51 protein-coding genes (2 of these 51 cut by a window edge) are annotated in these 56923 nt (G+C 61.2%); 21 read left to right on the top strand and 30 right to left on the bottom strand.

The features are described from left to right. The 4 genes from ACEN93_RS05485 to ACEN93_RS05470 form a co-directional block, all read right to left on the bottom strand. A protein-coding gene (locus ACEN93_RS05485) for an SMP-30/gluconolactonase/LRE family protein (RefSeq protein WP_495611160.1) crosses the window boundary here: on the bottom strand, positions 1-72 show its beginning. The gene continues 822 nt to the left of window position 1, outside the view; the window shows 72 of its 894 coding nt (coding positions 1-72); its start codon is at positions 70-72; its stop codon lies off the left edge, out of view. 41 nt (positions 73-113) lie between these two features. Further along, the gene (locus tag ACEN93_RS05480) at positions 114-938 is read right to left on the bottom strand and encodes an NAD-dependent epimerase/dehydratase family protein (protein WP_495611159.1); all 825 of its coding nucleotides are present in this window, start codon (positions 936-938) and stop codon (positions 114-116) included. A gap of 149 nt (positions 939-1087) precedes the next feature. After that, complete coding sequence (locus ACEN93_RS05475; protein ID WP_163975730.1) at positions 1088-2383, bottom strand: OprD family porin; 1296 nt, start codon at positions 2381-2383, stop codon at positions 1088-1090. Between the two features lie 171 nt (positions 2384-2554). Then, positions 2555-3505, bottom strand: coding sequence for a polysaccharide deacetylase family protein (locus ACEN93_RS05470; protein ID WP_103385954.1), 951 nt, complete (start codon positions 3503-3505; stop codon positions 2555-2557). Between the two features lie 195 nt (positions 3506-3700). On the opposite strand from ACEN93_RS05470, the gene ACEN93_RS05465 reads away from it, so the two are divergent. Both ACEN93_RS05465 and ACEN93_RS05460 read left to right on the top strand, forming a co-directional pair. Continuing rightward, entirely contained in the window at positions 3701-5356 is a 1656-nt protein-coding gene (locus ACEN93_RS05465) for an MFS transporter (protein ID WP_103385955.1), read from the top strand. Further along, positions 5353-6495 carry an HlyD family secretion protein gene (locus ACEN93_RS05460; RefSeq protein ID WP_495611158.1) on the top strand — a complete coding sequence of 381 codons (1143 nt, stop codon included), beginning with the start codon at positions 5353-5355 and terminating at the stop codon, positions 6493-6495. The genes ACEN93_RS05465 and ACEN93_RS05460 overlap by 4 nt, the downstream gene beginning before the upstream one ends. Positions 6496-6497: 2 nt before the next feature. On the opposite strand, the gene copD is transcribed toward ACEN93_RS05460, so the two are convergent. From copD to ACEN93_RS05445, 3 genes are read right to left on the bottom strand one after another with little or no spacing between them, the layout of a single operon-like run. Continuing rightward, positions 6498-7355, bottom strand: a complete 858-nt coding sequence (gene copD / locus ACEN93_RS05455) for a copper homeostasis membrane protein CopD (protein WP_490840900.1) — start codon at positions 7353-7355, stop codon at positions 6498-6500. A 3-nt stretch (positions 7356-7358) separates the two neighbouring features. Further along, on the bottom strand, positions 7359-7721 hold the full coding sequence (gene copC, locus ACEN93_RS05450; RefSeq protein ID WP_495611157.1) for a copper homeostasis periplasmic binding protein CopC: 363 nt from the start codon (positions 7719-7721) through the stop codon (positions 7359-7361). A 47-nt stretch (positions 7722-7768) separates the two neighbouring features. Beyond that, positions 7769-8203 (bottom strand): GNAT family N-acetyltransferase, encoded by a 435-nt coding sequence (locus tag ACEN93_RS05445; RefSeq protein WP_495611156.1) that lies wholly within the window; start codon positions 8201-8203, stop codon positions 7769-7771. A 147-nt stretch (positions 8204-8350) separates the two neighbouring features. Here ACEN93_RS05445 and ACEN93_RS05440 point away from each other — a divergent pair, with 147 nt between their 5' ends. Further along, on the top strand, positions 8351-8971 hold the full coding sequence (locus ACEN93_RS05440) for a TetR/AcrR family transcriptional regulator (protein WP_007952885.1): 621 nt from the start codon (positions 8351-8353) through the stop codon (positions 8969-8971). Positions 8972-9095: 124 nt separating this feature from the next. On the opposite strand, the gene preA is transcribed toward ACEN93_RS05440, so the two are convergent. The 3 genes from preA to hydA all read right to left on the bottom strand — a co-directional run bounded on the left by preA (position 9096) and on the right by hydA (position 13361). Further along, positions 9096-10370 (bottom strand): NAD-dependent dihydropyrimidine dehydrogenase subunit PreA, encoded by a 1275-nt coding sequence (gene preA, locus ACEN93_RS05435; RefSeq protein WP_103385958.1) that lies wholly within the window; start codon positions 10368-10370, stop codon positions 9096-9098. After that, complete coding sequence (locus ACEN93_RS05430) at positions 10371-11738, bottom strand: NAD(P)-dependent oxidoreductase (RefSeq protein WP_495611155.1); 1368 nt, start codon at positions 11736-11738, stop codon at positions 10371-10373. A 183-nt stretch (positions 11739-11921) separates the two neighbouring features. Then, positions 11922-13361 (bottom strand): dihydropyrimidinase, encoded by a 1440-nt coding sequence (hydA, locus tag ACEN93_RS05425; protein ID WP_085648341.1) that lies wholly within the window; start codon positions 13359-13361, stop codon positions 11922-11924. Positions 13362-13982: 621 nt separating this feature from the next. Here hydA and ACEN93_RS05420 point away from each other — a divergent pair. Both ACEN93_RS05420 and ACEN93_RS05415 read left to right on the top strand, forming a co-directional pair. Continuing rightward, positions 13983-15467, top strand: coding sequence for an NCS1 family nucleobase:cation symporter-1 (locus tag ACEN93_RS05420; protein ID WP_074688805.1), 1485 nt, complete (start codon positions 13983-13985; stop codon positions 15465-15467). A 129-nt stretch (positions 15468-15596) separates the two neighbouring features. Further along, complete coding sequence (locus ACEN93_RS05415) at positions 15597-16880, top strand: Zn-dependent hydrolase (protein ID WP_495611154.1); 1284 nt, start codon at positions 15597-15599, stop codon at positions 16878-16880. A 60-nt stretch (positions 16881-16940) separates the two neighbouring features. On the opposite strand, the gene ACEN93_RS05410 is transcribed toward ACEN93_RS05415, so the two are convergent. Beyond that, the gene (locus ACEN93_RS05410) at positions 16941-17147 is read right to left on the bottom strand and encodes a hypothetical protein (protein ID WP_039767201.1); all 207 of its coding nucleotides are present in this window, start codon (positions 17145-17147) and stop codon (positions 16941-16943) included. Positions 17148-17317: 170 nt separating this feature from the next. Between ACEN93_RS05410 and ACEN93_RS05405 the strand changes: the two genes are divergently transcribed. The 3 genes from ACEN93_RS05405 (at position 17318) to ACEN93_RS05395 (ending at position 20750) form a co-directional block, all read left to right on the top strand. Beyond that, entirely contained in the window at positions 17318-18808 is a 1491-nt protein-coding gene (locus ACEN93_RS05405) for a PAS domain S-box protein (protein WP_495611153.1), read from the top strand. A gap of 190 nt (positions 18809-18998) precedes the next feature. Next, on the top strand, positions 18999-19241 hold the full coding sequence (locus ACEN93_RS05400) for a DUF1652 domain-containing protein (protein ID WP_085667570.1): 243 nt from the start codon (positions 18999-19001) through the stop codon (positions 19239-19241). A 912-nt stretch (positions 19242-20153) separates the two neighbouring features. Then, a complete protein-coding gene (locus tag ACEN93_RS05395; protein ID WP_254778409.1) occupies positions 20154-20750 on the top strand; it encodes a trimeric intracellular cation channel family protein in 597 nt (198 codons plus the stop codon). A 46-nt stretch (positions 20751-20796) separates the two neighbouring features. Here ACEN93_RS05395 and ACEN93_RS05390 read toward each other — a convergent pair whose 3' ends face one another. Both ACEN93_RS05390 and ACEN93_RS05385 read right to left on the bottom strand, forming a co-directional pair. Further along, entirely contained in the window at positions 20797-21564 is a 768-nt protein-coding gene (locus ACEN93_RS05390) for an SDR family oxidoreductase (protein WP_039767192.1), read from the bottom strand. A gap of 38 nt (positions 21565-21602) precedes the next feature. Then, entirely contained in the window at positions 21603-22670 is a 1068-nt protein-coding gene (locus ACEN93_RS05385; protein ID WP_039767189.1) for a phosphotransferase family protein, read from the bottom strand. 190 nt (positions 22671-22860) lie between these two features. Here ACEN93_RS05385 and ACEN93_RS05380 point away from each other — a divergent pair, with 190 nt between their 5' ends. Beyond that, on the top strand, positions 22861-23256 hold the full coding sequence (locus ACEN93_RS05380) for a DUF4280 domain-containing protein (protein ID WP_103385961.1): 396 nt from the start codon (positions 22861-22863) through the stop codon (positions 23254-23256). 1 nt (position 23257) lies between these two features. Here the strand turns inward: ACEN93_RS05380 and ACEN93_RS05375 are convergent, their stop codons facing one another. From ACEN93_RS05375 to tssB, 12 genes are all read right to left on the bottom strand, one after another. Beyond that, entirely contained in the window at positions 23258-23800 is a 543-nt protein-coding gene (locus tag ACEN93_RS05375; protein ID WP_039767184.1) for a toxin-antitoxin system YwqK family antitoxin, read from the bottom strand. A 12-nt stretch (positions 23801-23812) separates the two neighbouring features. Beyond that, complete coding sequence (locus ACEN93_RS05370; RefSeq protein WP_495611152.1) at positions 23813-25822, bottom strand: type VI secretion system Vgr family protein; 2010 nt, start codon at positions 25820-25822, stop codon at positions 23813-23815. A 19-nt stretch (positions 25823-25841) separates the two neighbouring features. Beyond that, positions 25842-26756, bottom strand: coding sequence for an endonuclease/exonuclease/phosphatase family protein (locus ACEN93_RS05365; protein WP_414882825.1), 915 nt, complete (start codon positions 26754-26756; stop codon positions 25842-25844). A gap of 29 nt (positions 26757-26785) precedes the next feature. After that, positions 26786-27376, bottom strand: coding sequence for a hypothetical protein (locus ACEN93_RS05360; protein ID WP_074688791.1), 591 nt, complete (start codon positions 27374-27376; stop codon positions 26786-26788). Between the two features lie 83 nt (positions 27377-27459). Beyond that, positions 27460-28431: a hypothetical protein gene (locus ACEN93_RS05355; protein ID WP_074688789.1), complete on the bottom strand. Its 972-nt coding sequence runs from the start codon at positions 28429-28431 to the stop codon at positions 27460-27462. Between the two features lie 73 nt (positions 28432-28504). Further along, on the bottom strand, positions 28505-31045 hold the full coding sequence (gene tssH, locus ACEN93_RS05350; protein ID WP_103385964.1) for a type VI secretion system ATPase TssH: 2541 nt from the start codon (positions 31043-31045) through the stop codon (positions 28505-28507). Between the two features lies 1 nt (position 31046). Further along, entirely contained in the window at positions 31047-32072 is a 1026-nt protein-coding gene (tssG, locus tag ACEN93_RS05345; protein ID WP_495611151.1) for a type VI secretion system baseplate subunit TssG, read from the bottom strand. After that, entirely contained in the window at positions 32036-33829 is a 1794-nt protein-coding gene (gene tssF / locus ACEN93_RS05340) for a type VI secretion system baseplate subunit TssF (protein WP_074688783.1), read from the bottom strand. Before tssF ends, tssG begins: the two co-directional genes overlap by 37 nt. Further along, positions 33813-34256: a type VI secretion system baseplate subunit TssE gene (gene tssE / locus ACEN93_RS05335; RefSeq protein ID WP_074688781.1), complete on the bottom strand. Its 444-nt coding sequence runs from the start codon at positions 34254-34256 to the stop codon at positions 33813-33815. Before tssE ends, tssF begins: the two co-directional genes overlap by 17 nt. 15 nt (positions 34257-34271) lie before the next feature. Continuing rightward, positions 34272-34769, bottom strand: coding sequence for an Hcp family type VI secretion system effector (locus ACEN93_RS05330; RefSeq protein ID WP_025111453.1), 498 nt, complete (start codon positions 34767-34769; stop codon positions 34272-34274). Positions 34770-34846: 77 nt separating this feature from the next. Continuing rightward, on the bottom strand, positions 34847-36331 hold the full coding sequence (tssC, locus tag ACEN93_RS05325; protein WP_007958864.1) for a type VI secretion system contractile sheath large subunit: 1485 nt from the start codon (positions 36329-36331) through the stop codon (positions 34847-34849). Between the two features lie 29 nt (positions 36332-36360). Continuing rightward, positions 36361-36903 (bottom strand): type VI secretion system contractile sheath small subunit, encoded by a 543-nt coding sequence (tssB, locus tag ACEN93_RS05320; RefSeq protein WP_007958861.1) that lies wholly within the window; start codon positions 36901-36903, stop codon positions 36361-36363. A 228-nt stretch (positions 36904-37131) separates the two neighbouring features. Here tssB and ACEN93_RS05315 point away from each other — a divergent pair, with 228 nt between their 5' ends. The 5 genes from ACEN93_RS05315 to tssA are packed head-to-tail and all read left to right on the top strand — an operon-like array spanning position 37132 to position 44642. Further along, positions 37132-37578 carry a hypothetical protein gene (locus tag ACEN93_RS05315; protein ID WP_039767163.1) on the top strand — a complete coding sequence of 149 codons (447 nt, stop codon included), beginning with the start codon at positions 37132-37134 and terminating at the stop codon, positions 37576-37578. Positions 37579-37624: 46 nt separating this feature from the next. Then, positions 37625-38956: a type VI secretion system baseplate subunit TssK gene (tssK, locus tag ACEN93_RS05310; RefSeq protein ID WP_039767161.1), complete on the top strand. Its 1332-nt coding sequence runs from the start codon at positions 37625-37627 to the stop codon at positions 38954-38956. Positions 38957-38974: 18 nt separating this feature from the next. Beyond that, positions 38975-39739 (top strand): DotU/TssL family secretion system protein, encoded by a 765-nt coding sequence (locus ACEN93_RS05305; protein WP_495611150.1) that lies wholly within the window; start codon positions 38975-38977, stop codon positions 39737-39739. After that, positions 39736-43557, top strand: coding sequence for a type VI secretion system protein (locus ACEN93_RS05300; protein ID WP_495611149.1), 3822 nt, complete (start codon positions 39736-39738; stop codon positions 43555-43557). The genes ACEN93_RS05305 and ACEN93_RS05300 overlap by 4 nt, the downstream gene beginning before the upstream one ends. Further along, on the top strand, positions 43554-44642 hold the full coding sequence (tssA, locus tag ACEN93_RS05295; protein ID WP_039767153.1) for a type VI secretion system protein TssA: 1089 nt from the start codon (positions 43554-43556) through the stop codon (positions 44640-44642). Before ACEN93_RS05300 ends, tssA begins: the two co-directional genes overlap by 4 nt. Here the strand turns inward: tssA and ACEN93_RS05290 are convergent. Beyond that, a complete protein-coding gene (locus ACEN93_RS05290; RefSeq protein ID WP_039767151.1) occupies positions 44639-45607 on the bottom strand; it encodes a 2-hydroxyacid dehydrogenase in 969 nt (322 codons plus the stop codon). The genes tssA and ACEN93_RS05290 overlap by 4 nt on opposite strands. 172 nt (positions 45608-45779) lie before the next feature. Then, entirely contained in the window at positions 45780-46163 is a 384-nt protein-coding gene (locus tag ACEN93_RS05285) for a tautomerase family protein (protein WP_007958838.1), read from the bottom strand. Positions 46164-46437: 274 nt separating this feature from the next. Between ACEN93_RS05285 and ACEN93_RS05280 the strand changes: the two genes are divergently transcribed. The 3 genes from ACEN93_RS05280 (at position 46438) to ACEN93_RS05270 (ending at position 48390) form a co-directional block, all read left to right on the top strand. After that, on the top strand, positions 46438-46632 hold the full coding sequence (locus tag ACEN93_RS05280) for a hypothetical protein (RefSeq protein ID WP_074688773.1): 195 nt from the start codon (positions 46438-46440) through the stop codon (positions 46630-46632). 51 nt (positions 46633-46683) lie between these two features. Beyond that, entirely contained in the window at positions 46684-46854 is a 171-nt protein-coding gene (locus ACEN93_RS05275; protein WP_166742324.1) for a hypothetical protein, read from the top strand. Between the two features lie 255 nt (positions 46855-47109). Continuing rightward, a complete protein-coding gene (locus ACEN93_RS05270; protein WP_064597506.1) occupies positions 47110-48390 on the top strand; it encodes an HAAAP family serine/threonine permease in 1281 nt (426 codons plus the stop codon). 299 nt (positions 48391-48689) lie between these two features. Here the strand turns inward: ACEN93_RS05270 and acnB are convergent, their stop codons facing one another. Then, on the bottom strand, positions 48690-51299 hold the full coding sequence (gene acnB, locus ACEN93_RS05265; protein ID WP_039767143.1) for a bifunctional aconitate hydratase 2/2-methylisocitrate dehydratase: 2610 nt from the start codon (positions 51297-51299) through the stop codon (positions 48690-48692). A 469-nt stretch (positions 51300-51768) separates the two neighbouring features. Between acnB and ACEN93_RS05260 the strand changes: the two genes are divergently transcribed. After that, positions 51769-52239 carry a DUF1289 domain-containing protein gene (locus ACEN93_RS05260; protein WP_039767141.1) on the top strand — a complete coding sequence of 157 codons (471 nt, stop codon included), beginning with the start codon at positions 51769-51771 and terminating at the stop codon, positions 52237-52239. Positions 52240-52281: 42 nt separating this feature from the next. Here ACEN93_RS05260 and ACEN93_RS05255 read toward each other — a convergent pair whose 3' ends face one another. Further along, positions 52282-53145, bottom strand: coding sequence for a universal stress protein (locus ACEN93_RS05255; protein ID WP_007958823.1), 864 nt, complete (start codon positions 53143-53145; stop codon positions 52282-52284). A 159-nt stretch (positions 53146-53304) separates the two neighbouring features. Here ACEN93_RS05255 and ACEN93_RS05250 point away from each other — a divergent pair, with 159 nt between their 5' ends. The 3 genes from ACEN93_RS05250 (at position 53305) to ACEN93_RS05240 (ending at position 56048) form a co-directional block, all read left to right on the top strand. Further along, positions 53305-53913, top strand: a complete 609-nt coding sequence (locus tag ACEN93_RS05250) for a MiaE family protein (protein WP_085610660.1) — start codon at positions 53305-53307, stop codon at positions 53911-53913. A 140-nt stretch (positions 53914-54053) separates the two neighbouring features. Then, positions 54054-54761 carry a response regulator gene (locus tag ACEN93_RS05245; RefSeq protein ID WP_011334763.1) on the top strand — a complete coding sequence of 236 codons (708 nt, stop codon included), beginning with the start codon at positions 54054-54056 and terminating at the stop codon, positions 54759-54761. Further along, entirely contained in the window at positions 54762-56048 is a 1287-nt protein-coding gene (locus ACEN93_RS05240; RefSeq protein ID WP_039767134.1) for an ATP-binding protein, read from the top strand. A 33-nt stretch (positions 56049-56081) separates the two neighbouring features. Here ACEN93_RS05240 and ACEN93_RS05235 read toward each other — a convergent pair whose 3' ends face one another. After that, positions 56082-56923, bottom strand: partial view of a bestrophin family protein gene (locus ACEN93_RS05235; protein ID WP_490840914.1) — the 3' portion only. The gene runs 58 nt beyond the window's last position; 842 of the gene's 900 nt are visible here — the last part of the coding sequence; the start codon falls outside the window, past its right edge; it ends in the stop codon at positions 56082-56084.

Here is a 56923-nt window from a genome sequence, read left to right as displayed (position 1 = left end):
GTTCTCCTGCGATACCCAGACCGGGCTTTCACCCACCGCGTTGCGGGCGTCGACGATCAATTCGGCTTGCATACTCATTCCCTTGGTTTTATTGGAGACGTGAATCGCGCCGGTCAATCGCCAAACGGGCCGGCCGCAACGAAGGCTCCGCCCTGATAGATCCGCGCCGGGTCATCGGCTGCCGGCATGGGCTGCGCCTCGACCTTTTCGCGAAACACTTCGGAGGTGTCTTTGGCCTCGAAACCGAGGTGGCTGGCGAAGCGGTTGTCCCACCACACATCCTTGTTGGCGGACATGCCATACACCACGGTGTGGCCGACGTTGGGGGTGTACAGCGAACGTTCGAGCAGTTGAGTGAGGTCGTCGAAGCTCAGCCAGGTGTGCATCATTCGGCGGTTCTGTGGTTCGGGAAACGACGAGCCGATGCGGATGCTGACGGTTTCGATGCCATAGCGATCGAAGTAGAAACTGGCCATGTCTTCGCCGTAGGACTTGGACAGACCGTAGTAGCCGTCAGGGCGACGAGCAGAGCTGGCGTCGAGGTGTTCGTTCTGTTTGTAGAAGCCGATGACATGGTTGGAGCTGGCGAAGATCACCCGCTTCACACCGTGTCGGCGTGCCGCTTCATAGATATGGAATACGCCGCAGATGTTGGCGCCGAGGATTTCTTCGAAGGGGCGCTCCACCGAGACACCGCCGAAGTGCAGGATCGCATCCACGCCTTCGACCAGTTGATGCACGGCAGCTTTGTCGGCGAGGTCGCAGAGCACGACTTCTTCCCGGTCATCGATGGCCGGGGCGAGGGCGGCGATGTCCGACAGGCGCAGCACGTTGGCATACGGGCGCAGACGTTCACGCAGGACTTTGCCCAGGCCACCGGCGGCGCCGGTCAGCAGCAGGCGATTGAACGGAGTTGGGGCGGTGGAGGTGGACGTCATGGCAATCCCTTACACGTTGTTATTAGGTTTGTTGTAGGTTGTCGTATGACTGCGCTGAAGTATCGGTAGGGTTTCCGGAACTTGTCAACGCGACTTTCGGTGTAAGTGACGGAAGGCCGATTCACCCTCCGTTCACCCCATGCCAGGGTTTACAACAACGAAATCGGGTAACTGATGAAGATCCGGTTCTCGTCGAATTCATTGGTGCTGAAGTCCCGGCGAATCGTCGCGTTGCGCCATTTGACGTTGAGGTTTTTCAGCGGACCGCTCTGCACGGTGTAGGCCAGCTCCGACTCGCGCCCCCATTCCTTGCCGTCGGTGATGGTGCCGGTATGCACGTTGTCACCGCTGATGTAGCGGTTCATCAGCGTCAGCCCGGGGACGCCGAGGACTACGAAGTTGTAGTCGTGGCGGATCTGCCAGGAACGCTCCTGCGCGTTGTCGTAACTGGCGTTGTAGCTGTCGTTGGCCAGGGTGCCGCCGCTGGTGCCGTTGACGCGCATCCAGGCATCGTCGCCGCTGAGCTTTTGCAGGCCGATGTAGAACGTGTTGCCGCCGTACCGGGCCGAGAGCATGGCGAATGCGGTTTTGTTGTCGAGGTCGCCGGCCTGGGCGCTGCCGTCTTCCTTGCCGGTGAAGAAACCGAGATTGGCGCCCAGCGTCCAGTCGCCCAGCGGCTGGCTGTGGCTGAGGTTGAAGTACTGCTGCTGGTAGATGTCGCTGAGTTCGGCGTACCACAGACCGACAAGCGTGCGTTTGTCGTTAAAGGTGTATTCACCGCCGCCGAAATTGAAGCGGTCGGAGGTGAAGGCGCCGCGGCCGTTCATCGACATGTCTTCCATGCTGGCATCGTTGCGCGGGCTGTTGCCACGGAACTGGCCACCGTAAAGGGTCAGGCCATTGATTTCGGTAGAGGTGATCTGGCCGCCACGAAAGGTCTGGGGCAGGGAGCGGCCATCATCCGAGCGCAGGATGGGCAACACCGGCATCCATTCGCCGACCTTCAATTCGGTCTTCGACACCTTGGCCTTGAGCGCAACACCCAGTCGCCCGAAATTGTCCGCCGGGCGCCCGTCATCGTGAATCGGCAGCAGCTGCGTACCGCCCGTGCCTTTGCCGCCATCGAGTTTCTGCGAATACATACCCAGCACGTCCAGACCAAAGCCGACGGTGCCCTTGGTAAAGCCGGATTTGGCGTCGAGGATGAAGTTCTGCGTCCACTCTTCAGCCTTGCCCTGCGGATAGTTCGGGTTGACGAAGTTGCGATTGAAGTAGGCGTTGCGCAGGTTCAGGGTGGCTTTGCTGTCTTCGAGGAAACCCTCGGCATCGGCGCTCATCGGCAAGGCGAGGGCGAGACTGCCGCAGCCGATCAGGCTCAGGGTGGAACGCGGGCGGGGGATGGAAAAACGGGACGTGCGGACGGAATTGCAGACGAGTGTGCTCACTGTGACGCTCCCTGTTTCATTTGTTGTTTTTATTATTTGTTATACGTCGTCGTACAACATGGTTGCGGATATTTGCGAGGTTTTCCGGAAAAGTCAACAGGGCGTCGTACGATGACTTTGGGTGAGCGGGCAGCCCTCAAAGCGCTGTGAGGAGGGCTGCTGTCGGCACGTTTACTGGTTGTAGAGCGCTTCAGTGTTATCGATCAGGGGATTTTTTTCGGTCAGCACGATCTGCGCGATCTGATCCTTGCGCATGAAACTCACCTTCGCATGCGACTGGGCGTACCGGATGAAGCGCTCCATGGCCTCGACCATCGCCGGGGTGCCGCCGATGCGGTCGTGCAGACTCACCGACATCATCCGCCGCTTGCTCGCGCCTTCGGCGTAGAGGCGATCGAATTCCAGCACCAGTTGCTGATAGAACTGCTCGGCAGAGAAATGCCGGCCCTCGACCAGCACGATGTCGTTGTTGCGCAGGGTGTACGGCACCACGGCGAATTTGCGCCCGCGAACCATGGTCACGAACGGCTCGTCGCGGCTGACGTCGTCGATGTGGTAGGTGAAATTCAGATCCTGCAGCACCTTCAGCGTATTGGGGCTGCGGCGCAGCCAGTTGGCGTTGTAGCCGACCGAGCGCTGACCGGTGATTTTTTCCACCGCCGCGACGCCATCACCGATGAACTGTTTTTCCTGGGCGTAATTCATGTTGTACGAGTCGGCCCAGCGCATGCCGTGGGCTGCCAGTTCATGGCCGCGCTCGGCAATCGCCTTGGCCAGTTCCGGGTGCTTGAGCGCCGCTTCGCCGACCACGTGGGAGGTGACTTTGATGCCGGTGCGATCCCACAGATCGAGCATGCGCCACAGGCCTTCCTTGTAGCCATAATCGAACCAGGTCTGCGCCGGCAGGTCCGGGTAGCCTTTTGGCAGCGGTGTACCGGAAAACGGACTTTCAGCGCCCTCGGGCTGGCCGCCGGTTTCGAATTGCATCGACACCGAAATCACCAGTTGCGAGCCGTCCGGCCACGGGCGTTCCTGGGCAAAGGCGAGGGCTGGCAGCAACAGCGCGGCGGCCAGCAGGTTTTTCAGCAGACGCGGGGAGCGTTGCCAACGGGGAGTGGTCATATCGGGCACCTTGCAGGTTGAGAAGTGCTGCAAGGTTGGCATCCGCTACGCTTGGGAAAAATCCGCTGCGGACGAGATGACCTTTAAACAAAATTTACGAATCGCGATGCACGAATTCCTGGTGGGAGCGAGCCTGGATAGGTGTTTGGCCAGGATTTGCGGCACACTTAAGCGACTACAAGACAAGGCCTTTCAATGGATCAATACGCCCCGCGCAACTGGCAGCCGCACGAGAAGCCCAGTCTGCCCGGTTCCCCCTCGACGCCGCTGCACTCCAACCCCAAGCGCCTGGCTTATGCGCTGGTGGGCGTGCTTGTCGCGGTGACCGGTGGTCTGGGCAATGCGCTGGTGGTCGCCAACCTGCCTTATCTGCAAGGTGCGCTCGGGGCGACGACGGCGGAGATGGCCTGGCTGCCGGCGGCGTACGTGATGACCAACGTGTCGATGAACCTGCTGCTGGTGAAGTTTCGCCAGCAGTTCGGCTTGCGCGCGTTCACCGAGGTGTTTCTGGTGCTGTATGCGCTGGTGACCTTCGGCCATCTGTTCGTCAATGACCTGAATTCGGCGATCGCCGTGCGTGCGGCCCACGGCATGGTCGGCGCGGCGCTCAGTTCGTTGGGCTTGTATTACATGGTGCAGGCGTTCCCGGCCAAATGGCGGATGAAGGCGTTGGTGCTGGGCCTGGGCACCTCCCAACTGGCCTTGCCGCTGGCGCGGCTGTTTTCCGAAGACCTGTTGCAGATTGCCGAATGGCGCGGCCTGTACCTGTTTGAATTGGGCATGGCGTTGCTGTCGTTGGGCTGCGTCCTGATGCTCAAACTGCCGCCGGGTGACCGGTTCAAGACCTTCGAACCCCTCGACTTTCTCACCTTCGCCATCCTGGCCAGTGGTGTGGCCTTGCTGTGCGCCGTGTTGTCCCTGGGCAGGATCGACTGGTGGCTGGAAGCAGACTGGATCGGCATCGCCCTGGCCGCGTCGATTGCGCTGATTCTCGCGGGGCTGGCCATCGAACATAACCGCAGCAACCCGATGCTGATGACCCGCTGGCTCGGCAGCGGGGTGATGATCCGTCTGGCGCTGGCGGTGATCCTGATTCGCATGGTGACCTCGGAGCAATCCACCGGCGCCGTGGGCTTCATGCAAAACCTGAACATGAGTAGCCAGCAGCTTCATAGCTTGTACGTGGTGATGCTGATCGGCAGCGTCGCCGGGCTGCTGACCAGTGCGCTGACCATCGACCCGAAACACCTGCTGATGCCGCTGATCATTTCGCTGGCGTTGATGGCCACCGGCTCGATCATGGACAGCTCATCGAACAACCTGACCCGCCCCGGCAACCTGTATTTCAGCCAATTTCTGCTGGCGTTCGGCAGTACGTTCTTCCTCGGTCCGACCATGGTGCTGGGCACGCGCAACGTGCTGACCAACCCGCGCAACCTCGTGAGTTTTTCGGTGTTGTTCGGGATCTGCAACAACCTCGGCGGCCTGATCGGCGCGGCGTTGCTGGGGACTTTCCAGATCGTGCGCGAGAAATTTCATTCCAGCCATATCGTCGAGCAACTGGTGATGTCCGACCCGCGTGTCGCCGCCCGGGTACAGAGCGGCGGATCGGCGGTCGGCTCCGTGATTGCCGACCCGAGTCTGCGCAATCTGCAGGGCATTCGCAGCCTGGCCAACGCTGCCACGCGCGAAGCCAACGTACTGGCCTATAACGATGTGTTCATGCTGATTGCGGTGATCGCGATCCTGACCATGATCTGGATTTCCATCCGTGCGCTGTGGCTGATCAGTACCACCAAAGCCGTCGCCCCGACACCTTCCGTACCTTCCAGCGGTGCCACTTCTTCATGACCGAACCGACCACTACGACCACCAATGCCATCGCCGCCACCCCTGAAGGCGTGGCGCCGCCGTCATCACCGAACACCGAGCCGCGCTCGTTGCGGGTGCGGATCATCTCGTCGCTGGGGTTTGCCGCGATTGCCATCGTCGGCGTATTGATCGTGCTTTACGCCTGGCAACTGCCGCCGTTCAGCAGCGCAGTTGAGACCACCGAAAACGCCTTGGTGCGCGGGCAGGTAACGATCATCGGCCCGCAGCTCAGTGGCTATGTGTTTGAAGTGCCGGTGCAGGATTTCCAGTTTGTGAAGGAGGGCGACTTGCTGGTGCGTCTCGATGACCGCATCTATCAGCAACGCCTCGGTCAGTCGCTGGCGCAACTGGCGGTGCAGAAGGCCTCGCTGGCCAACGTGGTGCAGCAGCGCAACAGCGCCGAGGCGACGATCAAGTTGCGGCAGGCGGTGGTGGCCGACAGCGAAGCGCAGCTACGCAAAAGCGAGGCGGATCTACGACGCAACAAGGCGCTGGTCAACGACGGTTCCGTGTCCAAACGCGAGATGGACGTGGCGCTGGCCGCCAACGCGCAAAGCATTGCGGCGGTGGCGCAGGCCAAGGCCAATCTGGAAATCGCCCGGCAGGATCTGCAAACGGTGATCGTCAATCGCGGTTCACTGGAGGCGGCGGTGGCCAGTGCCGAGGCGGCGGTGCAGTTGGCGCGGATCGATTTGTCCAACACCCGGATCATTGCTCCGCGTGACGGTCAGCTCGGGCAGATTGGCGTGCGCCTCGGCGCTTATGTCAACTCCGGGGCGCAGTTGATGGCGCTGGTGCCGAACCAGAAATGGGTGATCGCTAACCTCAAGGAAACCCAGATGGACAATGTGCGCGTCGGGCAGCCGGCGAGCTTCACCGTCGATGCCTTGAATCACCGCAAATTCACCGGCCACGTGCAGCACATCTCGCCGGGCACCGGTTCCGAATTCGCGTTGTTGCAGGCCGACAACGCCACCGGCAACTTCGTGAAAATCGCCCAGCGGGTGCCGGTGCGCATCACCATCGATCCGGATCAGCAGGAGAGCGAGCGTTTGCGGCCGGGGATGTCGGTGGTGGTCAGCATTGATACGGCGGCGGGAGACACCCAGAAACACTGACCTCAGGCGGCGGTCATCGGCGGCAAGGTGCCAAGCACGGAAACCGCCGCCACGGCGCCGATCCCCAGCAGCCATTCGAGCACGACGCTGCGCTTGAGGGTGTCGATCCGCTGTTCGCAATCGTTGATTTGCAGGCGATTGAACAGCGCCAGGGCGAGCATGCCAAACACCAGCAGCGCCTTGATCAACAGGATCAGGGCGAAGCCCGAGAACAGCGGTGTCGGCCACCATTGGCCGGTGAGCACGCGCACGTTGATCAGCCCGGTGATCAGCAGGCCGGCGACCAGTGCGTAACCGAGCCCGCTGAAACGCTGCAAGACTTCGCGCATGTCTTTGTCAGGTTGGCGCAGGATCATTACCAGCATCAGCAGCCCGCCGAGCCAGGCGCCGACGCAGGTCAAATGAATGACCTGATTGAGGATCAGCATCTGGCCACTGAAGCCGTCGAGCATCGCCCCGTGTCCGACCGGTGCCAGCGTCATCAGCAGCAGCGCACTCAGGCCCAGCCGCAATGGCCGGCTCGAACGCCACGGCGTAAACAGCAACGCCAGCAACAGCGCATTGATCAACAGATGCCAGCGCCAGACCTGACCGAAAAACGTATGACCGAGAACCAGCTCGACGGTGGGCGGATCAAACGCGGCCGCCGCCGAACCGGCCATGCTTGCGGTAATCAACAACGCCCAGATGACGCCGCTGGCCAGGGCAATCGCCGCCAGCCAGCGAGTCAGTCGCGCCAGCTGCCGATCCAGAAGCGGCGCTTCACCTTTGAGCAGCAGCGGCCGGAACAGCCAGGCCCCGAACAGCATCAACACCACTATGAAATGCAGAAACCGGCACAGCACCAGCGCTTCGCTCATGAATTACTGGCCAACCTTGAACTGATAGGCGCCTTCGCTCTTGTGCGTGTCGACCGACACCGCGTGCCATTCGACCTTGTATTCGCCAGCGGTCAGCGGTGCTTCGGGGGTGACGATCAGGGTTTTCCTGTCACCTTCGGTGGTCAGCGGTTTGACCGCCACCGGCTTGCCGTCGTGGGTCACGGTGACTTTGGTGAAGCTGGCTTCGACGCCTTCGGAAAACACCAGACGCAGATCCGCCGGTGCCGCGACGGTGCTGTCGGCGGCCGGAATCTGACTTTTCAGATGGGCGTGGGCAAAGGCCTGGGAAGTGACGATCAGCGAAGCCAGCAGCGCGCCAGCGGTGAACAGTTTTTTCATCGACATGGAAAGATTCCTTTCAGTGAAATGGCGGGCTGAGTATAGAACCTGGATCACAGGGCTTTCAGGCGCATGTGAATGACCGGAAAGGGCCGGCCTTCGCCGTCGAGTGCCGAGCGGCCGATGTCTTCGAATCCGTAGTGCCGATAGAAGCCGTGGGCTTGCGGGTTCTGTTCGTTGACGTCGACCTTCAGCAGTGGGCGGCGGACATGGTCGAGCAAGCGTCGGCCGATGCCCTGGCCACGGTGAGCCGGGTCAATGAACAGCATTTGTACGGTGTCGTCATCGGTGGCGATGAAGCCTGCCGGGGAGTGGCCGGGGTTCTCGAAAACCTGCACGTCCAGGGCGGGCAGGTAGGTGTCACGCACCAGCGGGAACAGCCGGTGGATGTCGTCTTCCGGGAGGAAATCGTGGGTGGCGCGGACCGAGCGCTCCCACAGTGCGGCGAGCTGCGGATCATCCGCAGCGATGCGCTTTCGAATGGTCATGGACAGGATCCTTCAGTGTCTGACGGGGAGAAGGAGGGCGATCCTAAACCAGAAAAAAGCGCAAGTGTGTGAAGAATCGTTCTCGGCTGTCGCCCCTTGCCCAGAGCGGATGCTAGTCTTCAACAACGTTGTCTTCAGGGAGCCCTCATGGGCAATCACAAGATCGAAATCCGCCGCACCAACGTCGACAAGATCCTGCTGGCGGCGGAAAAAGTCTTCGCCGAAAAAGGTTTCGGCGGCACCGCCATGGCGGACATTGCTGCTGAAGTGCAGCTGCCGCGTTCCAACCTGCATTACTACTTTTCGACCAAGAGCGAGCTGTACAGCGCGGTGCTGTTCGACCTGCTGGAAGTGTGGAAGCAGGACGCGCTGTGCTTCGAGATGTTCGACGATCCGCGCGTGGTGCTCAGCAGCTATATCCGCGCCAAGATGAACCACTCGCGCAGCCGGCCTTACGGGTCGAAAGTCTGGGCCAACGAAATCATCCACGGCGCGCCGACCCTCGGCGAGGCGCTGGATGTGAGCCTGTATGACTGGGCGAAGATGAAGGAGGCGAAGATCCGCCAGTGGGTCGAGGACAAGCGGATTCTGCCGGTGGAGCCGTCGAGCCTGCTGTACATGATCTGGGCCTCGACGCAGCACTATGCGGACTTTGATCATCAGGTGAATATTCTGAATGAGCACCAGCCGTTGTCGGACATGCAGTTCGAACGGGCGGTGCAGACGGTGACTAGCGTGATTTTGCGGGGGATCGGATTAGAACCGTAACTGATCGTTCCCACGCTCTGCGTGGGAATGCCTCAAGGGACGCTCCGCGTTCCAGTGGGACGCAGAGCGTCCCGGGCTGCATTCCCACGCGGACGGTTCGACGCCTCGACGCGGGAACGATCATTCAAGGGCTGACGTGATACGGATTACGCGGATCATGATTCCAGTCCAGAAACGGCTTGCCCGTTTCCATCGGCACCATCTCGATGCAATCCGCCACCGGACAGGTGATCTGACACAGATTGCACCCCACACACTCGTCATCGATCACTTCATATTGATGCGTGCCATCGGCCTGCTTCAGGCTGCTGATCGCCTGGTGTGAGGTGTCCTCGCAGGCAATGTGACAACGCCCGCAACCGATGCATGCCTCCTGGTCGATCTTCGCGATCACCTGATAGTTGATGTCCAGGTACTTCCAGTCCGTGGTGTTACCCACCGCGCGCCCGGAAAACTCCGCGATGCTGGCGTAACCCTGACTGTCCATCCACCGCGACAAACCATCCTTCATTTCATCGACAATCCGGAAACCATGCAGCATCGCCGCCGTGCACACCTGCACCGCGCCGCTCCCGAGTGCGATGAACTCCGCCGCGTCACGCCAACTGCCGATGCCGCCGATGCCGCAGATCGGCAGGCCCTGGGTCTGCGGATCGCGGGCGATTTCCGCGACCATGTTCAGCGCGATGGGCTTCACTGCCGAGCCGCAATAACCGCCGTGGGTGCTTTTGCTGCCGACGGTGGGCAGGGCGACCATGTGTTCGAGGTCGACGCTGGTGATCGAGTTGATGGTGTTGATCAGCGACACCGCATCGGCGCCGCCACGGTGTGCAGCGCGGGCGGCGACGCGGATGTCGGTGATGTTCGGCGTCAGTTTGACGATCACCGGCAGCGAGCAATAGGTCTTGCACCAGCGCGTCACCTGCTCGACGTACTCCGGCACCTGACCGACCGCCGCGCCCATGCCGCGTTCGGGCATGCCGTGGGGGCAGCCGAAATTCAGTTCGATGCCATCGGCGCCGGTGGCTTCCACCAGCGGCAGGATGTGTTTCCACGACTCTTCGACGCACGGCACCATCAGCGAAACGATCAGCGCGCGGTCCGGCCAATCCTTTTTCACCTGAGTGATTTCCCGCAGGTTGATTTCCAGCGAGCGGTCGGTGATCAGTTCGATGTTGTTGATGCCCAGCACTTCGCGGTTGGCGCCGTAATGCGCCGAATAACGCGACGACACGTTGACCGCCGCCGGGTCTTCACCCAGGGTTTTCCAGACCACGCCGCCCCAACCGGCCTCGAAGGCGCGCACCACGTTGTAGGCCTTGTCGGTCGGCGGCGCGGAGGCCAGCCAGAACGGATTGGGGGCTTTGATACCGGCGAAGACAATCGAGAGATCGGCCATTTACGCAGCCTCCACGTTGAGCATCAGTTGAGCGTTGATCGCCTCGGCGGCGCGTTTGCCGTGTTGCACCGCTTGCACGGTCAGGTCCTGATCGAGGCTGGTGCAGTCGCCGCCGGCATAGACGCCGGGGATGCTGGTGCGCAGGTTTTCATCGACCTGGATGCGTTCGCCCTGACGTTTGAGTTCGCGGGCCAGCGGGTCGGCAAGGGCGCTGCCGTCGAAGGCCTGACCGATGGCTTTGAAGATCGCATCGGCGGCCAACTCGAACGTTTCGCCAGTGGTTTGCAGGCGACCGTCCACCAGATGGGTGCGGGCGAAGCGCATGCCGCGCACCTTGCCGTGGGCATCGAGCAGCACCTCATCCGGTTGCGCCCAGGTCAGCAGCCGCACCTGATTGGCCTTGGCGATGTCCTGCTCGTGGCCGGTGGCGCCCATGTCCGCCGCGCCACGGCGATAGACCAGATTGACGTCGCGGGCGCCGAGGCGGGCCATTTGCACGGCCATGTCGATGGCGGTATTGCCGGCGCCGAGGACGATGCAGCGCTCGGCCAGCGGCAGTTGCGACAGGTCGTCGGCCTGGCGCAGTTCGCGGATGTAGTCGGTGGCGGCGAGCAGGCCAGGGGCTTCTTCGTGGGCCAGGCCGAGTTGCTTGCTGGCGTTCAGGCCGAGGCCGAGGAACACCGCGTCGAACTGTTGGTGCAATTCGCTGAGGGTCAGATTCTCACCGAGTTTCTGTCCGTGGCGGATTTCGATGCCGCCGATCTGCAGGAGGAAATCCAGCTCCTTCTGCGCGTAGTCGTCGACCAGTTTGTATTTGGCGATCCCGTATTCGTTGAGCCCGCCAGCCTTCTCCCGCGCTTCGAAAATCACCACGTCGTGACCGTGCATGGCGCTGCGATGGGCACAGGACAAACCCGCCGGGCCGGCACCGACCACGGCGATGCGTTTGCCCGTCACGGCGGCGCGTTGGAATGGATGTTCGGTGAAGTTCGCGTTGTCCACGGCGTAGCGTTGCAGCAGGCCGATCAGCACCGGCGCGCATTCGTGGGCGTTGTTGCGCACGCAGGCTTGCTGGCAGAGGATCTCGGTCGGACAGACCCGGGCGCAACTGCCGCCAAGGATGTTCGCCGAGAGGATTTTCTGCGCCGCGCCGGGCACGTTGTCCTGATGGATATTGCGGATGAACGACGGAATGTCGATCTCGCTCGGGCACGCGTTCACGCACGGGGCGTCGTAGCAATACAGGCAGCGCGAGGCTTCCAGATGCGCCTGACGGTCGTTGAGCGGCGGCGCCAGATCAGTGAAATGGCCGGCGAGGGCGGCCGCACTTTCTTGCGGGTGCGGGAGATGGTTCAGGGTCTCGATCACGGTTTTTTGCCTCACGGTTAATTGAGGTTTTCTGCCTCTGTCGGGCAGTGGTTAGATCATCTGTTGATCGTTCCCACGCTCCGCGTGGGAATGCAGCCCGTGACGCTCCGCGTCACTGGACGCAGAGCGTCCCTTGAGGCATTCCCACGCAGAGCGTGGGAACGATCATCGGTAATCCAGGGATCAGCGTTTCACGGCAACCGGGCGATGCAACTCCGCCCGCTTGCTCAGCAAATCAAACACCGCCGGATACGCCGGCCGTTCGATATACCGGCCCGCCCCACGCTCGGCGCGCAGGTCGCCGTCGGCCCAGACCACCCGGCCCTGGCTGACGGTATGGCTCGGTACGCCGGTCACGGTCTTGCCTTCGAAGATGTTGAAGTCCACCTGCTGATGGTGGGTCTTGGCGGAGATGGTGCGGGTGCCTTGCGGGTCCCACAGCACCAGGTCGGCATCGGCGCCGACGCGGATCGCGCCCTTGCGCGGATAGAGATTGAAGATTTTCGCGGTGTTGGTGGAGGTGAGGGCGACGAAGTCCTGCATCGACAACCGCCCCGAGTTCACCCCTTCATCCCACAACACCGCCATGCGGTCTTCGATGCCGGCGGTGCCGTTGGGGATCTTGCTGAAATCGTCGCGGCCGGCGGCTTTCTGCTCGGCGCAGAAGCAGCAATGGTCGGTGGCGGTGGTGTGCAGATTGCCGCTCTGCAAGCCATGCCAAAGCGCGTCCTGATGCCCGCGCGGACGGAACGGCGGGCTCATCACGTAACCGGCGGCGGTCTGCCAGTCCGGGTGCTGGTAGACACTGTCGTCCAGCAGCAGATGCCCGGCCAGCACTTCGCCGTAAACCGGTTGGCCCTTGCTGCGGGCATAGGTGATTTCGTCGAGGGCTTCCTTGGTCGAGACGTGCACCAGGTACAGCGGCGTGCCGATGGTTTCAGCGATCCGGATTGCCCGGCTCGCGGCTTCGCCTTCAACCTGCGATGGCCGCGACAGTGGATGCGCTTCCGGCCCGGTGATGCCCTGGGCCATCAACTTGCGTTGCAGGTGATAGACCAGCTCGCCGTTTTCCGCGTGCACGGTCGGCACCGCGCCGAGTTCCAGGCAGCGCTCGAAGCTCGCCACCAGCGTGTCGTCGGCGGCCATGATCGCGTTCTTGTAAGCCATGAAATGCTTGAAGCTGTTGATCCCGTGATGGCTGACCAGCTCGGCCATTTCCTCCCGCACCTGCTCGCTCCACCAGGTGATCGCGACGTGGAAGCCGTAGTCGGACGCGGACTTCTCCGCCCAGCCGCGCCATTGGTGAAAGGCTTCGAGCAGCGACTGCTGCGGATTGGGAATCACGAAATCGATGATCGAGGTGGTGCCGCCGGCCAGGCCTGCGGCGGTTCCGCTGTAGAAATCTTCGCTGGCCACGGTGCCCATGAACGGGAGTTGCATGTGGGTGTGCGGATCGATGCCGCCGGGCATCAGGTATTGACCGCTGCCGTCGAGCACTTCGGCGCCGGCGGGAACATCCAGGTTTTCACCAATGGCTTTGATCACGCCGTCGGCGCAATAGACATCGGCGCGGTAACTTTCATCATGGGTAACAACGGTGGCGCCACGGATCAACAGAGACATTCCGAGTTCCTCGCAGGCATGACCGACTTGTGCCGGCTCTAGTGTTTTATTGTTTGCGGCGCCAGATGCGTAATCTTGTCAGCGCTGTCAGGAATAGACGCTAGTCGCAGTTCTGCAATTGATCAAGATTATTTTTTATAAGCTTATGACTGTTTTAACTTGTTGATAAATAACGATAAAAATACAAAATCACCAAAATGGTGAGGCACTTCACCATTTTGACGCACTTGACAGGTTGGAAATATGAGCAAGATTTCCTATGTGAAATCAGCCGCTTGAAGTTGAGCTGCGGGTGATGCGTTCTAAAGAAAAATAATGCAGTGCACCAGATTGAGTCCTGACAGTTCGGACAACTTGCCTGGCATTTAGCCTGAGTGTTCAGTCAAGTTTTCGCGGCCTCACAAGGTGAATAATTAAAACTGATAAACATCAGTCAGTTACAAAAAGATCGAAGCACGGCCCCAGCGCCAAGCGGTTCCCCCGGCACGTTTATTGATGCCGCCGCTGACACCATGGCCGGTGCATGAAAGTTGTCAGTTCCTCCGGCCATCGTCCGGCTCGCACCTGCGTGTGCAGCCGCCTGATGAGCAAAAAAATAATCAGAAGAACAGTGGAGCGGCCATGCAACAGAACAGATCGCAAGTGACCGAGCGCGACGGCTTGTTCGAACTCGAAGCCGGCAGCGACGTCCTCGACAGTCCCCGTTACAACCACGACATGGCACCGACCAAGGTGCGCGAACGAACCTGGAACAAATGGCACATCACTGCGCTGTGGGTCGGCATGTCGATCTGCGTGCCGACCTACACCCTCGGTGGTGTGCTCACCGCGTATTTCGGCCTCACCGTCGGCGAAGCCTTGCTGGCGATTCTGTTTGCCAACGTCATCGTCCTGATTCCCCTCACGCTCAATGCGTTTCCCGGCACCAAGTACGGGATTCCGTTTCCGGTGCTGCTGCGATCGTCGTTCGGGATTCTCGGCTCCAACGTGCCGTGCCTGATCCGGGCGCTGGTGGCGTGCGGCTGGTTCGGCATTCAGACCATGTTCGGCGGGCTGGCGATTCACCTGTTTCTCGGGTCGGTGTTCGACGGCTGGAAATCCCTCGGCGGGACGGGGGAGGTGATCGGTTTCATGGTCTTCTGGGCGCTCAACCTGTGGGTGGTGATCCGCGGCGCCGAGTCGATCAAATGGCTGGAAACCCTGTCGGCGCCGCTGCTGGTGGCGGTCGGCATCGGGTTGCTGGTGTGGGCCATGCCCAATGTGTCGATGACTGAATTGCTGGCGATCCCGCCGAAGCGTCCCGAAGGCGCGAGCGTGGTCAGCTACTTCGCCGCCGGGCTGACGGCGATGGTCGGTTTCTGGGCCACGTTGTCGCTGAACATTCCTGACTTCAGCCGTTATGCCCGCAGCCAGAAGGATCAGATCCTCGGGCAGATTTTCGGCCTGCCGCTGACCATGTTCCTGTTCGCCGCGCTGGGCGTGGTGATGACCGCTGCTTCGGTGAAACTGGTGGGCGTCAGCGTCTCCGATCCGGTGACGCTGATCGGCCATATCCAGAGCCCGGTGTGGGTCGCGGTGGCCATGGCGCTGATCATCATCGCGACGCTGTCGACCAACACCGCCGCCAACATCGTCTCGCCAACCAACGACTTCCAGAACATCGCGCCGAAGGTGATCAACCGCACCAAAGCGGTGATTCTCACGGGGTTCGTCGGGCTGGCGCTGATGGGTCATGAACTGCTGAAGAAGCTTGGGCTGATCGTCTCCGATGTCAGCCTGGAAACCGTGTATTCGAACTGGCTGCTGGGCTATTCCAGCCTGCTCGGGCCAATTGCCGGGATCATGGTGGTGGACTATTTCCTGATCAAGAAACAGCAACTGGACCTGGCCGGTCTGTACCGCGACGACGTGTACCCGGCGTGGAACTGGGCCGGGTTCATCGCCTTCGGCGTGCCGGTGGTGCTGACCCTGCTGTCGCTGGGCAGCAGCGCATTCAGCTGGTTCTACAGCTACGGCTGGTTCACCGGCTCGGCGCTGGGCGGGTTGATCTATTACGGGTTGTGCGCGATGCGTGCGACGCCTTCGGTAGTGAAATCACCGGTGTAGCAGATGATCGTTCCCACGTTCCGCGTGGGAATGCAGCCCGGGACGCTCCGCGTCCCCACAGCGGACGCAGAGCGTCCATGGATGAATTCCCACGCAGAGCGTGGGAACCAACTGCCTGAGGAGATCCCCATGAACGCAGCCGTAGACGTTCTGCAATCGACCCATCAGCACATCAACCGCGACCGCTTGTGGGCGTCGCTCATGGAACTGGCCAAGCTCGGCGCCACGGTCAAAGGCGGGGTCTGTCGCCTGGCCCTGACCGACCTCGACCGCCAGGCCCGCGACCTGTTCGTGCAGTGGTGCAAGGACGCCGGTTGCAACGTCACGGTCGATGAAGTCGGCAACATCTTCGCCCGTCGCCCCGGGCGTAACCCGAACCTGCCACCGGTGATGACCGGCAGCCACATCGACACCCAGCCCACCGGCGGCAAGTTCGATGGTTGCTTCGGTGTGCTCGCCGGGGTCGAGGTTCTGCGCACCCTCAACGACCTCGGCGTGGAAACCGAGGCACCGCTGGAAGTGGTGGTCTGGACCAACGAAGAAGGCTCGCGCTTCGCCCCGTGCATGATGGGCTCCGGCGTGTTTGCGGAAAAATTCACCCTCGAAGAAACCCTGGCCAAGGTCGATGCCGACGGCGTCACGGTTGGCGAAGCACTGAACGCCATCGGCTACGCCGGGACGCGCAAGGTCAGCGGGCACAAGGTCGGCGCCTATTTCGAAGCACATATCGAGCAAGGCCCGATCCTGGAGGACGAACAGAAAACCATCGGCGTAGTACTCGGCGCACTGGGGCAGAAGTGGTTCGACCTGAAACTGCGCGGCGTCGAAGCCCACGCCGGCCCGACCCCGATGCACCTGCGCAAGGATGCACTGGTTGGCGCCTCGGTGATCGTCGGCGCGGTCAATCGCGCTGCCCTCGGCCACCAACCCCACGCGTGCGGGACCGTCGGTTGCCTGCAAGCCTATCCCGGCTCGCGCAACGTCATCCCCGGCGAAGTACGCATGACCCTCGATTTCCGGCATCTGGAACCGGCACGCCTCGACTCGATGATCGCCGACGTCAAGCAAGTCATCGAAGCCACCTGCGAAGAACACGGCCTGACCTATGAACTGACCCCGACCGCCGACTTCCCGCCGCTGTACTTCGAAAAAGGCTGCGTCGAAGCCGTGCGCGGCGCCGCCAAAGGTCTGGGCCTGTCGCACATGGACATCGTCAGTGGCGCCGGCCACGACGCGATTTTCCTCGCTGAACTGGGCCCGGCCGGGATGATCTTCGTGCCGTGCGAAGGCGGCATCAGCCACAACGAAATCGAAAACGCCGCGCCGGACGATCTGGCGGCCGGGTGTGCGGTGTTGCTGCGGGCGATGCTGGCGGCTTCGGCGGCGGTGGCGGGCAAGCAACGCGCGGCGTAAAGCCAGGGCTGGGTAGTCAAGAGACTGTGGCGATCTGGCAGATCGCCACAGACACCCGGCTCAAGTTGTTCTTTTGTGGCTCAGCTCTGCCTTGCGCCGTTCCTTGCCATCCGGGCTGCCGATGTTCAACAGCCTTCTTTCGATCATCACGTTTTCCAGTGCCTGCCGCTCTGCCGGGTCCATCTGGTGTTCGCGCTTTTTCAGCTCCAACAGAATGGGTGTGGACCACGTGCGATAGGTCCGTTCGGTAATACGGTCGCTCGTCATTTGTCTCTCCTTGATCAGATGCCCGGCCGCAGGCGCGGACACAATCCGTCGAGGTATTAACGTTAGACGAGAAAGCCGCGAGGCGCGAATAGTCAACGCTCAATCGTGGTTGGCACGATCACAACCGTCCGCGGTCGTAAATTTCACATGCGCGAACTTGTGGAGAATCAATGAGCCGGGACGTCCTGACCACCGAAACCAATCGCCGTCAGTTGCAGCAAATCATTGCCGGGCTGTCCGACGGGGTGATTCTGTTGGAGATCGACCAGACGATTCTCTGGGCCAACGAGGCGGCGCTGGCGATGCATGGTGTCAGCCGCATCGGCGAGTTGGGCAACAACGCCGGGGAATATGCCGAGCGCTTCAATCTGCGGTATCGCAACAACCACGCGTTGGCACCGGAGCAGTACCCGATCTGCCGTGTGGCCGCCGGCGAAACCTTCAGCGACGTGCTGGTCGAAGTCTCCCCGTGCAGTGACGAGGAACGCACCTGGGTGCACAGTGTGCGCAGCATGGTGCTGACCGATCGCGATGGCGAGGTCGAGTCGCTGGTGCTGATCATGAGCGACGTCACCGATTGGGCCAACGCCGAGCAACGCTTCGAAAAAACCTTCAATGCCAACCCGGCGCCGGCGGTGATCTGCCGCCTCAGCGACCTGCGTTACATCAAGGTCAATCCGGGGTTTCTGGAAATGACCGGCTACGCCCGCGATCAGGTGATCGGCGCCTCGACCTATGAGCTGGACATTCTCGAACGGGCCGAGCGCAAGGACCTGGCGATCCAGCGCCTGCGTGATGTCGCGACCATTCCGCAGATGCAGGCCGAACTGCGTCTGCCGGACGGTGGCAGCAAACAGGTTATCGTCGCCGGCCAGCCGTTGGTGCTCAACGACGAAGACTGCATGCTGTTTTCGTTCGTCGACATGGAGCCACGGCACAAGGCCGAGGTCGCCCTGCGCCAGAGTGAGGAGCGGTTCGCCAAGGCCTTTCGCCTGACGCCGGTGCCGATCCTGATTTGCAGTGCCGACGAGCAGCGGCTGATCGATGTCAACCAGGCCTTCCTCGATACCTTGGCTTACGACAGCGACGACGTGCTCGGCAAGACCGTCGCGCAACTGGACTTCATCGATGAACAGGCTGAGCGCGCCCGGTTGCTGGCGGCGCTGGAGAAGACCGGCCGGGTCGATCGCGCCGATATGCGAATCCGCAAGAAAAACGCCGAAGTGCTGGAGTGCGCGGTGTCCGCTGACACCGTCAACATCCAGGACACGGTGTGCTATCTGCTGGTGCTGATGGACATCACCGAGCGCAAGCACACTGAGCTTGAACTGGTGGCAGCGATTGAAGAGGTGATGAAGGATGCGTCGTGGTTCAGCCGCACGCTGATCGAAAAGCTGGCCAATGTGAAGAAGATCAACTCGCCGCAGTTGCCCAGCGTTTCGTTCACCGATCTCACCGCCCGCGAGCGCGATGTTCTGGGGCTGATCTGCGAGGGGCTGGCGGACAAGGAAATTGCTGCACGGTTGAAACTGGCGCCGAATACAGTGCGCAATCATGTGGCGACGGTTTATTCCAAGCTGGATGTGCACAGCCGCAGCGAGGCGATTGTCTGGGCCCGCGAACGGGGGTTGTTCTCGGGGAGCAGCCGGGGGCAGCGGTAAGGTGCAAATGCACTAGTTCATGGGGTGCAAATTCGGGTGTCTGACAAGGCAGGCTGTTCTTAGGCTGGTGGGGTGCGATGCGGGTTTCGTTCGTGATCGTGTCCCTTCCGTCGTTGTTATTGGATCAGACCATGAATGTGTTGTTTGTCATTGAACCTGGCGTGTTGCGTCGATTTTCGGAGCTGGCGCAATGATTTATCTGACGCAGTTGCGGGCGCAACTTGAGCGTAGTTTTTCGCCGTTGGCTTGTGAGTGTGTGGTGGATGGGGATCATTCGCTTACGGTGAAGTTGTATCACCCGGCTTCAGGGCAGGTTGATCTGGTGATTAGTGGGTTGAGTCTGGATGCGTTGCGTACTTCGGAGGCGGTGGATGCTTTGGTTGATGAGTTGCGGTATGAGCTTGAGAGTAATTCTTTGCGTTCGCCCAGTTAAACTTGGCGGCCTTTGGGCCGACCAGGTTCTTGTTCGGTTTGGGTGAATATCCGTTGCTGCGGTAACGGCTTCTTGGGGTTCCGCCCTTACGGCGGGTCACTTTTGGCAAACGCCCCAAAAGTAACCAAAAGGTCTCTAACCCTGACGTACGGCCCCTCGCTAAGGCTCGGGGTTCCTTCGCTCCGGGATTGATCCGGGGGCATCGCCTCCGGTTTGCTTCGCTGCACCTCCTCTCGATGTGTTTGGCTTCGCCAAACGGTCGCTGCGCTCCCACCCCCCGGATCAATCCCTCCACTCAGCCTGCCGACGGGCCCTGCGATCAAAAGCGGTGCTCGAGCTAACGCTCATCGTGGTGAGTGGTGAAGAGCGCTAAGCCGACTTGTTTGATCGTTCCCACGCTCCGCGTGGGAATGCAGCCCGGGACGCTCTGCGTCCCAATCCGACTTTCACCTGTGAGTGATGGCTTGTCGGCGGTGGCGATGGATCAGTCGACTCATTCCGAAAATCGACAGCAAATCCTGCCAGTTCGAGCCATTTAACTGGCACTCACCCCCCACTGGTCTATAAGGAATGAGTGGTTCGGTTTCCATAGCCGGGCGTTGTCCTGCTCGGCGACGGGAGTTTTCTTCCATTCATCGCGGGTCATCCTATGAACAATCCTGGGAAACGCGTGTGTGCTTCGTTGTTGTCGGCTTTCGGTCTGGTGCTGCTCAGTGGTTGTGCCAGTCCTCCACCCCCTCCGCCGGCCGCGCCGCCCCCGCCACCTGAGCGCACTTGTCAGGTCATGTAAAATCCCGCGGGCGCGGGTGATGCCTATGCCGACGGGCAAGTGACTCGACACATCACCAAGACCCGTTGCGTCACTCAATAAGCCGGGCGCCGTTAAAGGCGCGGGTCGAGTGGATTGTGCTGGTGGCCGATCTGGTTGGCACCGCAGTCTTCGCCGTGGAAGGCGCGATTGCGGCGATGCGCAGTCAGCTCGATCTGCTCGGGGTGATGGTAATTGCGTTCATTGTCGCGCTCGGTGGCGGGGTGACGCGTGATCTGTTGATCGGTGCCACGCCGCCCAAGGCTGTGGCGGACTGGCGCTATCCGGCGCTCGCATTTGCCATGGGCGGGGTGGCGTTTGTTTTTCATGAGCGGGTGCTGGGCTGGTCCGGTTCGACCCTGATCGTGCTGGATGCGGCGGGATTGGCGCTGTTTGCCGTGGCCGGGGCGCAGAAGGCGTTGAATTTCGGGATCTCGCCGTTTGTGGCCATGTTGATGGGCACGATTACCGGGGTCGGTGGCGGGGTGCTGCGTGACATTGTGCTGGCGCGGGTGCCGGTGGTGTTGCAGGCGGATCTGTATGCCAGCTCGGCGTTTGTCGGGGCGGCAGTGTTGATCGTCGGGCGCAGGCTGGGTGTGCCACCGGTGGCGGCTGCATTGCTGGCCGGGGCGGCGTGTCTGTTGTTGCGGTTGTTGTCGGTGCATTTCGGCTGGCAGTTGCCGAAGGTTCTGGAGGCATGAAGAGGGCAGCCCTCGGGCTGCCCTTTTCTTTTGCGTCAGAAGCGGCTCAGGACAGGAATCCGCCGTCCACGTTCAGCGCCACGCCGGTGGTGTAGCTCGACGCGTCGCTCGCCAGGTACAGCACGGCGCCGGCCATTTCGCTTGGGTCGGCTACGCGCTTGAGTGGGATCTGCGTCAGGGCCTGTTTCAGGATCGCGTCGTTTTTCACCAGGGCCGAGGCGAATTTGGTGTCGGTCAGGCCCGGTAGCAGGGCGTTGCAGCGGATGCCGAACTGCGCGCATTCCTTGGCGAAGACTTTGGTCATGTTGATCACGGCGGCCTTGGTCACCGAGTAGATGCCCTGGAAGATCCCCGGCGAAATGCCGTTGATCGAGGCCACGTTGATGATGCTGCCGCCGCCGTTTTCGCGCATCAGCTTGCCGGCTTCCACCGACATGAAGAAGTAGCCGCGGATGTTCACGTCGACAGTTTTCTGGAAGGCGCCAAGGTCGGTGTCCAGCACGTTGCAGAACTGCGGGTTGGTCGCGGCGTTGTTGACCAGGATGTCCAGCCGGCCGAACTGTTCCTTGATTCCGGCGAAGACCTGGCTGATCTGCTCCATTTCGCCGATGTGGCAGGCGATCGCAGTGGCCTTGCCGCCGGCGGCGATGATGGCGTCGGCCACGTGCTGGCAGCCTTCGAGTTTGCGGCTCGAAACGATCACATGTGCGCCTTGCTGGGCCAGCAGTTTGGCGATGGCTTCACCGATGCCACGGCTGGCGCCGGAGACGAAAGCGATCTTGCCGTCGAGGTCGAACAACTGAGTCTTGGACATGGGATTCCCTTGTAGTAAGCCTTGTTATAACGCCGTCATCAGAGGCTGGATTTGGCAATGACCTGCAGGCTCATCTGCTCCAGCAGTTTGTTCATGTGAATGAACTGCGCGAAGCGTTTGTCCTGGGTCTGGCCATGGAAGAAGCGGTAGTAGATCTGCTGCACGATGCCGGCCAGGCGGAACAGGCCGTAGGTGTAGTAGAAGTCGAAATTGTCGATCTGGATGCCCGAGCGTTCGGCGTAATAGTCGACGAATTCGCGGCGCGTCAGCATGCCCGGCGCGTGGCTCGGCTGGCGGCGCATCAGTTGCACCGGTGCCGGGTCGTCGGCCTGGATCCAGTAGGCGAGGGTGTTGCCCAGGTCCATCAGCGGATCGCCGAGGGTGGTGAGTTCCCAGTCGAGCACGCCGATGATCTGCATCGGGTTGTTCGGGTCGAGGATGACGTTGTCGAAGCGGTAGTCGTTGTGGACGATGCTGGAGGTCGGGTGGTCGGCCGGCATCTTGTCGTTGAGCCAGGCTTTGACCTGTTCCCAGTGCGGTGCGTCCGGGGTCAGGGCTTTTTCGTAACGCTCGCTCCAGCCTTTGATCTGGCGGGCGACATAGCCTTCGGGTTTGCCCAGGTCGCCCAGGCCGCAGGCGTTGTAATCGACCCGGTGCAGCTCGACGAAACGGTCGATGAAGCTCTTGCACAGGGCTTCGGTTTTCGCCGAATCCAGCCCCAGCTCCGGCGGCAGGTCCGAGCGCAGAATGATCCCCTTGACCCGTTCCATCACATAGAACTCGGCGCCGATCACCGAATCGTCGGTGCAGTGCACGTAGGCTTTCGGGCAATACGGGAAACCGTCGCGCAACTGGTTGAGGATGCGGAATTCGCGGCCCATGTCGTGGGCGGACTTGGCCTTGTGGCCGAACGGCGGACGACGCAGGACGAATTCCTGCTCCGGGTATTCCAGCAGGTAGGTCAGGTTCGACGCGCCGCCGGGAAACTGGCTGATCTGCGGCGTGCCTGTCAGGCCCGGAATGTGCGCCTTGAGGTACGGATCGATCAGGCTGGCATCGAGTTCTTCGCCAGAGCGGATACGGGTGGACTGGTCAGTAAGCGCCATGCTTATCCCTTCTGCTTATTTTGGAGGCCAGACATCATTGGCTAATCTAATGGCGCGCTCGGGCGGTCACAAGCGCGGTTCGGTCTTATAGGTTAGCGTGTTGGACGATAATCACCTTTGGGAATGTGCGCGGCAGGCCGCTGGCGACTAAGGTTTAGCGCAGATGCCTTGTTCACAAAGGAGCTTTGAAATGGGCTGCCCGCAAGTCTGTGCCAGCGCCACCCTGCAATGCAGTTTCGGCGCCGCACCGGCGGTGCTCAACGTGCTGCCGGTCAACCGCACGCTCACCGGCGGGATGCCGGCGGCGAACATCATGGATCATATTCCGCTGGTCAACGTCACCACCTTCGGCATGTGCATGAGCATGGCCAACCCGATGGTCGCCGCTGCCACGGCTGCGGCATTGGGCGTGTTGACGCCGATGCCATGCATTCCCGCTACCGCCACGCCGTGGATTCCCGGCGGCGCTCCGACGTTGCTGCTGGGCGGGATGCCGGCGATCGATGCCAACAGCACATTGATATGCAACTGGGCGGGGGTGATCAAGATTGTGATGCCGGGGCAGATGCAGATGTTGATTCCCTGATTCAGGCTTGCTGTGGATCCGTCCACTTGCGCAACCACCAGCGCACCCGGGAAATCGGCTTGCCATCGGCATCCAGCGGCCGCCCGTCCTCGGCAAATCCTTGTTCCGGTTCCATCAACTGTCCATTCAGATAGCGCGCATCCACCGCCGGGTTGCCATTGGGATGAAACCGTTGATAGCGCCCCTCACGCACGCCATCGCGATAGAACTCGGCCTCCGCTACTTTCCCGTCGGGAAAGTAGTTGAATGCCTCGCCATGCAACAGCCCGTGGCGGTAGGTGGCCTTGCGCTGTAACCAGCCCTCGGGTGCGTAGAAACTGGCGATGCCTTGCAGCTTGTCGCGCACGAACGGCATCTGCGCCGAGACCTTGCCGTTGGGGTGATAGAGCAGGGACGTACCCTGCAATTCGCCCTGGCTGTAATTCAGATCTGCCTGCGGGCGACCGTCATCCTTGATATTCAACGGGCCGTCGAGCTGGCCGTCCTGCAGACGCCCCTTGAGGTGTTTGTCGTCCTGCTGCAGGTCCAGCAGTGTGATTGCCATGGCTTCTCCTTGTCAGTTGACCTGTACCAGTCCGCCCTTGATGGTCAGCATGCCGCCGCCGTCCACGGTCTGTGAAGCCGCGCCCTTGTTGGTCAGGCTGATACCGGCGTCGTTGGTCAGCGTCGTCCCGGCCTTGTTGTCCAGCGAGGTACCGGCCTGATTGGTCATGGCGGTGCCGGCCTTCTGGGTGATCGAGGTGCTGGCCGAAGTCGCCAGATCCGCGCCGCTCTTGATCGTGAAGCTGCCGCCACTTTGCAGGGTGAGGGTGCCGCTGACCTTGATCGTCAGGTTGCCATCCACCGTCAGGCTGTAATCGCCGGTGACCTTGTCGGTGTAGTTGCCGCCGGTACTGTGGTTCTGGTCGGCGCCGACCTTCACGGTGCGGCTGTCCTTCACATCGAGGCTGTCGCTGCCGGTCTGGATGGTCACGCTGCGTTTGCCTTTCTCCAGCGTCACGGTTTCATCGCCGTCCTTGACCGTGCGGGTGCGGGCGTTCTGTACCGTGAGGGTTTCGTCATGGCCGACGGTGGCGGTGGTGTCGTTGAGCACGTTGATCTTCAGATCTTTCTGCGCTTGCAGGAACACTTCTTCGGCGTCTTTCTTGTCCTCGAAACGCAGCTCGTTGAACCCGCCGCCACCCTTTGAAGATTGAGTCTTGATCCCGGATTGGGTCTGGTTCGCCGGCAAGGCATAGGGCAGGGCGTTGTCGCCGTTGTACACGCAACCGGTGACCAGCGGCCGGTCCGGGTCGCCGTCGATGAAGGTCACGATGACTTCCTGACCGATGCGCGGCACAAACTGCATGCCGAAACCCTTGCCGCTCCAGGGCAGCACCACGCGCACCCAGCAGGAACTGGTTTCATCGTTCTTGCCGTCGCGATCCCAGGGGAACTGCAACTTGATCCGACCGTATTCGTCGGTCCAGATTTCTTCGCCGGACTTGCCGACCACGACGGCGGTTTGTGGATGCATGCGCGGTTTTGGTGTGAGGCGTTGCGGACGAAATGGCGTGGCCTTGGGGATCGCTTCGAAGCGATTGCGATAGCTTTCGTGGCTGGCGTCGTGGGTCACCCGAGTGATGACCCAATCGATGTTCAGGGTCGCATCTTCGTGGCCGTCGAGGGTGAACCAGTGACCCGGAATCAGCCAGCGACAATCGCTCTCGCCGACGAAGCGTTTCTCTTCACTGCGCAAACCGTCGACCCGCTGCTTGGTCAACGCATCGCCCCGAGCCTTGGCGTTGTAACCGCCGGGATGTTCATAGATCGAACGCGGCCCGGCCACGGCTTCGGCCTGCCCGTATAGCGAAGTGGTCGGCGTGGTGAATTCGTAATCCGTTGCCTTGTACACGCCGGCCACCGCTTGCAGACACACCTGGCCTGAGCGGATGCCGTGCAACTCACGCTCACCCATTTGTTGACCCAGATACTTGACCTTCGGGCCGTTGGGGATCTGCACGAATGCATCGTTGCTATCACCCAGCACCAGCGTGTGCTTACCCTCGTCGTGGGTGAAAAACCAGAAGATGCCTTCCTCCTCCAGCAGCCGCGAGACGAAGGCGAAATCGGTCTCGCCGTACTGCACGCAGTATTCGCGTGGGGTGTAGCTGCCGGTCAGCGACAGCTTGAAGTCGGTAAAGCCGTGGGCCTTGAAAATCGTCGTGACGATGTCTGAAGTGGCGAGGTTCTGGAATACGCGGTTGTTGCTGGCCAGGGTCAGCCACCAAAGCCATGGCCTCAGAACCAGCTGATAGCGCTCGGCGGTCGCGTCGGCGGGGAGCTGGCGGATCTCGGCGACCAAAGCGTCGAAGGGACGGAGCTGGGCGTCGTTGTGCAGGGTGGTGGTAACGTGGGTGGCGATGGCACTGGTCAGGGTGAGGGAGGTACCGTCGTTGAGGCCGTTGAGGGTTTGCGAGCCCAGAACGTTCAGCGCTTCGTCGCCGGACAGCGAATCAGGGTAAAGCGCCGACAGCGAGGTGGCGGTGAGGGAGAGCGTAGTGTTGCTGTCGGTGGAACGGGGCATTGAACGACCTTTACGAGAGTTATTCGAGTGTAGCCTTGAGCGTGAACAGCACCGGGAAATGGTCGCTGCGAATGGCCTGGCCCAGGCAGCGCGGCGCGATGCTGACGGTGTTTCCATCCATGTCGCTTTCGATTTGAACGCTACCGTCGCAGCTTGCCTCCCAAGCGTGTGGGGCATGAACATAGGCGTAGTCGAGCATCAGCAGGATGGGCAGTATTTCGCAACGCTCGATGGCTTCCATGTTCATGTAGTGGTCGAGATAGGAATGCGGCGTATGGTGCATGTCCTGCCCGAATTCCTGGCGCAGGCGCAGTTCGTTGGTCGCCCGCTGCAAGGTGACATTACGTACGCTCAAATGGGTATAGCCGGCACCTTTGGGCAGTAATCTGCTCATGCCGAGCATTGTCTCGGGCCCTTCGACGGCATTCACGTTCAGATCGCCGCCAAAAAACAGCAACTGTTTGATACCCAGGTTATCGGCGTTGCTTTCGATGAAACCGATGGTGTCGAGAATGTTGCCGGGTGCCATGTAGGACGCGTTGGCGTGATAGAACGCAAAACCATAACTTGAAGCTTTGTGACGAATGATCAGCGGTGCGCGTTGCTCGGTGTCCGACAGAATGTAACGCTCGGTGACATCGTCGAACTCTTTGGCGATGGCATCGCGAATCAGCACCATGGAACCGAGAGTGGTGTGTTTCTTCTTGCCTCCTTCCTGCGCGAGCACTGAGGCGAGGGAGTAGCTGCCCATCAAGTCGCTGACCAGACTTTCATTGATCGATCCGGTTTTGCCCACTTCAAACAGAGCAATAATGTCTGGCTTCTTTTGCTGAATGAAATAGTCCAGAAACTGCTTTTTATCCGAATACGCGCTGGAAAGCTTGGCCCGCTGATTATCGAAGTGCTGCGTATTCCAGATCATGATCGAGTACATGCAACGCTCCTTCTGCAAGCTCTTTACGACTAATCGAGTGAGTTCAGAACCGTTCGATACACATCGCTGCCGCGCATCAAAACCACCGAAGTAATCAGGCTTCCGGTATAGGCAAGCACTTCGTTACTGCCGCCCCGAAACAACGGGATGACATAGGAAGGCAGCGTATGGCGTTCGGCGACGTATTCTTCGATGTCTTGCAGGGTGGGGCCGTAAATCTTTCCCTGAATCTCGAACCGGTAGTAACCGCCGTGACCGAAATTCTCGGAAATACCGGAGTAAGTCCCGCACGGCACAAAATGACTGTAGTAATTGGGCGTACCGAAAGCCGTTTCCACACCCACCCGAGCAACAATCTCTTGATTGATCTGCTGGGCGTTCAATTGATTTAACGGGACAGGAACATTTCCGAGGATGATTTCCTTGCCGCTGCGCAATGTAGAACAAGGTTTTTGCGCGATCCGGGTGCGTATTTCGTTTTCCAGGTTGGGTTTGATGATCTTTACCTTCTGCAGATAGCTGCCTACGGCAATCGGGGCATTGATCGGCGGCAGGCTGGCTTCAATAACAGCCTGCTCCCATAGTTCAGTGGTGCCTCGATATAGAACAGTCCGGTACATACGCACTCCTTCGCACTCGTTGAACATGAGATAGCAGTCACTGCACTGCTGGAGGGGAAAAACCGTTAATTTCCCGCCGACCGTTACACCTCGACGGCCACGGGCACGGTGACAACGGGCGCCGGCCAGGTGACTGCATCCACTCTGTTGCCGCTAAACAGCAGATTGAAACGAGGATTAGCGGTGTCGACTTTGCACAGTCCAGGCGCCACGAGGGCTGGTATGAACTCTGAAGGGCAGGTGGAATCGGTCGCGGTAGTCGATGGACGGGCATCTTCCGGGGTATGAAGTGAGGCGCCGTTCACGAGAATCCTCTTGTAGTTATCAATCCATTTCTGGCAATTCTCACAGGCGGCTTTTTTGCCACCGAGGAAGATTTTGCTCTTTGAAAAATGACCCTCGACCATGCCCTTCGTAAAAAACTTGAGCAGCGCCAATTCAGCGTGAACGTTCTCTTCATTGTTTTCGATCACGTTGACGGTTTGTGTACCGATGCTGGCTAACGAAGTCACAAGGTGAAGGCTGCCGGTGGTGGTGTTCAGTTTCTTGGGATCAATGCTTTTGCCCGCCAGTTTTTTATACAGCCAGGCATGCGGAGCCTCGATGTCTTTTGGCAGCTTTGTTTCAATATCGACAATTTTTTTGATCTTGGTCGTTTGTTCTGCGGTCAGGGGGGCGGGGTTGAATGATGCATTGACGGCGTGGACGGCACTGTAGCCGTCTCGATCCTGGGCCGAGTAAAAGTACGCCATACCCAGCGAGTGCAAGGTCACACTCGGTGCACTGAAAATCTTGTGCGCTTTATACAAGAGTTGCATCAGGCTGCTGAGATTGGTGACGCCGCAACGATTGAGCATATTGAGGACACCCGTGTGCTCACGTGGGTTTGCTGCAATAAAAAGACGCTCCTCACCCTGAAAGAACGCGCACTGCACTTCCTGGATATCAAAAGCCCTGGATTGCTCATAAGCATGGGTGACCCAGTTTTGCCCGCTGGCGAGCGAGCCCAGAATGATTGAAATCTTGGCCAGATCGTATTGGTTGCTAAGCTCCATGCGCGTGTCGCCTTCTCTCTGACATCAGTAAAAACCTGTGCCTGCAATGCTGTGACTGGCTAATAGCGTTTCCCTACTCCAACACCCACTCCGCCAATTTCCCTGTCACCTGCGTCATCAACACATTCTCGACATCCCGCGCGCCTGCCGCGCTGCATTTGGCGAGCACGGCTTTGACGATTCCCGAATCAAACTCGAACTGCTTGCCGGTAGCCGCCTTGTAACGGCCCCGCAGTTTTTCCAGCTTCGCCAGCACAATCCCTTCCAGCGTCTGCTCATCCAGTGGTCGATACGCGACCACCGTCATGCGCGCCAGAAACGCCGGGCGGAAGGCTTGCAGGAGGACTTTGTGCAGTGCTTCGTTGAACGCTTCCGAGCCGAGTTGTGCAGTCGGTGTATCGAGCAATAACTCAGCGCCGACATTGCTGGTGGCGAGCATCACGGTGTTCTTGAAGTCGACCACCAACCCGGTCCCGTCTTCCATCAAGCCCTTGTCGAACACGTTGTAAAACGCTTCCAGCACATCCGGGTGCGCCTTCTCGATTTCATCCAGCAACACCACCGAATACGGTTTGCGCCGCACGGCTTCGGTGAGCACGCCGCCACTTCCATAACCAACGTAACCGGGCGGGGCGCCCTTGAGCTGGCTGACGGTGTGGGCTTCCTGGTACTCGGAAAGATTGATGCTGATCAGATTGCGTTCGCCGCCATACAACGCGTCGGCCAGCGCATACGCGGTTTCGGTTTTGCCAACGCCCGTGGGGCCGACCAGCAGGAACACACCGACCGGTTTCTGCGGGTCGGTGAGCCCCGCACGATAGGCCTGCAATCGTTGGGCGATGGTATTGAGCGCAGTGCTCTGGCCCATCACTCGCTGGCCCATGCGTGTGCCGAGAGTGCGCACGGCATGGGCTTCGTCGGCGAGCATTTTGCCGACGGGGATGCCGGTCCAGCCGGCGATCACGGCGGCGACGGTTTTGCCGTCGACCTGCTCGGGCACCAGCGGATCGTCCTGACGGATCGCATCGAGTCCGGCTTCCAGGCGCAGCAGTTCGGCGGCAAGGTGGTCGATGCGACTGTCGATGGCTTCGTCGGGCTTGTCGCTGTCGGCGCTTTCGCTCAATGCCAGCAACTCGCGGCGAGTGTCGAGCAGTTCGCGCACGGCGACGCGCTCTTCGCCCCAACGGGTTTCCAGTTCGCGGATGGCCTGGACGTTGGTCTTCGATTCACTTTCCAGCAGGGTAATGCGCTCGCGGTGATCGAGCCCCGTGGCCTGTTCCCGGCGCAGACGTTCGACTTCTTCTTTGAGGCTTTGCTGACGATGGCGCAGGCTCTCCAGCGGTGGCGGCACGTCGTGCTGGCCGAGGGCGACCCGGGCGCACGCGGTATCGAGGACGCTGATGGCCTTGTCGGGCAACTGCCGACCGGAGATGTAGCGATGGGAGAGTTTCACCGCTTCGTGGATTGCCGCATCCAGCACCTGCACGCCGTGGTGCTGTTCGAGTTTGGCGGCGACGCCACGGAGCATTTCCACGGCGGTGATTTCGTCCGGTTCTTCCACCTGCACCAGTTGAAAACGGCGGGCGAGGGCCGGGTCTTTCTCGAAATATTTTTTGTATTCCATCCAGGTCGTGGCGGCCAGCGTGCGCAATTCACCTCGGGCCAGCGCGGGTTTGAGCAAGTTGGCCGCGTCGCTGCCGCCTTCGACACCGCCAGCGCCGATCAACGTGTGGGCCTCGTCGATGAACAGGATGATCGGCTTGTCGGCGCTGCGAACCGCGTCGATCACACCTTTGAGCCGCTGTTCGAATTCGCCTTTGACCCCCGCCCCGGCCTGCAACAGACCGAGATCGAGCACCCGCAAACTGACGTCCTGCAACGACGGTGGCACATCCCCGGCGGCGATGCGCAGCGCCAGACCTTCGACCACGGCGGTTTTACCTACGCCCGGTGCCCCGACCAGAATCGGGTTGTTCTGCCGGCGCCTCAGCAGAATGTCGATGCACTGGCGAATTTCACCATCGCGACCGACGATCGGGTCGATGCGCCCGGCATGGGCGTCGGCAGTCAGGTCCTGGGTGTATTGATCGAGCACCGAGTCTTGCCGTGGCGTTGAACTCCCCGAAGATACAGAGCGCGGGCCAACGTGCTCGCGGGAGTTTTCTGTCCACTCCAGCAGATTCGCGCGCAGGGCTTCTTTCGGAATTCGCAGCAATGACGACGCGCTGTTGAGCAGCAAGCTGCGGCGCTCGTCACGGTCGATCAACGCCAATAAAAGCAGCCCGGAACGAATGCTGTCGATCCCCAACACACTGGCCTGTACCACGGCGTCTTCCAGCAATCCCAGGGTGTGCGAAGACAGCGCTGGTGTGCGGGTGCTGCCAGCCTTGAACAAGTCCAGCGCCTTGTTGATTTCCGCCGTCAGCGCATCCCGTTCCAAGCCAAAACGCGGCAGCAGAAACGCAAAATCGCCGCCCTCGATATCCAGCAACTCCAGCAACAGATGCTCGATCTCGACAAAGTGATGCCCGCGCTGCAAGCACCGTTGCGCGGCACGTTCGAGGGCGCGGCGGTTGTCCGGGTTGAGGCGTCCGATCAGGCTGGCCAGTTCCATTTCAGGTGATCTCCAGCTGACGCAGGCAGGTTTCGATCCGTTGCACGGCGAGGCTGGTCTGACGTTGCAGGCCACCGTTCCAGCTCAACAGGGCCGGGGTTTGTCGGCCGAGTTGCAGTGGCCCCGCACCGCGCACCAGCAGCACCAGTTTCACGTCCAGATCCGGGCCGAAATACAGCGCAGCGAGGCTGGCCAGCGCCGGATGCGCTTCACCATCCGGCAAGAATCGCGCAGCCTGCGCTGAAGACAACGGCCCCAGCGTCAAACGAACTCCGGCATGTTCATCCCAGACCCGAGTACCGGCGACAGCGCTGCGGCCGAGTTGCAGATTGCGTCCGCCGGCCTTCATGACGCTGCGGCTGGCGCGTGGAATCTCACGCCACGCCCCCTCATAAGCACTCAGTTCCACCGCCACGGCAAATTGCTCGCGGACAATTGCCGCAAACCCCGCCAGCGACCGGCGGCCATCGGCGTACAACGCCGTGCAGGCCAGAACGGCGCAATCGGGAATCGCCTGGCGCTCTTGCAGGGCTTTGGGCAACAACCCGGTCAGCGCCCGCAGTTGCGCCTGCACCGGCGAGGCGCCGGGCGTGATGAAACCGAGGGCGATCCGGTGTTTGCGCATCACCTTGTACAGCAGGCTCAGCAGCCGATGCTGGAACAGGTCGAGGAACTCGGCGGGCGCATGATCCTTGGCTCGTGCCCGTTGTTGCAGCCATTCCTGATAGGCGTAAGGCAGCGGGCCGTCGGGGCCGCCGAGGCCGAACATCGGCGAGTTCAGGGTCAGCGGTTCACCGGGGTTTTCCTCCAGGCTTTCGATCTGGCTGGCGGCGAACAACGGCGTCAGCGGCCCGCGCAATTTCAGCGCTTCGGCCTGTGGCGATGTACCCGTACCAAGGGAGTCGGCCTGGGGTTGTTCGCGCTCCAGCAACAGCAACGCCTGCAACCATTCGAACGCCTGCGGATCACGGCGCAGGCGCTGGCTCAGGGTCAGAGCGACAGGGGCATGCCGGCTTGGGGTTGCCATGTCTTGACCTCCTTGTCTGCCTGCATGAGCACCGTGCGCACAAAGCGATTGGCCGTTGCGTACACCGAAAAGAACTGCGCGAGCACCGCCGAGAACAACACCGCGCTGCTGCCGACGAAATGCTGTGGATCAAGCTGCAATTGCACTTCAAGCCCGTTGCGCCAGCCGCGCCAGGCATCGGCGCCGACATGTCCGATCACTCGTTCACAACCGAGGCTCAGCAGACCTTCAATCTGGCGCAGGGCGCTGGCCTCATCGCGCAGGTTGTGCAGGGTCAGGATTTCCTTCAGCGCATCCAGCGCCTGCGGCCCTTCGACCAGCGACAGATGATTGAGGGTCAGTTGCGACACCAGCCGCCAGCGCGAATCACCGTCCAGCCGCGGCAGACTTTGCGGACTCGGCGGATTGCGCAGACGTGCCCACGCCACCGGGCCCGGCCGTTCGAAACCCAGCGGCGTACCGGCGGGCAGGCTCTGGGCCAGATGCCGATTGGTGCAGAGCAATTCGGCGGTCAGGCTGTAATCGGGCAGGTCGGTCTGCGGTTCGAAACGGGTGTCGACGATGCTGACCAGAAGATCGCTGCCGAGCCGGTTCGGCGTCTGTCCGTTGACCCGTCGCGCATGCCAGTAACGTTGCCGGTCACCGCTGCTGTGCTGGCTGCCGTAGTACGCCGGCAGCCGTTGCACACCGCTGGCGGAACTGGCGCGGATGCTACGAATGCTGTGGATTTCGACGCTGTTTTCCCGGTGGCTGTCGGCGATCAGTCGGTATTCGCTGCGGGTGCCGTCCGGGCGCAGCGGCTCCGAAGTGCGCGGAAACAGGTTGATCACCGGTGCGCAACCCAGCGCGATATCGCTGGCCTGCAAGTGCAAGCGGCCGGCCGGGGCCCGATCAAAAACGATGTACAGATACAGCGTCTGGCTGTCACTCGACACGCCGGACAGTGGCAGATCAAAGAAGTGGAATTTGTCCGGGAACGCGAAGTACTCGGCCAGCAGGCGCATACCTGGATGCACGCCGTCTTCGTCCGGCAGCAGCACCTCGTCGTCGGCGAAACCGACGATCTTCGGCAGGCCTTTCACGCTGGCAGGAGTGCTCCCGGGCAAGCCGGCCAACACTTGCACCGCGTGGGCGCCGAGCAAGTCATAAAGGCTGGCGTTGACCACCGGTGACGCGGCCAGGTGAATGCGCAAGTGGTCGATGCCAAGCTCCGACCACTGGCTGTCGCCGAGACAACGCAGGCTCAGGCGCAGCGCCGAGCGGGACTGCGCAACGCCAGTCAGCGCCTGCGCTTCATCGCTGCCGAGCAACAAGGCTTCGCTGATTTCGACCGGCCACAACCGCACAGCGGCGCTGGTGCGAAAGTGAATGCTTTCGCCCTTGCTGGTGGTGACGAACAGCGGCGTGTCCCGGGGCAGGGGATAGCCGCCGTCGAGGTTGCCCTTGCTCGGATCCGGCTCGAACTGGACGATGGCGCAGGACGGCAGCGGGCGCATGGCCAAGGGATAAAGCTGTTCGAGCAATGCGTCGCTGAACTCGGCGTAGTCGTCATCCAGCCGCCGTTGCAGACGTGCGGCGAGCAGGGCGAAACCTTCCAGCAATCGTTCGACATGCGGGTCCGGGCATTCGCCGGGAGACAATTCCAGACGTCGCGCGACTTTCGGATAACGCTCGGCAAACTGTCCGCCGGCGTGTCGCAGCCAGGTCAGTTCGCGCTGGTAGTAGTCAAGTAGTTGCGGGTCAATCGAGTCGCTCATGGCGCACCTCCAGCCCTTCATTGCCGGGCTCGATGACAAAGGCCACCGGCCAGTGCTGCGAGCCGCTGCGCAACTCGCCGAGCAGGCGAATGCTCAGGCGCTGCGGATGCTCGGGCAGGGGATTGACCTGAACCTCGCCGAGCAGCAGACGCGGTTCGAAATGGGTGACGGCTTCGCGAATGTCCCGCGCCAGCCGACGACGGTCATCGCTGCGCTGTTGTTGCAGGGCGCTCCAGTCGGCGATGCCGTAATCGATGACGCTGGGCGGGGAGGTCAGGGTGCGCGGGCCACGGCGAGTGTTGAACAGGCGCGCCAGTTCGGTGTGCACCGAATCGAGCAGGTCCTGGCGATCGAACACCTGCACGACGTCCGTCTCGCTGGACGCGATGCGTTCGAACAGCGGCGGGAGAATGCCCGTGCCTGCCATGGCCGTTGCGTCCGGTTACTTGCTGGCCTTGTTCGCCGCCAGGTCCCAGACCGTGCCGGCGGTGCCTTCCTTGGTGCCGTCGTCCTTTTGCGCGGTGAGTTCCCATTTGATTTTGGTGAAGTTCAGGGAAAGCGTCTCCACCGGTTTGCCACCGGTGCCGCCGCTGACGCTGACGTTTGAGATCACCACGTTGGTCAAGGTGTAGATGATGAACGGCATGATCTGCCCGCTGCCTTCGGCGGCGTTGCGACCGATGGTGATCTTGGCTTCCGGGATCGGCTTGCCGGCGCAGCAATACTCGTTGAGCGAGGGGGTCGAACTGTCAATGAATTTGGTCAGGGTAAATTCACCGATGTGCGGCCGGCCGGAGGTGCGCTCCGAGTTGCTGACGTCGTTGGTCACCTGCATCGCCACGTTGTGGCTGTAGGACATGACTTCGATCTTGTCCTTGTAACCCTCGAGCAGGCTGTCGCCTTTGATGTCGCCGCCGAGGTCGAGAATGATTGCATCCATCGCTTGAAACTCCTGAAAGGTGTCGTGCCAGGCAAACGGGGGAGCGCCCGCAGTAAAAACCTGCGGGCGCAGACAGGTCAGGCTGCTACCGGAGGCGGCAGGGTCGCGACCAGACGGATCGATGCGGTCAGCTCTTCAAGCTGAAAGTGCGGCCGCAGGAACACCGTTGCGCGATAGGCACCGGGCTTGCCGGCCACTTCGGTGACGTCCACCCGCGCTTCACGCAACGGGTATTGCGCCTTGATTTCCTGCGGTGCGTTGTCGTTGATCAGTACGTAGTCGGCGATCCAGTTGTTGAGATAGGTCTGGACGTTGTCGCGGGTCATGAAACTGCCGACCTTGTCGCGCATGATCACCTTCAGGTAATGGGCGAAACGCGAGGCCGCGAGCACGTATGGCAACATCGCCGAAATGCGTGCGTTGGCGTTGGCCTCGTTGGTGTTGTAGACCTTGGATTTGTTGGTGGTCTGGCCGCCGAAGAACACCGCGACGTCGCTGTTTTTCTTGTGGCACAGGGCGATGAAACCGAGGTCGTTGAGTTCCTTCTCGCGGCGGTCGGTGATCGCCACTTCGGTCGGGCATTTGAGCGACAGATCACCGGAGCTGGTGCGGAAGGTATGCGCCGGCAGGCCTTCGACTGCGCCACCACCTTCAGCGCCACGGATCGCCGCGCACCAGCCGTATTTGGCAAAGGCCTCGGTGATGCGTTGCGACAGCGCCCACGCGGCGTTGCCCCACAGGTATTTGCTGTGGTCGGTGCCGTTGGTGTCTTCGACGTAGTTGATGCCTTCCACCGGCGAGGTGTCCGGGCCGTAAGGCAGGCGCAGCAGGAAGTGTGGCAGCACGAGAGAGACGTAGCGTGAGTCTTCGCTTTCGCGGAACGAGCGCCACTTGATCAGCTCCTGGCTCTCGAACACTTTCGACAGGTCACGCGGAACGGCCAGTTCGGTGAAGCTGTTCATGTCGAACAGGCGCGGGCTGGCGGCGGCAATGAACGGCGCGTGGGCAGCGGCGGCGACGTTCGACAGTTTCTCCAGCAGGCCGATGTCCTGCGGGTGACGGCCGAAGGTGTAGTCACCCACCAGCAGACTGAACGGGTGGCCACCGAAGGTGCCGTACTCCTCTTCATAGATCTTTTTGAACAGCGCGCTCTGGTCGAACTCGACGGCTTTTTCCAGGTCGTTCTGCAGCTCTTTCTGGGTCACGTTGAGCAGGCGCAGTTTCAGCCGGGTGCTGGTTTCGGTGTTCTGCACCAGCATGTGCAGGCCACGCCAGGACGCTTCGAGCTTTTGCAGGTCCGGGTGGTGCAGCACTTCGTTGAGTTGGGCGCTGATCAGCTCGTCGATCTGGCTGATGCGGTCGTTGATCATCGCCACAGTGTCCTTGTCGATGGCCATGCCTTCGTCGAGTACCTGGGTGGCGAATTCCGCGAGCATGTCGCGGGCGTAATCCTGCTGACTGTCGTCATGGGCCATGCGGCCCTCGGCGATGATTCGGTCGAGCAGGGATAAAGTCTCGGCAGCAGCATTTTCGCTGGCTTGATTTTGGGCGGCGGCGGGCATGGCGAATTCTTCCTCGGTCAGGTGGACGATCAGGCTTGCGGTTCGGCCGGAGCTTCGGCATCAGCGGCCGGGACAGCGGTGTCCGGGCGGGCCGACTTGATTTCCTGCAAGCCTTCGGTGTTGGCGATGACGTCGCGCAGCAGCTTGTCCAGATCGTCATTGCCGTCGAGTTTGGTCAGTAGATCGCGCAAGCGCTGGCGGGCTTCGAACAGGCGCCGCAGCGGCGTGACTTGCTCCACCACCTTGACCGGGTCGAAGTCGTCGATGTGCTTGAAGTTGAGTTCGATGTTCAGCTTGCTGTCGTCGCCGCTGAGGGTGTTGTTGACTTGCAGCGTGGCGCGGGGGGCGATGGAGGCGAGGACGTCGTTGAAGTTGTCGCGGTCGATTTCGGTGAAACGGCGTTCGGTCAGTTTCGCCAAGGGTTCGAGCGGCTTGCCCGAGAGGTCGGCCAGGATGCCGACCACCAGCGGCAATTCCTTTTTCTCGATGGCATTACCGATTTCGACGTCATAGGTGATTTGCACGCGGGGCGGGCGAACCCGGTCGAGCTTGTGCTGGGTACTTTCTGCCATGTCGGCGGACTCCGATGCGATGAGCGGGCGCAATGCATCGGGGAGGCCCGTTCATCGCTTTCCCTTGCTGGACCACAGGTTAGAAAGGGTGGCAGATGACCTGTCGTTCCTTTGACAAACCTTCCTCATTCGGCTGTAGGAACCGAACTACCCAAGACGCTAGAACAGGTCTATAAAAATGCAAGCGAAAAACTTTTTTGGACTGACTGGCGAAAAGGAAAATTCATTTTGTCTGCACGACTTTTTCTAACAATCGGGTTTGCGCTGCTCGCCGGTTGTTCGTTTTTCGGGCCGAAAGTCGATCTCGACAGCCTGACCCTCGACGTCGCCCCCAAGGCCAATGACGACACCCCGATCGCCGTGGATTTCATCGCGGTCAACGATCCGGATCTGCTCAAGCAATTGTCGGGCATCAGTGCCCGCCAGTGGTTTGCCGAGCGCGAGCAGTACCAGCGCGACTATCGTCAGCTGATGAGCGTGTGGGGACTGGAGCTGGTGCCGGGGCAATTCATCGACCGCCAGCCGTTCCCTTTGGGGGGCAAGCGGGCGGCTGGACTTTTGGTCTTCGCCAGCTATAACACTCCCGGAGCGCACCGCCTGCGGCTGGACGATCAGAGCGACGCATGGCTCAAGTTCGACAGTCGCGAGATGAGCCTGGTCAGCAAGGAAAACTGAAACACACCGTCCGCCGCCGGTTCGCGGTGCAGTCGAAGGGAGTCGTATGAGTCTGCTACCTGACGCGGTCTGCTGGCATGAAGGCATGCAATTGCTGCCCCAGCATTTTCAGTTACAGGGCCTGCGGGCCGAGGCCCTTGGAGCGCATCTGGCTCAGTCGTGCAATCCGTGGTTCTTCGGCGTCAGCCACATGGAGTTCGACCCGTCGGCGATGAGCGCCGGGGTGGTGCGGGTGCTGTCGTTACAGGGGACGATGCCGGACGGTCTGCCGGTCAATCTGCAAGTCGGCGTCGACCCGACGCTGGAGCTGGACGTCGCTGCCGCGATCGACGCCACGGAGGATGCGACGGTGACGGTTTATCTGGCGATCAGTCCGCTGTGGCGCGCCGGTCAGTTGTTGCCGCTCAAGGGACGTTTGCAATCGGTGGTCGGCGAGGCATTGCCGGATCTCACCAGCGGTGAATTTCCTGAATCGATCACGGTGTGGCGCCCCAATCCACGGCTGTGCACGCAACTGAACAAGGCCGATTCGATCTGCCTGCCGCTGCTGAAAATCCGCAAGGAGGGCGGCGGTTTCCTGCCATTGCCGTATACGCCGCCGACACCGGTCCTGTTGCCGGAATCCCCATTGGGTCGGCGGGTGGCCGGGCTCTGCGCGCGGGCGCGGGAGAAGTGCCTGTTTCTCGGCGGGCGATTGCGCCAGGCGCAACAGGCCGGCAATCAGGATGACGCGCTGGAAATCCGTCGGCAGATGACGGCGTTGTGGGCGCGGTTGCCGGAAGTGGAAGGGGCGCTGATTAGCCGTGTCGCTCATCCGCAAAGCATTTATGTGCAACTGCTGGGACTCGCCGGTGCGTGGTCGGCGCTGGACCCGCTGGCGGGCGTGCCGGCTTTTGCGCCACTGGATTTTCTCGAATTGCAGCGCGGTTACGAACCGCTGCTCGACTGGCTGGAAAACACCCTGGAGCTGATCCGCGCCGGTTACCGCAGCATCGCATTCGAGCGCGGCGAGCAGAGTTTTTCCATTCAGTTGCCGGACGAGCAACCGAGCCAGCGTCTGGTCATCGGCCTGCGCATGCCCAACGGCGCCAGCGAGCAGGCGGCCGACGAATGGCTGCGCGGCGCGATCATCGCCTCGGCTCCGCACATTACCTTGCTCAGCCGTCAACGCATGAGCGGTCTGACGCATCAGGCCATGAGCCGCAGCGAGCAGGTGGCCTACAGCGTCGGCGACGACACCCGGTTGTTCGTGGTGACCGCCGAAGGTAGCTGGTTCGATGCGCAACTGCCGCTGATGATCGCCGCGCCGGCCACCCGGCTGACCAGCAGTCCGTGGCAAGTAGTGTTGTTTGTCGCCCAGAACAGTGAACGTGCCTGATCACACAAGGAACGTCGTATGTCGCAAGGAAGTGCCGCAAGCCTCGGGTTGCAGGACGCTCCGCTGAGCAGTGCGTTCCGCCACACCTGGCAGCAGTGGTCGCATGACTGGAGCCAGTTGCCCAAGGACAGCGAGGACGAAGCGGCGCTGGTCGAAACCGTGGTCGAACTCTCGACCCAGGCTTCGCAACGGTTGTGGCGCACCGCGTTTGCCCGGGTCGGCGATTCGGCGACCGAGCAGGTCAAGGCGTTGGTGTACGCGTTTGTCGCGCTGGTCGATGAAACCCTGCTGTTCAGCCCGTGGCCGGGCCAGAGTGCCTGGCAGGAAAAGCCCCTGGAGTCGCGACTGTATTCCAGCCGTCAGGCCGGCGAACAAGTGCCGGCGGCGATCCAGACCCTGCTCGATGAACAGCAGCCCACCACCCGCGATCTGGCCAACGTGTATTTGCAGTGTCTGATCCTCGGTTTTCACGGACGCCTGCGCGGTGAGCAGGGCCAGGTGCAGCGAGAGAAATGGCGGCGGGCGCTGTTCACGTTTGCCTGGCAGGACGAGGCCGATTACGCGGGTGTCAGCCAGCGTCTGGTACAGCCTTCGCTGGCGACACCCTTGCAGTTGCCGGTGCGCACGGCGTTGCCCGATGGCTTTCGTCTGGCGCTGGGCATTCTGGCGATGATTCTGCTGCTGACCGGGCTCGGGCAGTTTCTGTGGCGTGACATCCGTGAGGAACTGGAGCCGGTGTTGCAGGCGCCCGATACGCTGACGGCGCCGGAGCAAGACTCATGAGTACCCTGACGATCGTGGCCTGGGTGGTCGCCATCCTTCTGCTGCTGGTGATCATCGCGGTGGCGGTGTGGTGGTTGCGTACCCAGAGCGGCGCGGCGATCCGCAGTTTCTACGCTGCGGTGCGGCACATGGAGCAGGAGCAGGGTGCCCACGACCGTTATCAGATGCCGTGGCTGCTGATGCTCGGCGATGAAACCCAGGGCGCGCAACTTGCCACCCAGTGGCGTTTGCAGCCGACCGATAAACCGGCGTGGTTCGGTCGCTGGTGGTCGGACTCCGAAGGCGCGGTATTGGTGGTGCCGCAGGCACTATTTCTGCCGGAAGACGGCATGCACCTGCAACGCGGCGGCTGGTGGCGCCTGCTCGGGTTGATCCTGCGCCTGCGCAGCAAGCGTCCGCTGGACGGGGTGATCTGGACGGTGCCGGTCAGTCGGTTGAGCAATCTGGAACAGGCTACGCAACTGGGGCTGGCGGCGCGTCGGCGTTTCATCGATCTGTTGCAACGTTTTGGTCTGAGCCTGCCGGTGTACGTGGTCATCACCGGGCTGGAAGAACTGCCGGGATTTCAGGAACTGATCAGCGCGTTGCCGGACGAGGCTCGCGATCGCACCCTGGGCTGGTCGTCGCCCTATGCCCGCGATGCGGTGTGGCAGGGGCAATGGAGCGATCAGGCGCTGGATCGGCTGCACCGTTCGGTGGCGGAAGCGGTGATCGAAATCGGCACCTTGTCCGGGCATTTGAGTGCGGATCTGTACGCCTTGCCGGAACGTCTGGAAACCCTGCGCCGCGGTTTGCAGAACGTGCTTGAGCCGGTGTTTCAAGGCAATGCTCAGGGTGAGGCACCGTGTTTTCGTGGCGTTTACCTGACGGCCAATCAGCCGGCCGACGATGCGCTGGACGGCTTTTCTGCCGGTGACAGCGGTCTGCAGCAAAGTGCATTTGTCCGTCAGTTGTGGCGCCAGCGAATAGTCGGCGAACGCGGGCTGGCCCAGGGCGTGCCGCGCCTGTTGCGCTTGCGCCAGCGCTGGCAGCGAGTCACCGCCGGGGTGGCGCTGGTGGTCGGGGTGGTGTGGGCGGTGGCGATGCTCTGGGTCTGGCAGGCGTCGGTCAAGGACGCCCATGAACTGGCGCGGCTGCTGCTGGGCGCGCAGAAAAATTACGTGGCGGTCACCGACGACGAGCATCGGGTCGAGCCGACCCGGCGCAACGTGCAGAACTTCTGGCGGGTGCTGGAACGGGCGCCGCACTGGCACTACGTTTCGCTGGCCTTTCCGACGTCATGGTTTTCCTCGCTGGACGGGCGACTCGAACAGGAAGTATTCAGGTCGACCCAGCGCCACATGCTGCAACCGCTGCACGATCTGCTGGTCGCGGAGCTCGCGAAAATCAAGGCGATCCGCGCCACCGACCGGCGCGCCAGCGTCGAAAGCGAAGACCCGGCGCAGTGGCAGAATTATCAGAAGGCCACGGATCTGGTCGAGCGGGCCTTGCGTCTGGAACAACAGAATCAGTTGTTCGCCCAGGTACAGAACAATCAGCGGACGCCGCTGGAGGATTTGGCGCAGCTGAGCAACAGCGCGCTGTCACTCAACCTCAACGCCGGCACCTTGCCCCATGCCGCCTACTACAACCGGCTGCTCGCAGCCAGTGATGGCGGCGACTTCCAGGCTCTGGATCTGAGCGTTGAACGGCCGTTGATCGTGAGTAATTTCACCGGGCTGATGGAGCGCTGGCTCGATCAGTATTTTCTGGCCGACAACTTCGTCAGCAAGGCCGGCTACCTCAAGTTGCATCTGGAACAGCTTGAAGCCGGGAGTGGCAACAGCCTCACCGAACTGGAAGACCTGCGCGCCCTGATCGACGACCTGCAAGCGGCGATCGCCCTGACCAACTCGACCTGGAGTCGCGGCAAGGGTCAGGAGCTGGTGCCGGGTTATCGCGAATTTCTCGACAAGGTGCGCAAGAGTTCATTGCTGGGCCCGCCCGTAGAGCAGCAGCTTGATGCGCAGGCCGGTAAGTTGCAGCAGAGTTTTCGCGATCAATGGATCGCCCAGGTGGGTTCGCGGGGCAATCTGCTGGTGCAGCAGGGCAGCGGGCAACTGGCGTTGCAGGATCAGGTGGTCAAGCTCAACAATGCGGTGCAGGCCCTGTTCAAGCGCGACTTTGTCTCGATTGCCCTGCGCGCCAGTCAGAACAGCGTCAATCGGCAAGGTCAGACCGTGGACGGCGATGACCTCAACGTGTCTCTGAATTATTTCGCCAGCTATAAAACTTACGTTGCCGAAGAGCTGCCGCGCATTCCGCCGGCCTATCGCGAAGCATTGCTGCAAGCGGCTGAAACCGCCGCGGCGCAGGCGATGTGGTTGAGCCTCAAGGATCACGATGACCAGACTCATGCCTACGCGGTGTTCAACGTGCAGGCGGTGCAGGCAATGAACCTGCAAAAGGCCTTTGTCGAGGTGCATCGCAGTGATCTGGCGGCGCGTCTGCAAGGGGCGTTGAACCGCCGGGCGATGGCGCAGATTGTCGGCGGGCTGGATGAAATTACCGCGCAGCCGCTGTTCGGCGGCCGTACGGAAATCAGCCAGTGGGACGGCTCGAAAAACCTCGGCCTGCAACTCTATGGCGCCAGCGATGTGCAGGATCTGAAACTGAGCCTCAAGCAGCAATTCAACACCATGCTCGGCATCACCGAGCGTCGCGCTCCGGCGCTGGAGTGGCTGAAGACCCAGCAGGGCAATCTGTCGGCGCTGGATTACGAGCGCGTGACCCAGTTCAGCGCGCTCAACGACGAATTGCTCAAGTACAAGGATTCCAACCCCGCCAGTTCACCGGCGCAGATCGAGCAACTGGTCAGCCGCGACTTCATTGAAATGGACACCGGCTCCTGCGTGCAGGTGTTGCAGACCGCCAATCTGACCGGCGGGCGTGGCACCCTGGCGATGCGTGCGGTGGAGCTGCAGCAGTCGGCCCTGCAACGCTGCCAGCTCCTGCAACAGCAACAGGCAGCCGCCGCGTGGAACGAGTTGGCCGGCTATTTCAATCAGTACCTGGCCGATCGCTTTCCTTTTGCCAACGGTGTTCAGGCTCAGGATGCCGACCCGGCGCGGGTTCAGCACTTTCTGGAAATCATCGACAAGCGCTTGCCGGTGGCTCAGGCCGGACTGGTTCTGAGCCAGACCCCGGAGCGGCTGGCGGCGGAAGATTTTCTCAACCGGGTGAAACAGGCCAGCGTCTGGCTGACGCCGCTGTTCGTGCGGGACAAGAGCGGGATTCTCGGCGTCGAACTCGACGTGCGCTGGCGCACCGATCGCGAAGAAGAGAAGGGCGCCGATCAGGTGATTGCCTGGGGCTTGCTGGCCGGTAATCAGCAGATCAGCTATCCCGCTGCCGACCAGCCGAACCTGCGCTGGATGCCCGGTCAGCCGATCCGCCTGACCCTGCGCTGGGCGCGCAACGGCAAGGAGCGTCCGGTCAACGACCCGCTGCAACCGAACCTGGTGGTGCGCGATCTGGAGGCCGGTTGGGAGTATGGCGGGCCGTGGTCGCTGCTGCGCCTGATGCGCGCGCACTTCTCGGTGCAACGTCAGCCGAGCATGGATTACACCGATTTTCCGTTGAGCCTGCGCCTGCCGGTGACTGCGCAGAATGACAGCGTCACCAGCGAATTCACCCGGATGTTCGTGCGCGTGTCGCTGATGAGCCAGGGCTCGAAACTGCCGTTGTCGATTCCGCCGTTGCCGACCCGTGCGCCGCGTTCGCCGTTCCAGGTGACCGGTACCACCGCCGCCCTTGAATCGCAGAAGGAGGATTTGTGAGCCTGCCCTCGATCCCATTGCCTGACCTGATCGATCAGTTGCTTGCGCCCATCAGCGACGACGCGCCCTGTGGTGCGGACCTGCGCTATGAGCGCGAGTACGACCAGTTGCGCGATCTGCGCCGTGAGGACGACGCGAGTTTGCCCACCGGCGTCTGGCAGTCGACCCTGAAACGGGCCAACTGGCCGGAAGTCGAGCGGCTGACCACCCTGCTATTGCTCGAGCGCAGCAAGGACCTGATGCTCAGCGCCTGGTTGGGCGAGGCCTGGCTGCACCTGCAGGCACTCGACGGACTGCCGGGCAGTCTGGCGCTGATCGCCGGTCTGTGTGAGCGCTATCCCGAACAGTTGCACCCGCAGGCCGATGACGGTGACCAGTCGTGGCGGGCGATTCCGCTGGAGTGGCTGGTGCGTCGCTACAGTGAAGTGCTGCTGACCCGGGTGCCTTTATTTGGCACGCACAACAGCGACTTTGAGGGTTACACCCTCGAAACCTGGCGACGGATTCAGATGCAGCAGGTGCAGGCCAACGACTCCAAAGGCGCCAAGGCGTCAGCCGAAACTGCGCGCAGCGAACACAAGAAACTCATCGAACAGGTGCGGACCACGCCCATGGCCTTCTGGCTGCGCCATCAAGGCAATCTGCTGCTGAGCCTGCAACACCTGCAGCGTCTCGATGCCTGGTGCGATGCGTATCTGGGAGATCAGGGACCGGGGCTCGGGCCGTTGCAGGACACCCTTCAAGCGTTGCTGACACTGGTTCAGGAGTTTATCGCCATGCACCCACAACAACCGCTGTCGGCACCACCGCCTGCGCCGGTCGCGGTTTCGCCGGTTGAAGCGTCGGTCACGGCCTCAGTCGAAACCGCGCCAGTGCCGCGCGAACCCGCCAGTCGCGAAGAGGCTTATCGGCAATTGCTGTTGATCGCCGAGTACCTGGCCCGCACCGAACCCCATAGCCCGGTGCCGTATCTGATCCGGCGCGGGGTCGAGTGGGGCAACAAACCGTTGAGCGAGCTGCTCGGCGAGTTGATTTCGGCAGACGCCGAATCCCGGCGTCTGTGGACCTTGCTCGGCGTGCTTTAGTGCACGCGCTGGTTGTTGAGTTTCGGCGGTAGCTGGAGCGGCGTCAGTACCGGTTGCCCGGAGAAGAACGCCATCAGATTCTTGCCCACCAGCTCAACGGTGCCTTGGGTGGCTTCCGGTGACAACCCGGCGACGTGAGGGGTAAGAAGCACATTGCTGAGGTTTTTCAGCGCATCGGGCACTTGTGGCTCGTGATCGAACACATCCAGCGCTGCGCCGGCGATTCGACGTTGTTCCAGTGCGGTGATCAAGTCGGCAGTGGCGATCACGCTGGCACGGGCAATGTTGACGATGAAACCATTGGGCCCCAGGGCATCAAGCACCGGGCGGGTCACCAGATGCTGGCTGCCGATGCCGCCGGGCGTGGCAACCACCAGAAAGTCCGAGGCCCGGGCCAGTTCGGTCGGGGTCGAGCAGAACGCGTAAGGCACGTCGCTGCGCACCTGACGGTTGTGGTAGCTGATCTCCATGTCGAAGCCCAAGCCCGCGCGTTTGGCAATCGCCATCCCCACCGCACCCAGCCCGAGAATACCCAGGCGCTTGCCGGCCAGCGACGGGCGCATGATTTTCGGCCACTCGCCCCGACGCACCGCCGCATCGCAGCGCGGAATGTCCCGCACCAGCGCCAGCAGCATGGCCATGGCGTGGTCGGCCACCGACGAAGCGTTGACGCCGGCGCCGTTGGTCACGATCAGACCCCGGTCGCTGGCGGCCTGCAGGTCGACCTGCTCGTAACCGGCGCCGATCACGCAGATGATTTTCAGCGCGGGCAATGCGGCGATCTCTTCAGCATATAAACCCAGCGGGCCGCGGGTCAGCACCGCGTCAATCCGCGCCCCGTGGGTGGCGATGGCTTGCGCGCGTTCGGCAGGGGTCGGTGCAAGAATCAGGTGAAAACCCTGATGTTCGAGAATCGGCAAATAGTCATTGATGGTTTCAACCAGTACCAGAACGGTGGCGGGCATTGCTCGGCTCCTGTGATCGTCGGTCTTCGGGCGCAAAAGTCGGTTCAGAGTGCTGACTCCAGAGCGGTTTGGCAATGGCTGGCGCGGCCCCGCATCAGGCAGTGTAGGAGCTGATGCGGGGAGCGCGCGGGTGCTTCGTCAGAAGGTGAGGCCGGCGCCCGTGGTCACAGGATCAGGTCACATACTGGGCGATGCCGTTGCCGAACGACCAATTCTCTTTTTTCACCTCCACCAGATTGATGAACACATCCTCCTGACGCACGGCCAGTTGCTGGTTCAGGTTGCGCGCGATGGTCTGGAACAGCCGTTGTTTCATCTCGACGGTGCGGCCTTCGCTGATGGTCAGCTGGATGAACACGATGCCGTCGCTGCGCTGGATCCCCAGGTATTGCGGGTCATAGACGAAGTGCTGGTCGTCGTGCTCGGCCAGCACCTGAAAGTTGTCGTGTTCCGGCACATTGATCTCGCTGCGCAGGGCGGCGTAGATCACTTCGCCAATGCGTTTGGCGAACGTCGGGTCCGGGTTCTTCTTGATGTCGACGCGGACGAGGGGCATGGGATGGCTCCACAGGCGTGGGGGACTGGACGGGAATGTCAGTCAATTCGCCATTGGGTATAGCCGAAAAATGCCAGTCGGCGAGGTTGTTTAAAAACGTTAGGAAATGGACGCACCGTCCTGCGGGATTTACGGATGTTGCCTACACGTGCTGCCGGATTCATCCGCTATACGGCGGGGTGAGAAACGCGAAACCATAGAGAGCATGACGTGATGCGCTCTTCAGGACGGAGCGGCAACCCGGACGGAAATTGCCATCAGCCAAGGAAGGCCAATGCTTCATAACGATCGTGAAAGTCTGGAACTCGACAGGTTGGAACATGAGTCACGAAAGCTCGTGGCTGAAAGACAAAAGCTGCTGGCGGAGGAAAAGAAGCTGAGGTGGGAGGCAAACTTGTATCCAGTCGCGGTATTTGGTGGGGTGTTGACTGCATTCACTGCAGTAGCAGGATTTTTTTTCAAATTTTGAGTGTTCGCCTTTCAAAACAGTCAGGCCCAGGGAACCCAGAGGAAGATCAGCATGAGTACATATGACCGCAAGGCCAGAATGGAACGCTCAGAGCGAGAGCACGATGAGTGGGTCGAAAGAATGCGCATCAAACACAAAGGTGAAATGCTTCCGATGTTGGGGTTATTTGGCTTCGGCATCTTCTGCATGTCCCTTGGCTTCATATTGGCCCGATTGATCTGATCGGGCTTTCCCATGGCTCATTCGGCGCCTGCGCATGCCATAAAACGACATATGGCGTATCTGGCGCCGACAGTCTTTTTCCCAAAAGCGACAAGCCTCTGATCTGCTCCGCACAACCATTCCTCAGCTAAGTCTTTGCTTCTGCTCATTTATCGCGGAGAATCGCGCCCCTGTTTCGGCCGGAGCATGTCTGTCGGTTTTTTCCGACGCGTCCTGACCGAGTGGCAAGTGACCGGAATGCGGAGATCCGACCGGATGAATGATCAGGCCAATAGCGTCGAACAACGCTTTGAGGCGGCAGCACCAGCCGAACTGTCGAGCTGGAATCGCCATGACACTACCTGGATGTTGGGACTGTTTGGGACGGCCATCGGCGCCGGTACCCTGTTTTTGCCGATCAACGCAGGTCTGGGTGGCTTCTGGCCGCTGGTGATCCTCGCGCTGCTGGCGTTCCCGATGACGTTCTACGCACACCGCGGTCTGACCCGCTTCGTGCTCTCCGGTCGCGAAGGCGCCGACATCACCGACGTGGTGGAACAGCATTTCGGCATCAAGGCCGGCGCGCTGATCACCCTGCTGTACTTCTTCGCGATCTTCCCGATCCTGCTGATCTACAGCGTCGGCCTGACCAACACGGTCGCCAGTTTCCTCGAACACCAACTGCACATCACGCCGCCACCGCGTGCGCTGCTGTCGTTCGTGCTGATCCTCGGCCTGCTGGCCGTGGTGCGCTGCGGCGAGCAAGTGATCGTCAAGGCCATGAGCCTGATGGTGTATCCGTTCATCGTCGCGCTGCTGTTCCTGGCGGTGTACCTGATTCCGCACTGGAACGGCGGCATCCTGACCACCGCTTCGCAAGTGCCGGCACCGTCCGCGCTGCTGCACACGTTGTGGCTGGCGATTCCGGTGATGGTGTTCTCGTTCAACCACTCGCCGATCATCTCGGCGTTTGCGGTGGATCAGAAGCGTCGTTACGGCATTCACGCGGATGAGCGCAGCTCGCAGATCCTGTCTCGCGCGCACCTGCTGATGGTGGTGATGGTGCTGTTCTTCGTGTTCAGCTGCGTGCTGACCCTGTCGCCGGAGCAACTGGCCGAAGCCAAGGCGCAGAACCTGTCGATCCTGTCGTACCTGGCCAACCATTTCAGCAACCCGACCATCGCGTTCGCGGCACCGCTGATTGCGTTTGTGGCGATTTCCAAGTCGTTCCTCGGCCACTACATCGGTGCCAGCGAAGGCCTGAAGGGCTTGATCGTCAAGAGCGGCAAGCGTCCGGGCGCCAAGGCGCTGGACCGCATCGTGGCGGCGTTCATGCTGGTGGTGTGCTGGATCGTGGCGACCCTGAACCCGAGCATCCTCGGCATGATTGAAACCATCGGTGGCCCGGTCATCGCGGCGATCCTGTTCCTGATGCCGATGTACGCGATCCGCAAAGTGCCGGCGATGGCCCGTTATCGTGGGCAGATGTCGAACGTGTTTGTCACCGCAGTGGGTCTGGTGGCGATTTCGGCGTTGATCTATTCGCTGACGGCTTGAGGTTCAACACCAGATCCCGATTGATCTTGTGAAACACAAAGGCCGATCTGCCTCGCGGGTCGGCCTTTTTTGTGCCTGCGATCTTCGCGGGCAGGTTCGCTCCCAAGATGATCGTTCCCACGCTCTGCGTGGGAACGCAGCCAAGGACGCTCTGCGTCCTGAACCGTGACGCAGAGCGTCACAAGAGGCATTCCCACGCGGAGCGTGGGAACGATCAGCGCGGGGCGAGGCCCATCCGGCAGGCATAAAAAAACGCCGCTCATCTCGCGATGGGCGGCGTTTTTCATTGCGTTGCAGCGTTAGGCTTGAACGACCGGGATCTTGGCGTTCGCAGCAGCTTCACGGAACTCGGCAATCTGGTCGAAGGACAGGTAGCGGTAAACGTCGGCCGCCATGCTGTCGATCTTGCCAGCGTATTCCATGTACTCCTCGACGGTCGGCAGGCGACCCAGGATCGAAGCGACGGACGCAAGCTCAGCCGAAGCCAGGTAGACGTTCGCGCCGTCGCCCAGACGGTTCGGGAAGTTACGGGTCGAGGTCGACACCACGGTGCTGTTCGGCTCAACGCGTGCCTGGTTACCCATGCACAGCGAGCAGCCTGGCATTTCCATGCGGGCGCCGGCCTTGCCGTAGATGCCGTAGTAGCCTTCTTCGGTCAGTTGGTGAGCGTCCATCTTGGTCGGCGGCGACAGCCACAGACGGGTTGGCAGCTGACCCTTGACCTGATCCAGCAGTTTACCGGCAGCGCGGAAGTGACCGATGTTGGTCATGCACGAACCGATGAACACTTCGTCGATTTTCTCGCCAGCAACGCTGGACAGCAGACGGGCGTCGTCCGGGTCGTTCGGCGCGCACAGCACAGGTTCGCTGATATCGGCCAGATCGATTTCGATGACTTCGGCGTACTCGGCGTCGGCATCGGCTTCCATCAGTTGCGGGTTGGCGATCCAGGCTTCCATCGCTTGAGCGCGACGTTCCAGGGTGCGGGCATCGCCGTAGCCTTCGCCGATCATCCAGCGCAGCAGGGTGATGTTGGACTGCAGGTACTCGGTGATCGACTCTTTCGACAGCTTGATGGTGCAACCGGCAGCCGAACGTTCGGCCGAGGCGTCGGACAGTTCGAACGCCTGTTCCAGGGTCAGACCTTCCAGGCCTTCGATTTCCAGGATGCGGCCGGAGAAGGCGTTTTTCTTGCCTTTCTTCTCGACGGTCAGCAGACCGTTCTGGATGGCGAAGTAAGGAATGGCATGAACCAGGTCACGCAGGGTGATGCCAGGTTTCATTTTGCCTTTGAAGCGCACCAGGATCGATTCCGGCATGTCCAGCGGCATGACGCCGGTGGCAGCGGCGAACGCGACCAGGCCGGAACCGGCCGGGAACGAGATGCCCATCGGGAAACGGGTGTGCGAGTCACCACCGGTACCCACGGTGTCCGGCAGCAGCATGCGGTTCAGCCACGAGTGGATGATGCCGTCGCCCGGACGCAGGGAAACACCGCCGCGGGTCATGATGAAGTCAGGCAGGGTGTGGTGGGTGGTCACGTCGATCGGCTTTGGATAAGCCGCGGTGTGGCAGAAGGACTGCATCACCAGATCAGCGGAGAAGCCCAGGCACGCCAGGTCTTTCAGTTCGTCACGGGTCATTGGACCGGTGGTGTCCTGAGAACCTACGGTGGTCATCTTCGGTTCGCAGTAGGTGCCAGGACGAACGCCTTTGCCTTCTGCCAGACCGCATGCCTTGCCGACCATTTTCTGCGCCAGGGTGAAGCCCTTGGTGCTTTCAGCCGGTGCTTCCGGCTTCTTGAACAGGTCGAACGCTGGCAGACCCAGTTCGGCGCGAGCCTTCTCGGTCAGGCCACGGCCGATGATCAGCGGGATACGGCCGCCGGCGCGGACTTCGTCCAGCAGGACCGGGGTTTTCATTTCGAAGGTGGTGATGACTTCGTCGGTACCGTGCTTGCAGACTTTGCCTGCGTGCGGGTACAGGTCGATCACGTCGCCCATGTTCATGTTCGATACGTCGAACTCGATTGGCAGTGCGCCGGCATCTTCCATGGTGTTGTAGAAGATCGGAGCGATTTTGCTGCCGAAGCAGAAACCGCCAGCGCGCTTGTTCGGCACGTAAGGGATGTCGTCGCCGAAGAACCACAGGACCGAGTTGGTCGCCGATTTACGCGAGGAACCGGTACCGACCACGTCACCGACGTAGGCGATAGGGAAGCCCTGGCCGCGCATTTCTTCGATCTGCTTCATCGGGCCGGTCTTGCCTTGCTCGTCCGGAACGATGCCGTCACGGGCCATTTTCAGCATGGCCAGGGCGTGCAGCGGGATGTCTGGACGCGACCAGGCGTCAGGAGCAGGGGACAGGTCGTCGGTGTTGGTTTCGCCAGTCACCTTGAAGACGCGCAGGCTGATCTTGTCGGCCAGCACCGGACGCTTCTTGAACCACTCGCCGTCAGCCCAGGATTGCAGCACGGCCTTGGCGTGAACGTTGCCGTTCTTGGCCTTTTCAGCCACGTCGTGGAAAGCATCGAACATCAGCAGGGTGTGCTTGAGTTCCTCGGCGGCCACTGGCGCCAGCTCGGCGTTGTCCAGCAGTTCAACCAGGGTCACGATGTTGTAGCCGCCCTGCATGGTGCCGAGCAGTTCTACAGCGCGCTTCTTGTCCAGCAGAGGGGAGGAGACTTCGCCCTTGGCCAGTGCGGAGAGGAAACCGGCCTTGACGTAGGCGGCTTCGTCCACTCCTGGTGGTACGCGATTGGTGATCAGGTCAACGAGGAAAGCTTCTTCGCCAGCCGGAGGATTCTTCAGCAGCTCGACCAGGCCTGCAGTTTGTTCGGCGTTAAGCGGCTGGGGAACGATACCCAGGGCTGCACGCTCTTCGATATGTTTGCGGTAGGCTTCAAGCACAGTTATTACCCTCATCAGTGGTCCCAAATGGGTGTCCGGGACGCTCATCCCGAAATTGCCGTACTCATGCTCCTCACGACGTTGTGGGTCGTTCGGCCAGAATTACCGGCAATTCCTTACAGAAGCTGCTTTCAAAGTTTTACGCCTGCAGAACGGGGAGCTGATGAGGGTTGGCGTATGGCTTTTCCCCGCTGGAAAAACCTTACGCCAACACCGCTCTGAAGGAACGACTGTGCTCGTGACGCTTTGAAAACAGCTTCTAACGGACATTGGCGCCTAAAAAGGCTGGCTGATTCTACGGCAAAAAAAATTTAAAGGTAAGTCGCGCTCTATTGGACTTTGGTTGCGTTGTGCGCAGGTGGGGCAAACCCTGATCCGGCGCTTGCCCCTGACGTTTGAGGGGTGATGAATGGCGGACAAAGGGCTAACATGCCGACCTGTTCCGCGTTTCAAGTGTTTTGCCCACTCTATGCCCAATCAGACCATCAAGACCCCCTGCGTCGGCCTCTGCTCCACCGTTTACGGTGATCTGGTGTGCCGTGGCTGCAAGCGTTTCCACCATGAAGTGATCCATTGGAACGGTTACAACGAGGAGGAAAAGCGCGCGGTCTGGCTGCGTCTTGAGCAATTGCTGTCACAAGTGATGGCGAGCAAGGTCGAGGTCTTCGATCCGGCGCGTCTGCGCCTGCAACTGGAACAGCGCAAGATCCGCTTCGTGCCGCATCAGTCGGAATATTGCTGGGCTTATCAACTGATCGCCCGGGGCGCGCGGGTGATCATTAATCTGGAAGCCTACGGCATGGTGCTGCTGCCGGAGTTTCGCGACTGGAACCTGCCGGAACTGCGCGATGCCATTGATCGGGAATTTTTCCTGCTGTCGGAAGCGCACTATCAGCGCTACATCGCGCCCGGTTTTCTTAAGGATGCGCTCGGCGACTGAGGTTGGCTTGCGGCCAGGGAGATTGCTCCCTGGCCGCAAAGGTCAATGCTTGACCGCCAACTCCACCAGATGGTCTTCAACCTCCTGAGGCTTGAGCACCAGCACGTCGCTTTCCAGCTGATCCAGCACCTGTTCGGCGGTATTGCCGATCAACGCACCGGATACCCCGCTGCGCGCCACGGTGCCAATCACCGTCACCGCCGCCTGCAGCTTGTGCGCCATGAACGGAATCAGCACGTCCGCCGGGCCTTCCTCGACATGCAGGTGAGCGTCATCAATGTCGAATTCAGCCTGAAACGCCCGGCATTGCTCGCGATAGCGCGCCTCGATGGTTTCCTTGAGCTGGAACGTCGGGTCGGCCGCCGAGAGCATCGGCGACGGATGAGCGGTAATTACGTGCAGATGCCCCTTGGCCAGGCTGGCGATGTCGAACCCATGGTCGATGATCGTGGTGTGCAGATGACGGTGTTCGCCGTCGGCATTGCCCACGTCGACCGCCGCCAGAATCACCTTGTCCTTCCACGAACCGGCGGTTTTCACCAGCAGCACGGGAGTAGGGCAATGGCGCAGCAGTTTCCAGTCCGCCGGGGTCAGCAGGGCCTTCTTCAGCGAGCTGTCGGGGAAATGCTGTTTGATCACCAGCCCGCAACCTTCGGCCTGCTGCACGTCGATGATGGTTTCGTGCAGGCTCTCGTTCCACGCCTGTTCGGTGGTGACGCTGTAGCCGTCCGCCAGCAGCGCGGCCTTGAGCACGCTGAGCATGCCGGCGTGATCGTGCTTTTTGTCGCAGACCAGCAGGTGCAGATGGGCCTGGGTCACCCCGGCGATCAGCTTGGCGCGCTTGAGCGCCAGGCTTTCCGCGTGTTCGGGTTCGATAACCACCAGAATGCTGCGAATGGCTTGCATAGCGGAGTCTCCAGCAATGAAAAGGCACGGCGTTGCACAACTATAGTTGCTGCTGCCGTGCCTGCGACTTGATGCATATCAACGCCGGCCGCTGGTGGTCTGCGGGCAGGCCGGTATAATCGGCGCCCTTCGCTCGAACACCTTTTGACCGTGAGCCCCATGATCCTTCCCGAAATCCACGAATTCCTTGGTTGCCGCACGCCTGACGCCTGGGTCCAGGCCGCGCTGGCCGATCAGGAAACCCTGCTGATCGACCACAAGAACTGCGAGTTCAAGGCCGCCAGCACCGCCTTGAGCCTGATCGCCAAGTACCATTCCCATGTCGATCTGATCAACATGATGTCGCGTCTGGCCCGGGAAGAACTGGTGCACCACGAGCAGGTGATGCGCATCATGAAGCGACGCAAGATCGAACTGCGCCAGCTGCATGCCGGCCGTTATGCCTCGAGCCTGCGCAAAGTGGTGCGCAGCCATGAACCGGTGAAACTGGTCGACACCCTGGTGGTCGGCGCCTTTATCGAAGCGCGCAGTTGCGAGCGGTTCGAAGCGCTGGTGCCGCATCTGGACGAAGAACTCGGCAAGTTCTACTTCGGCCTGCTGAAAAGCGAGGCCCGGCATTTCCAGGGTTACCTGAAACTGGCCTACCAGTACGGTGACGCCAAGGACATCGCCCAGGTGATCGAGAAAGTTCGCGCCGCCGAGCAGGACCTGATCGAATCGCCGGACGAGGAATTCCGCTTCCACAGCGGCGTACCCGTCGCGGCATGAATTGTTAAAAACTCTTAAGAGTATGAAACATCAACGAAAACCGGCCCCGGAGCCCGGTTTTTGCTGCCTGCGATAAACGACTCGCCCGCGAATGCCGCCATAATGGCGCCCACTTCACAAAGCGGTTGGCGGCGGTTGTTATGGATAACCTGGGTTTTGGCAGAGTCCTGCTGGTGGAAGACGATGAGCGGCTGGCCGCGCTGATCGCCCACTTTCTCGAACAACACGGCTACGAGGTACGCACGGTGCATCGCGGCGATCTGGCCGTGGCCGCGTTTCTCGAATTCAAGCCCAAAGTGGTGGTGCTCGACCTGATGCTGCCGGGGCAGAGCGGCCTGCACGTGTGCCGGGAAATCCGCAGCGTGTCGGACACACCGATTGTCATCCTGACCGCCAAGGAAGATGACCTCGACCATATTCTGGGCCTGGAGTCCGGCGCCGATGACTACGTGATCAAACCGATCAAGCCGCCGGTTCTGCTCGCACGCCTGCGTGCCCTGCAACGCCGGCAGGTGCCGGACAGCGGCGTGGTCAGTTCACTGGAGTTCGGCAACCTGATCATCGACCGCAGTTGCCGCGAAGTGCGTCTGGCGGGCGAGCTGATCGAGCTGACCACCATGGAATTCGAGCTGCTGTGGCTGCTGGCCAGCGCCGCCGGCAAGATCCTGTCGCGCGATGACATTCTCAACCGCATGCGCGGCATCGCCTTCGATGGCCTCAACCGCAGCGTCGACGTTTACATCAGCAAGTTGCGCAACAAACTCAAGGACAACCCTCGCGAGCCGGTGTGCATCAAGACCGTGTGGGGCAAGGGTTACCTGTTCAATCCGTTCGCGTGGGAGTTGTAGATGCTGCGGTTATTTCTCGGGCTGTTTCTGGTGATGACCGTCGGGCTGGTGGCGGCGCTGCAAACCGTCGAACACACCTTCAACGCGTTGCTCGACAACCAGATGCAGGCCTACAACCGTGAAGCGGTGCGCGGTCAGGCCTGGTCGCTGGTCGAACACATGCGCGACCAGCAGGGCGCGGCGCGCGAGGCGCAACTGGAGGCGTTACGGCCGCACTACGGGCTGACGCTGAGCCTGGTCGAGGCTGACCAGTTGAAACTCAACGATCAGGAAAAAGCCGAACTGGCCCAGGATGTGTTGGTGATCCGCGATGACTACACCCAGTTCATCAGCAACATCGACGGTGGTTCGCAGTTGCTCAGTATCAAGCTGCCGCCCGAGCCGAGCCTGATGCCGTTCTACATTGCCGGGGCCTATATGATGTTGGCGGTGCTGCTCGGCATCGTTTTGTACTTCTGGGTTCGCCCGCACTGGCGCGATCTGGAAAAACTGCGCCTGGCCGCCGAGCGCTTCGGCGACAACGACCTCTCGGTGCGGATCCAGCTGTCCAAACGCTCGAACATCCGCGACCTCGCCGGCCACTTCAACCTGATGGCGGCGCGCATCGAAGGCCTGATCGCCAATCAGCGCGAACTGACCAACGCCGTCTCCCACGAACTGCGCACGCCGATTGCCCGGTTGTCGTTCGAGCTCGATCAACTCAAGCAGCAACCGGACGCCAGCCAGAACCGCGAACTGATCGCCGACATGTACGCCGACCTCGGCGAGCTGGAGGAAATGGTCTCCGAACTGCTGACCTACGCCAGCCTCGAACGGGGCGCGACCGTGATCACCCGCGAAAACATTCAGGCCGCCAACTGGCTCGACAGCGTGGTCGGCAGCGTGGCGCTGGAGGCCGAGGCCGCCGGGGTGCAGCTATTGATCGTTGATTGCCGGGTCGATGAAGTGCGGATCGAACCGCGGTTCATGGCGCGGGCGGTGATCAATCTGCTGCGCAATGCCATCCGGTATGCCGAGCAGCGTGTCGAGGTGTCGCTGGTGCGCATCGGTGATCAATACGAAGTGCAGGTCAACGACGACGGCCCGGGCGTGCCGCTGGATGGACGGGAGAAAATCTTCGAACCGTTCTCGCGCCTGGACGCCAGCCGTGATCGCCGCACCGGTGGCTTCGGCCTTGGTCTGGCGCTGGTGCGGCGGGTGTCGCAGTCCCATGGCGGGCAGGTCGAGGTCGGCGATTCATCATGGGGCGGGGCGTCGTTCCGCATGACCTGGGCGCATCTGGATTAATGACTCTCCCTTCCCGGAAATGGAGGCAGTCGATTAACTGAGGACGTAGTCCACCGGTTTCAGCGCTGGCGGCAACGGTTCCGTTCCCAGCTCCGAGAGAATATCCCGCTCGATGCTGCGCACCAGCGCATCGGTCGGCAAATCGTTTTCATCCCGGCCGAACGGGTCTTCCAGCTCATCGGCAATCGCATCCAGCCCGAAGAAGGTGTAGCTGACAATCGCCGTGAACAGCGGCGTCAGCCAGCCCAGCGGTTCGGCCATGGCGAACGGCAGCAAGATGCAGAACAGGTAAATCGTACGGTGCAGCAGCAAGGTGTACGGGAAGGGCAGCGGCGTGTTCTTGATCCGCTCGCACACGGCCTGTGCTTGGGTCAGGCTGGTCAGGTGATTGGCCAGCAGCATGTAGCGCCATTCGCTGAGAACGCCTGATTCGTGCAGATCGGAGCATTGCTGACCCACCGTCTGCAGGATGCGCCCGCTGTAATCCGGCACCTGCGCATCGTGCTGCGGGGTGATCCATTCGGCGCTGGCGGCGGCTTCGTCTTCCCGGCGCAACCGCGCATTCAGCGCGTGGGCAAAACCAGCGAGGTTGAGCAGCAACAGTCGGCGCTGCGCAGATTCGCGGATCACATGGGTCTCGCGAATCACCGAGCGCACATGCACGATCACTTCGCCCCAGGCCTTGCGCGCTTCGTACCAGCGGTCGTAGCAGGCGTTGTTGCGAAAATTCATGAAGATCGACAGCGACAGGCCGAGCAGGGTGAACGGCGTGGCGTTGACCTTGGTGAAGTTGCTCGGGTGGAGCATTTCCACCAGCACGATGGCCGACGCCAGCAGCGTCACCATCAGGGCGCGCAGGGCGATGCGCTTGGCAA

It is taken from the genome of Pseudomonas sp. Pseusp21 (genome assembly GCF_059492145.1).
This window is presented reverse-complemented; position numbering and strand designations above follow the sequence as displayed.

What these genes read in the sequence shown, in the direction of transcription:
- ACEN93_RS05355 (WP_074688789.1), bottom strand. Translation starts at nt 28,431, where the DNA reads ATGGAGCTTAGCAACCAATACGATCTGGCCAAGATTTCAATCATTCTG.
- tssG (WP_495611151.1), bottom strand. Translation starts at nt 32,072, where the DNA reads ATGGCAACCCCAAGCCGGCATGCCCCTGTCGCTCTGACCCTGAGCCAG.
- ACEN93_RS05445 (WP_495611156.1), bottom strand. Translation starts at nt 8,203, where the DNA reads ATGACCATTCGAAAGCGCATCGCTGCGGATGATCCGCAGCTCGCCGCA.
- ACEN93_RS05285 (WP_007958838.1), bottom strand. Translation starts at nt 46,163, where the DNA reads ATGCCCCTCGTCCGCGTCGACATCAAGAAGAACCCGGACCCGACGTTC.
- ACEN93_RS05300 (WP_495611149.1), top strand. Translation starts at nt 39,736, where the DNA reads ATGAGTACCCTGACGATCGTGGCCTGGGTGGTCGCCATCCTTCTGCTG.
- ACEN93_RS05330 (WP_025111453.1), bottom strand. Translation starts at nt 34,769, where the DNA reads ATGGATGCAATCATTCTCGACCTCGGCGGCGACATCAAAGGCGACAGC.
- ACEN93_RS05290 (WP_039767151.1), bottom strand. Translation starts at nt 45,607, where the DNA reads ATGCCCGCCACCGTTCTGGTACTGGTTGAAACCATCAATGACTATTTG.
- ACEN93_RS05480 (WP_495611159.1), bottom strand. Translation starts at nt 938, where the DNA reads ATGACGTCCACCTCCACCGCCCCAACTCCGTTCAATCGCCTGCTGCTG.
- tssF (WP_074688783.1), bottom strand. Translation starts at nt 33,829, where the DNA reads ATGAGCGACTCGATTGACCCGCAACTACTTGACTACTACCAGCGCGAA.
- ACEN93_RS05255 (WP_007958823.1), bottom strand. Translation starts at nt 53,145, where the DNA reads ATGCAAGCCATTCGCAGCATTCTGGTGGTTATCGAACCCGAACACGCG.
- ACEN93_RS05410 (WP_039767201.1), bottom strand. Translation starts at nt 17,147, where the DNA reads ATGACGAGCGACCGTATTACCGAACGGACCTATCGCACGTGGTCCACA.
- preA (WP_103385958.1), bottom strand. Translation starts at nt 10,370, where the DNA reads ATGGCCGATCTCTCGATTGTCTTCGCCGGTATCAAAGCCCCCAATCCG.
- ACEN93_RS05385 (WP_039767189.1), bottom strand. Translation starts at nt 22,670, where the DNA reads ATGGCGCTTACTGACCAGTCCACCCGTATCCGCTCTGGCGAAGAACTC.
- copC (WP_495611157.1), bottom strand. Translation starts at nt 7,721, where the DNA reads ATGTCGATGAAAAAACTGTTCACCGCTGGCGCGCTGCTGGCTTCGCTG.
- ACEN93_RS05260 (WP_039767141.1), top strand. Translation starts at nt 51,769, where the DNA reads ATGCCCAATCAGACCATCAAGACCCCCTGCGTCGGCCTCTGCTCCACC.
- ACEN93_RS05305 (WP_495611150.1), top strand. Translation starts at nt 38,975, where the DNA reads ATGTCGCAAGGAAGTGCCGCAAGCCTCGGGTTGCAGGACGCTCCGCTG.
- ACEN93_RS05365 (WP_414882825.1), bottom strand. Translation starts at nt 26,756, where the DNA reads ATGTACTCGATCATGATCTGGAATACGCAGCACTTCGATAATCAGCGG.
- ACEN93_RS05270 (WP_064597506.1), top strand. Translation starts at nt 47,110, where the DNA reads ATGAATGATCAGGCCAATAGCGTCGAACAACGCTTTGAGGCGGCAGCA.
- ACEN93_RS05360 (WP_074688791.1), bottom strand. Translation starts at nt 27,376, where the DNA reads ATGTACCGGACTGTTCTATATCGAGGCACCACTGAACTATGGGAGCAG.
- ACEN93_RS05370 (WP_495611152.1), bottom strand. Translation starts at nt 25,822, where the DNA reads ATGCCCCGTTCCACCGACAGCAACACTACGCTCTCCCTCACCGCCACC.
- tssH (WP_103385964.1), bottom strand. Translation starts at nt 31,045, where the DNA reads ATGGAACTGGCCAGCCTGATCGGACGCCTCAACCCGGACAACCGCCGC.
- ACEN93_RS05460 (WP_495611158.1), top strand. Translation starts at nt 5,353, where the DNA reads ATGACCGAACCGACCACTACGACCACCAATGCCATCGCCGCCACCCCT.
- tssC (WP_007958864.1), bottom strand. Translation starts at nt 36,331, where the DNA reads ATGCCCGCCGCCGCCCAAAATCAAGCCAGCGAAAATGCTGCTGCCGAG.
- ACEN93_RS05240 (WP_039767134.1), top strand. Translation starts at nt 54,762, where the DNA reads ATGCTGCGGTTATTTCTCGGGCTGTTTCTGGTGATGACCGTCGGGCTG.
- ACEN93_RS05280 (WP_074688773.1), top strand. Translation starts at nt 46,438, where the DNA reads ATGCTTCATAACGATCGTGAAAGTCTGGAACTCGACAGGTTGGAACAT.
- ACEN93_RS05275 (WP_166742324.1), top strand. Translation starts at nt 46,684, where the DNA reads ATGAGTACATATGACCGCAAGGCCAGAATGGAACGCTCAGAGCGAGAG.
- ACEN93_RS05245 (WP_011334763.1), top strand. Translation starts at nt 54,054, where the DNA reads ATGGATAACCTGGGTTTTGGCAGAGTCCTGCTGGTGGAAGACGATGAG.
- copD (WP_490840900.1), bottom strand. Translation starts at nt 7,355, where the DNA reads ATGAGCGAAGCGCTGGTGCTGTGCCGGTTTCTGCATTTCATAGTGGTG.
- ACEN93_RS05380 (WP_103385961.1), top strand. Translation starts at nt 22,861, where the DNA reads ATGGGCTGCCCGCAAGTCTGTGCCAGCGCCACCCTGCAATGCAGTTTC.
- ACEN93_RS05405 (WP_495611153.1), top strand. Translation starts at nt 17,318, where the DNA reads ATGAGCCGGGACGTCCTGACCACCGAAACCAATCGCCGTCAGTTGCAG.
- ACEN93_RS05400 (WP_085667570.1), top strand. Translation starts at nt 18,999, where the DNA reads ATGATTTATCTGACGCAGTTGCGGGCGCAACTTGAGCGTAGTTTTTCG.
- ACEN93_RS05415 (WP_495611154.1), top strand. Translation starts at nt 15,597, where the DNA reads ATGAACGCAGCCGTAGACGTTCTGCAATCGACCCATCAGCACATCAAC.
- ACEN93_RS05440 (WP_007952885.1), top strand. Translation starts at nt 8,351, where the DNA reads ATGGGCAATCACAAGATCGAAATCCGCCGCACCAACGTCGACAAGATC.
- tssE (WP_074688781.1), bottom strand. Translation starts at nt 34,256, where the DNA reads ATGGCAGGCACGGGCATTCTCCCGCCGCTGTTCGAACGCATCGCGTCC.
- ACEN93_RS05470 (WP_103385954.1), bottom strand. Translation starts at nt 3,505, where the DNA reads ATGACCACTCCCCGTTGGCAACGCTCCCCGCGTCTGCTGAAAAACCTG.
- ACEN93_RS05465 (WP_103385955.1), top strand. Translation starts at nt 3,701, where the DNA reads ATGGATCAATACGCCCCGCGCAACTGGCAGCCGCACGAGAAGCCCAGT.
- tssK (WP_039767161.1), top strand. Translation starts at nt 37,625, where the DNA reads ATGAGTCTGCTACCTGACGCGGTCTGCTGGCATGAAGGCATGCAATTG.
- tssB (WP_007958861.1), bottom strand. Translation starts at nt 36,903, where the DNA reads ATGGCAGAAAGTACCCAGCACAAGCTCGACCGGGTTCGCCCGCCCCGC.
- ACEN93_RS05375 (WP_039767184.1), bottom strand. Translation starts at nt 23,800, where the DNA reads ATGGCAATCACACTGCTGGACCTGCAGCAGGACGACAAACACCTCAAG.
- ACEN93_RS05390 (WP_039767192.1), bottom strand. Translation starts at nt 21,564, where the DNA reads ATGTCCAAGACTCAGTTGTTCGACCTCGACGGCAAGATCGCTTTCGTC.
- ACEN93_RS05420 (WP_074688805.1), top strand. Translation starts at nt 13,983, where the DNA reads ATGCAACAGAACAGATCGCAAGTGACCGAGCGCGACGGCTTGTTCGAA.
- hydA (WP_085648341.1), bottom strand. Translation starts at nt 13,361, where the DNA reads ATGTCTCTGTTGATCCGTGGCGCCACCGTTGTTACCCATGATGAAAGT.
- ACEN93_RS05250 (WP_085610660.1), top strand. Translation starts at nt 53,305, where the DNA reads ATGATCCTTCCCGAAATCCACGAATTCCTTGGTTGCCGCACGCCTGAC.